This is a genomic window from Sphingobium sp. LB126 (assembly GCF_002795205.1).
Taxonomy (GTDB): Bacteria; Pseudomonadota; Alphaproteobacteria; order Sphingomonadales; family Sphingomonadaceae; genus Sphingobium; species Sphingobium chungbukense.
On the sequence record NZ_NETV01000001.1, the window covers coordinates 908,939 to 963,990 of the forward strand.

Annotated in this window: 57 protein-coding genes (2 of these 57 running past the window's edge); 26 read left to right on the forward strand and 31 right to left on the reverse strand. The window is 64.2% G+C overall.

Going from position 1 to position 55,052, the window contains the following annotated elements; translation table 11 throughout:
• The 5 genes from CAF53_RS04370 to CAF53_RS04390 all read right to left on the reverse strand — a co-directional run.
• Window positions 1–268, reverse strand: a protein-coding gene (locus CAF53_RS04370; RefSeq protein WP_100238421.1) for an IS5 family transposase (it extends 493 nt beyond the left edge of the window). Within the gene, window positions 1–268 belong to an annotated coding region that runs on past the window's edge; the region does not span the whole gene.
• A gap of 70 nt (window positions 269–338) precedes the next feature.
• Window positions 339–1,031, reverse strand: coding sequence for an amino acid racemase (locus tag CAF53_RS04375; protein ID WP_100237434.1), 693 nt, complete (start codon window positions 1,029–1,031; stop codon window positions 339–341).
• Window positions 1,032–1,067: 36 nt separating this feature from the next.
• Window positions 1,068–1,892, reverse strand: a complete 825-nt coding sequence (locus tag CAF53_RS04380; RefSeq protein WP_100237435.1) for an NAD(P)(+) transhydrogenase (Re/Si-specific) subunit beta — start codon at window positions 1,890–1,892, stop codon at window positions 1,068–1,070.
• Entirely contained in the window at window positions 1,892–2,158 is a 267-nt protein-coding gene (locus tag CAF53_RS04385) for a proton-translocating transhydrogenase family protein (protein WP_100237436.1), read from the reverse strand. Before CAF53_RS04385 ends, CAF53_RS04380 begins: the two co-directional genes overlap by 1 nt.
• A gap of 119 nt (window positions 2,159–2,277) precedes the next feature.
• The gene (locus tag CAF53_RS04390) at window positions 2,278–2,409 is read right to left on the reverse strand and encodes an aa3-type cytochrome c oxidase subunit IV (RefSeq protein ID WP_046764765.1); all 132 of its coding nucleotides are present in this window, start codon (window positions 2,407–2,409) and stop codon (window positions 2,278–2,280) included.
• A 150-nt stretch (window positions 2,410–2,559) separates the two neighbouring features.
• Between CAF53_RS04390 and CAF53_RS04395 the strand changes: the two genes are divergently transcribed.
• Together CAF53_RS04395 and CAF53_RS04400 are read left to right on the forward strand one after the other, a co-directional pair.
• Window positions 2,560–4,008 carry a sigma-54 dependent transcriptional regulator gene (locus CAF53_RS04395; RefSeq protein ID WP_046764766.1) on the forward strand — a complete coding sequence of 483 codons (1,449 nt, stop codon included), beginning with the start codon at window positions 2,560–2,562 and terminating at the stop codon, window positions 4,006–4,008.
• Between the two features lie 69 nt (window positions 4,009–4,077).
• A complete protein-coding gene (locus tag CAF53_RS04400) occupies window positions 4,078–4,716 on the forward strand; it encodes a hypothetical protein (RefSeq protein WP_100237437.1) in 639 nt (212 codons plus the stop codon).
• A 120-nt stretch (window positions 4,717–4,836) separates the two neighbouring features.
• Here the strand turns inward: CAF53_RS04400 and CAF53_RS04405 are convergent, their stop codons facing one another.
• The 3 genes from CAF53_RS04405 to CAF53_RS04415 all read right to left on the reverse strand — a co-directional run bounded on the left by CAF53_RS04405 (window position 4,837) and on the right by CAF53_RS04415 (window position 7,514).
• On the reverse strand, window positions 4,837–5,082 hold the full coding sequence (locus CAF53_RS04405; RefSeq protein WP_100237438.1) for a hypothetical protein: 246 nt from the start codon (window positions 5,080–5,082) through the stop codon (window positions 4,837–4,839).
• Between the two features lie 133 nt (window positions 5,083–5,215).
• A complete protein-coding gene (gene folP / locus CAF53_RS04410) occupies window positions 5,216–6,340 on the reverse strand; it encodes a dihydropteroate synthase (RefSeq protein ID WP_100237439.1) in 1,125 nt (374 codons plus the stop codon).
• A gap of 49 nt (window positions 6,341–6,389) precedes the next feature.
• Entirely contained in the window at window positions 6,390–7,514 is a 1,125-nt protein-coding gene (locus CAF53_RS04415) for a site-specific DNA-methyltransferase (RefSeq protein WP_046764770.1), read from the reverse strand.
• Between the two features lie 288 nt (window positions 7,515–7,802).
• Between CAF53_RS04415 and CAF53_RS04420 the strand changes: the two genes are divergently transcribed.
• Window positions 7,803–8,144 carry a metalloregulator ArsR/SmtB family transcription factor gene (locus CAF53_RS04420; RefSeq protein ID WP_046764771.1) on the forward strand — a complete coding sequence of 114 codons (342 nt, stop codon included), beginning with the start codon at window positions 7,803–7,805 and terminating at the stop codon, window positions 8,142–8,144.
• Here CAF53_RS04420 and CAF53_RS04425 read toward each other — a convergent pair.
• Window positions 8,141–8,926 (reverse strand): nucleotidyltransferase family protein, encoded by a 786-nt coding sequence (locus tag CAF53_RS04425; RefSeq protein WP_046764772.1) that lies wholly within the window; start codon window positions 8,924–8,926, stop codon window positions 8,141–8,143. The genes CAF53_RS04420 and CAF53_RS04425 overlap by 4 nt on opposite strands.
• A gap of 36 nt (window positions 8,927–8,962) precedes the next feature.
• On the reverse strand, window positions 8,963–10,516 hold the full coding sequence (locus CAF53_RS04430; protein WP_046764773.1) for a M23 family metallopeptidase: 1,554 nt from the start codon (window positions 10,514–10,516) through the stop codon (window positions 8,963–8,965).
• A 205-nt stretch (window positions 10,517–10,721) separates the two neighbouring features.
• Here CAF53_RS04430 and CAF53_RS04435 point away from each other — a divergent pair, with 205 nt between their 5' ends.
• The 4 genes from CAF53_RS04435 to CAF53_RS04450 all read left to right on the forward strand — a co-directional run bounded on the left by CAF53_RS04435 (window position 10,722) and on the right by CAF53_RS04450 (window position 14,993).
• Window positions 10,722–13,445, forward strand: a complete 2,724-nt coding sequence (locus CAF53_RS04435) for a helicase-related protein (protein WP_046764774.1) — start codon at window positions 10,722–10,724, stop codon at window positions 13,443–13,445.
• On the forward strand, window positions 13,438–13,734 hold the full coding sequence (locus CAF53_RS04440; protein WP_046764775.1) for an RNA-binding S4 domain-containing protein: 297 nt from the start codon (window positions 13,438–13,440) through the stop codon (window positions 13,732–13,734). Before CAF53_RS04435 ends, CAF53_RS04440 begins: the two co-directional genes overlap by 8 nt.
• A gap of 110 nt (window positions 13,735–13,844) precedes the next feature.
• The gene (fdxA, locus tag CAF53_RS04445) at window positions 13,845–14,183 is read left to right on the forward strand and encodes a ferredoxin FdxA (RefSeq protein ID WP_046764776.1); all 339 of its coding nucleotides are present in this window, start codon (window positions 13,845–13,847) and stop codon (window positions 14,181–14,183) included.
• A gap of 282 nt (window positions 14,184–14,465) precedes the next feature.
• Complete coding sequence (locus CAF53_RS04450; RefSeq protein WP_046764777.1) at window positions 14,466–14,993, forward strand: CarD family transcriptional regulator; 528 nt, start codon at window positions 14,466–14,468, stop codon at window positions 14,991–14,993.
• A gap of 117 nt (window positions 14,994–15,110) precedes the next feature.
• Here the strand turns inward: CAF53_RS04450 and CAF53_RS04455 are convergent, their stop codons facing one another.
• Together CAF53_RS04455 and CAF53_RS04460 are read right to left on the reverse strand one after the other, a co-directional pair.
• Window positions 15,111–15,353, reverse strand: coding sequence for a hypothetical protein (locus tag CAF53_RS04455; RefSeq protein ID WP_046764778.1), 243 nt, complete (start codon window positions 15,351–15,353; stop codon window positions 15,111–15,113).
• A gap of 67 nt (window positions 15,354–15,420) precedes the next feature.
• Window positions 15,421–15,891: a hypothetical protein gene (locus CAF53_RS04460; protein ID WP_242443383.1), complete on the reverse strand. Its 471-nt coding sequence runs from the start codon at window positions 15,889–15,891 to the stop codon at window positions 15,421–15,423.
• A gap of 128 nt (window positions 15,892–16,019) precedes the next feature.
• Between CAF53_RS04460 and betI the strand changes: the two genes are divergently transcribed.
• The 4 genes from betI (at window position 16,020) to CAF53_RS04480 (ending at window position 19,573) form a co-directional block, all read left to right on the forward strand.
• Complete coding sequence (betI, locus tag CAF53_RS04465) at window positions 16,020–16,670, forward strand: transcriptional regulator BetI (RefSeq protein WP_052757469.1); 651 nt, start codon at window positions 16,020–16,022, stop codon at window positions 16,668–16,670.
• 119 nt (window positions 16,671–16,789) lie between these two features.
• On the forward strand, window positions 16,790–17,353 hold the full coding sequence (gene ahpC / locus CAF53_RS04470) for an alkyl hydroperoxide reductase subunit C (protein ID WP_046764781.1): 564 nt from the start codon (window positions 16,790–16,792) through the stop codon (window positions 17,351–17,353).
• A gap of 167 nt (window positions 17,354–17,520) precedes the next feature.
• Window positions 17,521–19,113, forward strand: a complete 1,593-nt coding sequence (gene ahpF, locus CAF53_RS04475) for an alkyl hydroperoxide reductase subunit F (RefSeq protein ID WP_100237440.1) — start codon at window positions 17,521–17,523, stop codon at window positions 19,111–19,113.
• A 160-nt stretch (window positions 19,114–19,273) separates the two neighbouring features.
• Complete coding sequence (locus CAF53_RS04480) at window positions 19,274–19,573, forward strand: hypothetical protein (RefSeq protein WP_046764783.1); 300 nt, start codon at window positions 19,274–19,276, stop codon at window positions 19,571–19,573.
• A gap of 3 nt (window positions 19,574–19,576) precedes the next feature.
• Here CAF53_RS04480 and CAF53_RS04485 read toward each other — a convergent pair whose 3' ends face one another.
• From CAF53_RS04485 to glmM, 5 genes are all read right to left on the reverse strand, one after another.
• Window positions 19,577–20,221: a L,D-transpeptidase family protein gene (locus tag CAF53_RS04485; protein ID WP_046764784.1), complete on the reverse strand. Its 645-nt coding sequence runs from the start codon at window positions 20,219–20,221 to the stop codon at window positions 19,577–19,579.
• A 199-nt stretch (window positions 20,222–20,420) separates the two neighbouring features.
• On the reverse strand, window positions 20,421–21,020 hold the full coding sequence (locus CAF53_RS04490; RefSeq protein WP_046764930.1) for a ribonuclease HII: 600 nt from the start codon (window positions 21,018–21,020) through the stop codon (window positions 20,421–20,423).
• On the reverse strand, window positions 21,013–21,774 hold the full coding sequence (gene thiD, locus CAF53_RS04495) for a bifunctional hydroxymethylpyrimidine kinase/phosphomethylpyrimidine kinase (RefSeq protein ID WP_100237441.1): 762 nt from the start codon (window positions 21,772–21,774) through the stop codon (window positions 21,013–21,015). The genes CAF53_RS04490 and thiD overlap by 8 nt, the downstream gene beginning before the upstream one ends.
• Window positions 21,771–21,995, reverse strand: a complete 225-nt coding sequence (locus CAF53_RS04500; protein ID WP_100237442.1) for a DUF1272 domain-containing protein — start codon at window positions 21,993–21,995, stop codon at window positions 21,771–21,773. Before CAF53_RS04500 ends, thiD begins: the two co-directional genes overlap by 4 nt.
• On the reverse strand, window positions 21,995–23,335 hold the full coding sequence (gene glmM / locus CAF53_RS04505) for a phosphoglucosamine mutase (protein ID WP_100237443.1): 1,341 nt from the start codon (window positions 23,333–23,335) through the stop codon (window positions 21,995–21,997). Before glmM ends, CAF53_RS04500 begins: the two co-directional genes overlap by 1 nt.
• A 90-nt stretch (window positions 23,336–23,425) precedes the next feature.
• Here glmM and CAF53_RS04510 point away from each other — a divergent pair, with 90 nt between their 5' ends.
• Window positions 23,426–24,799, forward strand: coding sequence for an amino acid carrier protein (locus CAF53_RS04510; protein WP_046764788.1), 1,374 nt, complete (start codon window positions 23,426–23,428; stop codon window positions 24,797–24,799).
• On the opposite strand, the gene CAF53_RS04515 is transcribed toward CAF53_RS04510, so the two are convergent.
• From CAF53_RS04515 to CAF53_RS04540, 6 genes are all read right to left on the reverse strand, one after another.
• Complete coding sequence (locus CAF53_RS04515; RefSeq protein ID WP_100237444.1) at window positions 24,796–26,118, reverse strand: aminopeptidase P family protein; 1,323 nt, start codon at window positions 26,116–26,118, stop codon at window positions 24,796–24,798. The two genes, CAF53_RS04510 and CAF53_RS04515, sit on opposite strands and share 4 nt — an antisense overlap.
• 125 nt (window positions 26,119–26,243) lie before the next feature.
• Entirely contained in the window at window positions 26,244–26,426 is a 183-nt protein-coding gene (locus tag CAF53_RS04520; protein ID WP_100237445.1) for a CsbD family protein, read from the reverse strand.
• 169 nt (window positions 26,427–26,595) lie between these two features.
• On the reverse strand, window positions 26,596–27,132 hold the full coding sequence (rpsI, locus tag CAF53_RS04525) for a 30S ribosomal protein S9 (RefSeq protein WP_052757470.1): 537 nt from the start codon (window positions 27,130–27,132) through the stop codon (window positions 26,596–26,598).
• Entirely contained in the window at window positions 27,132–27,611 is a 480-nt protein-coding gene (gene rplM, locus CAF53_RS04530; RefSeq protein WP_046764791.1) for a 50S ribosomal protein L13, read from the reverse strand. Before rplM ends, rpsI begins: the two co-directional genes overlap by 1 nt.
• Before the next feature lie 130 nt (window positions 27,612–27,741).
• Window positions 27,742–28,062: a divalent-cation tolerance protein CutA gene (gene cutA / locus CAF53_RS04535; protein WP_100237446.1), complete on the reverse strand. Its 321-nt coding sequence runs from the start codon at window positions 28,060–28,062 to the stop codon at window positions 27,742–27,744.
• Window positions 28,059–29,105, reverse strand: coding sequence for a COX15/CtaA family protein (locus CAF53_RS04540; protein ID WP_100237447.1), 1,047 nt, complete (start codon window positions 29,103–29,105; stop codon window positions 28,059–28,061). The genes cutA and CAF53_RS04540 overlap by 4 nt, the downstream gene beginning before the upstream one ends.
• A gap of 145 nt (window positions 29,106–29,250) precedes the next feature.
• On the opposite strand from CAF53_RS04540, the gene CAF53_RS04545 reads away from it, so the two are divergent.
• Window positions 29,251–31,296 carry a PAS domain-containing sensor histidine kinase gene (locus tag CAF53_RS04545; RefSeq protein ID WP_100237448.1) on the forward strand — a complete coding sequence of 682 codons (2,046 nt, stop codon included), beginning with the start codon at window positions 29,251–29,253 and terminating at the stop codon, window positions 31,294–31,296.
• A 25-nt stretch (window positions 31,297–31,321) separates the two neighbouring features.
• Here the strand turns inward: CAF53_RS04545 and CAF53_RS04550 are convergent, their stop codons facing one another.
• Together CAF53_RS04550 and CAF53_RS04555 are read right to left on the reverse strand one after the other, a co-directional pair.
• A complete protein-coding gene (locus CAF53_RS04550; protein WP_100237449.1) occupies window positions 31,322–31,951 on the reverse strand; it encodes a 2-dehydro-3-deoxy-6-phosphogalactonate aldolase in 630 nt (209 codons plus the stop codon).
• A gap of 106 nt (window positions 31,952–32,057) precedes the next feature.
• Window positions 32,058–32,948 carry a 2-dehydro-3-deoxygalactonokinase gene (locus CAF53_RS04555; protein WP_100237450.1) on the reverse strand — a complete coding sequence of 297 codons (891 nt, stop codon included), beginning with the start codon at window positions 32,946–32,948 and terminating at the stop codon, window positions 32,058–32,060.
• A 122-nt stretch (window positions 32,949–33,070) separates the two neighbouring features.
• Here CAF53_RS04555 and CAF53_RS04560 point away from each other — a divergent pair, with 122 nt between their 5' ends.
• From CAF53_RS04560 to leuD, 6 genes are all read left to right on the forward strand, one after another.
• Entirely contained in the window at window positions 33,071–34,873 is a 1,803-nt protein-coding gene (locus CAF53_RS04560; RefSeq protein WP_046764796.1) for an IlvD/Edd family dehydratase, read from the forward strand.
• Between the two features lie 32 nt (window positions 34,874–34,905).
• Complete coding sequence (locus CAF53_RS04565) at window positions 34,906–36,483, forward strand: aldehyde dehydrogenase (NADP(+)) (protein WP_100237451.1); 1,578 nt, start codon at window positions 34,906–34,908, stop codon at window positions 36,481–36,483.
• Window positions 36,480–37,403: a Gfo/Idh/MocA family oxidoreductase gene (locus CAF53_RS04570; RefSeq protein WP_046764797.1), complete on the forward strand. Its 924-nt coding sequence runs from the start codon at window positions 36,480–36,482 to the stop codon at window positions 37,401–37,403. The genes CAF53_RS04565 and CAF53_RS04570 overlap by 4 nt, the downstream gene beginning before the upstream one ends.
• A 19-nt stretch (window positions 37,404–37,422) precedes the next feature.
• Window positions 37,423–38,178, forward strand: a complete 756-nt coding sequence (locus CAF53_RS04575) for a FadR/GntR family transcriptional regulator (RefSeq protein ID WP_100237452.1) — start codon at window positions 37,423–37,425, stop codon at window positions 38,176–38,178.
• 529 nt (window positions 38,179–38,707) lie between these two features.
• On the forward strand, window positions 38,708–40,165 hold the full coding sequence (gene leuC, locus CAF53_RS04580) for a 3-isopropylmalate dehydratase large subunit (protein WP_100238690.1): 1,458 nt from the start codon (window positions 38,708–38,710) through the stop codon (window positions 40,163–40,165).
• On the forward strand, window positions 40,162–40,749 hold the full coding sequence (leuD, locus tag CAF53_RS04585) for a 3-isopropylmalate dehydratase small subunit (RefSeq protein ID WP_046764800.1): 588 nt from the start codon (window positions 40,162–40,164) through the stop codon (window positions 40,747–40,749). Before leuC ends, leuD begins: the two co-directional genes overlap by 4 nt.
• 17 nt (window positions 40,750–40,766) lie before the next feature.
• Here the strand turns inward: leuD and CAF53_RS04590 are convergent, their stop codons facing one another.
• Entirely contained in the window at window positions 40,767–41,399 is a 633-nt protein-coding gene (locus CAF53_RS04590) for a GntR family transcriptional regulator (protein WP_046764933.1), read from the reverse strand.
• A 146-nt stretch (window positions 41,400–41,545) separates the two neighbouring features.
• On the opposite strand from CAF53_RS04590, the gene CAF53_RS04595 reads away from it, so the two are divergent.
• From CAF53_RS04595 to CAF53_RS04615, 5 genes are read left to right on the forward strand one after another with little or no spacing between them, the layout of a single operon-like run.
• Entirely contained in the window at window positions 41,546–42,481 is a 936-nt protein-coding gene (locus tag CAF53_RS04595) for a hydroxymethylglutaryl-CoA lyase (RefSeq protein ID WP_100237453.1), read from the forward strand.
• Window positions 42,478–44,499 (forward strand): hydantoinase/oxoprolinase family protein, encoded by a 2,022-nt coding sequence (locus CAF53_RS04600; RefSeq protein WP_046764802.1) that lies wholly within the window; start codon window positions 42,478–42,480, stop codon window positions 44,497–44,499. The genes CAF53_RS04595 and CAF53_RS04600 overlap by 4 nt, the downstream gene beginning before the upstream one ends.
• Window positions 44,500–44,513: 14 nt before the next feature.
• Complete coding sequence (locus tag CAF53_RS04605; protein ID WP_100237454.1) at window positions 44,514–46,391, forward strand: hydantoinase B/oxoprolinase family protein; 1,878 nt, start codon at window positions 44,514–44,516, stop codon at window positions 46,389–46,391.
• 4 nt (window positions 46,392–46,395) lie between these two features.
• A complete protein-coding gene (locus tag CAF53_RS04610) occupies window positions 46,396–47,592 on the forward strand; it encodes a CoA transferase (protein WP_046764804.1) in 1,197 nt (398 codons plus the stop codon).
• Window positions 47,589–48,212, forward strand: a complete 624-nt coding sequence (locus CAF53_RS04615; RefSeq protein WP_100237455.1) for an N-carbamoylsarcosine amidohydrolase — start codon at window positions 47,589–47,591, stop codon at window positions 48,210–48,212. Before CAF53_RS04610 ends, CAF53_RS04615 begins: the two co-directional genes overlap by 4 nt.
• 120 nt (window positions 48,213–48,332) lie before the next feature.
• Here the strand turns inward: CAF53_RS04615 and CAF53_RS04620 are convergent, their stop codons facing one another.
• From CAF53_RS04620 to CAF53_RS04635, 4 genes are all read right to left on the reverse strand, one after another.
• Window positions 48,333–48,677 (reverse strand): hypothetical protein, encoded by a 345-nt coding sequence (locus tag CAF53_RS04620; protein ID WP_046764806.1) that lies wholly within the window; start codon window positions 48,675–48,677, stop codon window positions 48,333–48,335.
• A 55-nt stretch (window positions 48,678–48,732) separates the two neighbouring features.
• Window positions 48,733–49,908 carry a class I SAM-dependent methyltransferase gene (locus CAF53_RS04625; RefSeq protein WP_046764807.1) on the reverse strand — a complete coding sequence of 392 codons (1,176 nt, stop codon included), beginning with the start codon at window positions 49,906–49,908 and terminating at the stop codon, window positions 48,733–48,735.
• A gap of 121 nt (window positions 49,909–50,029) precedes the next feature.
• Window positions 50,030–50,473, reverse strand: coding sequence for a hypothetical protein (locus CAF53_RS04630; protein ID WP_046764808.1), 444 nt, complete (start codon window positions 50,471–50,473; stop codon window positions 50,030–50,032).
• Complete coding sequence (locus CAF53_RS04635) at window positions 50,473–52,908, reverse strand: TonB-dependent receptor (RefSeq protein ID WP_197707363.1); 2,436 nt, start codon at window positions 52,906–52,908, stop codon at window positions 50,473–50,475. Before CAF53_RS04635 ends, CAF53_RS04630 begins: the two co-directional genes overlap by 1 nt.
• A gap of 534 nt (window positions 52,909–53,442) precedes the next feature.
• Here CAF53_RS04635 and CAF53_RS04640 point away from each other — a divergent pair.
• Together CAF53_RS04640 and CAF53_RS04645 are read left to right on the forward strand one after the other, a co-directional pair.
• Window positions 53,443–54,459 carry a hypothetical protein gene (locus tag CAF53_RS04640; protein ID WP_100237457.1) on the forward strand — a complete coding sequence of 339 codons (1,017 nt, stop codon included), beginning with the start codon at window positions 53,443–53,445 and terminating at the stop codon, window positions 54,457–54,459.
• Window positions 54,456–54,980: a hypothetical protein gene (locus tag CAF53_RS04645; protein ID WP_046764811.1), complete on the forward strand. Its 525-nt coding sequence runs from the start codon at window positions 54,456–54,458 to the stop codon at window positions 54,978–54,980. Before CAF53_RS04640 ends, CAF53_RS04645 begins: the two co-directional genes overlap by 4 nt.
• Before the next feature lie 59 nt (window positions 54,981–55,039).
• Here the strand turns inward: CAF53_RS04645 and CAF53_RS04650 are convergent, their stop codons facing one another.
• Window positions 55,040–55,052, reverse strand: partial view of an alpha/beta hydrolase gene (locus tag CAF53_RS04650; protein ID WP_100237458.1) — the final stretch only. It continues 797 nt past the right edge of the window; 13 of the gene's 810 nt are visible here — the last part of the coding sequence; its start codon lies beyond the right edge, outside the window; the stop codon is at window positions 55,040–55,042.

Consider the following 55,052-nt stretch of genomic DNA (forward strand, 5'->3'; position numbering starts at 1 on the left):
ATTCGATGTCGGGATCATCCGACACAGCCTCGAAGATCCGGTCGATCACGCCTTGCTCGACCCAGCGATAATAACGCCGCTTGGCGGTCTGATAGGGACCGAACTTCTCCGGTAGATCGCGCCAGCGCCCGCCCGATCGCGCCAGCCAGAGCAAGGCGTCAAGAAACAACCGCCCGTCACTGCGAGGACCGCGCTTGCCCTTGCGCCCTCCCGGAACGAACTCGCGCAGCCGCTCCCACTGATCATCCCGCAGCACTTCGCCTTCCACGCCAGCCTCCCAAAGCCAGCCTTGAATCACAAATCCAAACCCTCGTGAATCCCTAAAATGTCACTACGGCCTAGTCCCCCAAAATCACATCCACGCCGGCGCGGGCATGGATGCTGGTGCCATCATAGATCGGCAGCACATTCGCCTTCACGTCGACGATCATCTCCAGTTCGGTGCAGGCCAGGATCGCCGCCTGTACATGCTCCTTGGCGATGTCGGTCAGTTCCGACTTCATATAGCGTTCGGACTCGCGGCTGACCTTGCCGATGGTCAGCTCGTCATAGACGATCCTGTCGATCCGCTCGGCCAGTTCCATGTCGGGCGGCAGAAGCGATATGCCGTGGGCCACCAGCCGCTGGCGGTAGAATTTCTCGGTCATCACATTGCGCGTACCGATCAGCGCTGCCTTTTCGATGCCGTCGGCCTGCATCTTGCGTCCCACCGCCTCTGCGATGTTGATGATCGGAATGTCGACCCCCGCCTGCACCTCGTCATAGACGCGATGCATGCTGTTGGCACAGATCAGCAGCGCCGCCGCCCCCCCCTGCTCCAGCCGCCGCGCAGAAGCCGTCAAGACTTCGGCCGCGTGAGCCCATTCCTCGTCCGTGGTGGAACGGCCGATATCCGCGAAATCCAGGCTCTCGATCAGCAGCGGGGCGCTATGCTGCCCGCCACGGGCGCGATAGACGGCCTGATTGATGATCTGATAATAGCGCGCCGTCGACGTCCAGCTAAGACCGCCTATCAGACCGAGCTTCTTCATGAATCCGCCTACCCCAATGCTTCCTTCCGCAAAGCGTTAGGGACGCGCCCCCCCCTCGGCAAGCCCCTTCCTGTCCGCTCCACCGCAAAGACGAAGCGCGAAGAGACCGCCCGCAGCGCCCGCAAGTCCTCCGGCAACGGCCATTCCGATATTTTCCAGTAGATAGGCCAGGACCGCGACGGCCCAGCCAGAAAGACCACCGACCAGCGCCGCGGCAGGCCCCATCCCCGCGCCCATGATCCATTTCGCCAGCCCCCATCCGGCCAGCAACGCGACTCCGGCCAAGGGAAGCAACCGGTCGGTCGTGGGCGACGCGACGAAGGCTAAAACCGCCCCGCAAGTGCCCGCCAGCATCGCCCCGGTGAAAAACGGCGCGCCCGGCCGCCCCTTGCCTCGCCGCCCCATCCCGCACCACAATATCGCCGCCGCGCCCGCACAGGCCATTGCGCCAAGAGCGACGCCAACCCCAATGGCTGCCGCATCGTCAGCGAACAACCGGTCCGTCATCTCGTCCAGCAAGCCGAAAGCGTGCGGATTGCGCCAGGCAGCCACGCCGACGAACATCGCCGCGAGCCCCGTCTGCCCGATCAAACCGATCAGCAATGCCGGAATCGCCGCCCGCGGCACGCCCCGTCCCAGCACCAGCCCGACCGCCCCGCCCATGATCAGCGCAGCGAAGATCTGCGGCATGGACATGACATCATGGCTGTAGAGCGTCACCGCGCCGATCACCGTCATGCCCGCCATCATCAGATGCGCGCCCCGCCGCAGCCCGCCGCCGAACGACGCCGGCAGCGCCAGCCCGAACAGCAGAGCCGCCATCGACCAACCGGCGAGGACCGTCGGATTCGCGCCCTCCATCACGGCCCCGGCGCGTCCATCCGCCCGGCAGCGGCAAAGCCGCCACACAGTCCCGCGCTGCCCGCCGCGATGGCCAGCAGCCCCAGTATCCGCACCGCCGCACTGCCCGCCTCCGCCGCGACGATCAACCCGCCGACCAGTATCGCGGACGACAGCAGTTGTAGCATCGCTACCAATGTCCAGCCATCCTCCGGCCGCGCCCGCCAGGCGATGGCGAAGCCCAAGAGCGAGGCAGCAGAAAAGCAAATGAGGAGGAACAGGGTCATCTGTTCCTCCTCATTGCAGGAAGCCGCCGATGGTCAAGCCCGCCGGGCCGGACGAGGCTGTCGCGACATTCGAAGCAGCGCTCCTCCAAGGTCACGCCGCCCGGCCGGTCGCCTACCCGTCAGTGTCCGTGAGCGATCAGCACCACGACCAGGGCTGCCACGAGCGCCGAGGCAATCGTGCCCCATTTCATGAGGGACAGGAATCCCGCATAGGTCTGGTTCGCGCTTTCGATATTCCCTTCAGAAGCCATGCCCGGCTCTCCTCCACCTGTTGCCGGCCCTCTCTTATCGTCAAGCCTTGCCCCCCTCAAGCCGGGACGAACAAGAAAATCTTTCCGGTTAAGCCGCTTTTTACCCCTTCTCACTACCATGGCGGACAGGTTCGCAAATAAGGGGGTAGAATGGCGCGCGACGGCGTTCCCATGCTGATGTTGATCGATGACGAGCCGGCACAGCGCAGGTTGGTGTCCGCCCTGGCCGCCCGCGCGGGCTGGCGCACGATCTTCGCCAATGACGGCGACATGGCGATCGCCACGCTCGGCACGCAGGACGGGATGCGGCTTGACGCCGTGATCCTCGACCAATGGAGCCCCAGCTATGAGCCGACCGGCCTGATCCGCGAGTTGCGCGCGCGCCGCCCGGCTTTGCCGATCCTGATCCTGACCGCCCACAACAATGTCGCCGTCGCGGTCGATGCGATGCGTGCTGGAGCCACAGACTATCTCGCCAAGCCGATCGCGCCCGAACGGTTGCTCGCCGCGCTCAACGCGACGCTGAACGGCGAACATGGCAAGGGCGAGTTGCGCCCGCTGACCGAAAAGATTTCCGCCGCCCTTTCCTTCGAGGATGTGGTCGGCGCCGCCCCCCAATTCCGCGCCGCGCTCGCCATCGCGGCCAAGGCCGCCCGCGCCCGCGTCCCCGTCCTGATCGAGGGCGAAAGCGGCGTCGGCAAGGATGTGATCGCCCGCGCCATCCACGCCGCCTCCCCCCGGCACAAGCAGAATATGGTGACGGTCAATTGCGGCGCCATTCCCGCCAACCTCGTCGAATCCGACCTGTTCGGTCATGAGCGCGGTGCCTTCACCGGCGCCTTCGACCGGCAGGTGGGCAAGTTCGTCGCCGCCGACATGGGCACCATCTTCCTCGACGAAGTCAGCGAAATGCCACTCGACGCGCAGGTGAAGCTGCTGCGCGTGTTGCAGGATGGCGAGGTCCAGCCGATCGGCGCGCGCCGCCCGATCCATGTCGACGTCCGCGTCATCGCCGCCACCAACAAGCGGCTGCATGACGAGATAGAGGCGGGACGCTTTCGGGAGGATCTTTATTACCGCCTCAACGTCGTGCAGCTCACCATCCCTCCCTTGCGCGAGCGGCTGGGCGACGTGCCGGCCCTCTGCCGCCATCTGCTCGCACGCATCGCCACCCAGCCGGGACTGCGCGGCCTGGGCCTGACCGACGATGCGCTGGCGCTGCTGATGCAGCATGACTGGCCGGGTAATGTCCGCCAGTTGCAGAACGCGCTGTTCCGCGCTGCCGTGCTTTGCGAGGGCGATGCACTGACGGCGCAGGATTTCCCGCAGATCGCCGCCCATCTCAACGGACGTGCCCATGGCGATGCGTCCCATGGCAGGCTGCGCGCCGTGCCACAGGCGCATCGCGAGGCAGCTGGCATCACCCTGTTCGAAGGCGACGGCCATGTCCGTCAGCTTGCCGAGATCGAGGCCGACGTCATCCGCCTGGCCATCGGCCATTATCGCGGACGCATGACCGAAGTGGCCCGGCGCCTGGGGATCGGCCGCTCGACCCTCTATCGCAAGCTGGCCGAACTGGGGATCGACAGCGCGGCATAAGCCCATCCCGTCGTTCAAGCGGCGGTTCCGGCGTTGAAATGTCGCGGCGGCTATGCTTTGGGAGAAGGCATGAAGATCGCCTCCCTCGCCATCGCCTCGCCCCTCCTGTTGCTGGTCGCCTGTGGTCGGGCGGAGCCGGTGGAAGACCTGCCCAGCCAGGACGAACTGGCCAACGCCGCCAATGTCGCTGCGGCCGCCGCGATGGCCAAGGCGAAGAGCGACACCCCCGCGTCCCGCAATTATGTGAATGTGGAGCGGGGCTTTTCCATCACCTTCCCCGAAGGCTGGGAAAAGGACGCCTCTTCCAGCAATGCCGACGGCGTGGTCTATCAGGACCCCGGCGCGGGCGCGGATGTCCGGATCGTCTGGCAGAAGAAGGACGGCGATCGGACGCTGCAACAGATCGTCGAAACCGTGAACGAGGGCTCCGAAGGGGTCAGCGGTGATTTCATCGGCGACAATGAATATCGCGGCACAGCCAATGACGGCGAGGGCAATAATGTCGCGCTGCGCATGATCAGACAGGCCGACGGTTCGATCGTCACCGCCAGCTTCGTCTATCCCGAAATGCTGAGCGAGCAATATTCGGCCATGGCGGAAAGGACGCTCGACAGCCTGCACGTCTTCGCGCCCAAGACGCAGACGCCCGAAGGCACGGGAGCCCCGGAAGCCGCCGCCCCTGCTCCCGCCAACACCGCAACGCCCTGATGCGCCCGCCCCCTCCTATGTGAAGGAGGACGAGATACGCGTGCCGCCATTCTTTCCGCGCATGGCGGCAGGCAAGCATTTAATGGAATCGATTGGCCCTGAGCCGTTGATAGCGCGCCATCAGGCCGCCACAGCACCCTGATGGCAGCCAAAGGCCATCCGTGCCGCATTGATCATCTGCACATGGGCGTCGCTGCCGCGTGCCACATCGAGCCAGTCCTGACCCGTGGTCGCACCATGGCTGTCCTGCCATATTTTCGAGGCAACGGAGTCGATTTCGGCATCGGTGGGGCTGCGCTCTTCCGCGATGCATTGGATCAGCAGGGAATGGAAAAGCTTTGCCGAAAAGGGCTGCATGGTTGCCATGGGACATCCTCTCCATTTGGATGCGATTTTTCTCGCATTCCGTAGGGGAAGCTGGTCATCCTGCCGAGTCGAGTCAACGCACCCAAAACTTTTCATGCCACTGCGACAAAAATGACGCAGCTTCGTTTCGGGATCAGACCGAACTTAGTCCCACGTCCACCAGACCCCGCCAAAGGTGCAACGCCTGGACGCTTTCCCTGACATCATGCACTCGCACCATCTGCGCGCCCAGCTCCGCCGCGCGGAAGGCCAGCGCCACCGATCCGCCCAGCCTGTCCGGCGCGGGCGCCTCGTTGGAGAGGGCACCGATCAGCCGTTTGCGGCTCCCCGCGAACAGCAGCGGCACGCCCAGCCCCTGGAAGGTCGCCAGGCCGTTCACCAGCGCCAGATTGTCGGCCAGCGACTTGCCGAAGCCCAGCCCCGGATCGACCATGATCTTCTCGCGCGGAATACCGGCCGCCAGGCAAGCCTCCACCCGCGCCTCCAGATGGTCGAACACATCGGCCACGACATCGCCATAGCCGCCAGGATTTTCATGAGGATCGTCCCCGGCGGAGGGGGCGTGCATCAGGATCACCGGGCATCCCGCAGCGACAGCGACCTCCATCGCCCGCGGATCATGCAGCAACGCGCTCACATCGTTGATGACGTGCGCCCCAGCGGCCAGCGCGGCCTCCATCACCGCCGCCTTGCGCGTGTCGATGGACATGGCAATGCCCGCCGCCGCCAGCCGTTCGATCACCGGCACCACGCGCGCGATCTCATCCCCCTCCCACAGGCGCGGCGCCTTGGGCCGAGTCGATTCCCCGCCGACATCGATCAGCGCCGCCCCCGCCGCCGCCATGGCAAAGCCCGCATCGGCCGCCGCCTGCGGGTCGTCCATATGCCTGCCGCCGTCGGAAAAGCTGTCCGGCGTGATGTTGAGGATCGCCATCACCTGCGGCGCGTCGAAACGGATGGTCCGCTCCCCCAGCGCCAGCGGCTGCCGCTGGGCGGAGATATGGCCGGCAAGCCGCTGCGCCCGCTCCGCCAGGGGATCGGGCAAGCCCGCCACCGCCTCGGCAAAGCCCGCGACCGGCACCGTCACCCGCGCCACCCGCTGACCGTCCTTGCGCGCGGTCAGCTCATAGCCCTGAAACCACAGCAGGCCGTTCGCCATCCGTGCCGCCGACCCATCCGGCAGACCGATGGGCGAAGGCACGAACCATGTGGGGCGCAGATAAAGCCGCGCATCGGCGGGAATGGAGGAGAATGTCATGCCCGCCCTCTAATCCTCTCAGACCGCACCTGTCGACCCGCGGCCCGGATTACGGCTCGTTCGCCAGCAAATAGGTCTGGCGCAACGTATCGATCGGCTTCAACGCCCCATCGGCCTCATGATGCCAGAAGGTCCAGCCATTGCAGCTCGGCGCCCCTTGCAGCGTCGCGCCCATCTTGTGGATCGACCCCGTATCCGCCCCGACGCTGAGCGAACCGTCCGCCCGCACCACCGCCTGCCAGCGCCGCTTGGCGTCGGTCAGCACGGAACCGGGCTGCAAATAGCCCGTCTCGACCAGCGTGCCGAAGGCCACCTTGGGCTGCTGCCGCGCGGTCTGCATGATGGTGAGCGATGATTCATCCAGCGGCAACGCCGCCTCGATCCGCTCCAGCGCGACCTCGATATAATCGTCCTCGCGCTCGATGCCGATCCACTTGCGGCCCAGGCGCTTGGCGACCGCGCCCGTCGTGCCGGTGCCGAAAAAGGGATCGAGCACCACATCGCCCGGCTTGGTGCAGGCCAGCATCACGCGATAGAGCAGCGCCTCGGGCTTCTGCGTCGGATGCGCCTTGGTGCCGTTGCGCTTCAGCCGCTCCTGCCCGCCGCAGATCGGCAGCACCCAGTCGGAGCGCATCTGCAACTCGTCGTTCAGCGTCTTCATCGCCTTGTAGTTGAAGGTATATTTCGCGTCCTCGCCCTGGCTCGCCCAGATCAGCGTCTCATGCGCATTGGTGAAGCGCGTACCCTTGAAATTCGGCATGGGGTTGGACTTGCGCCAGATGATGTCGTTGAGGATCCAGAAGCCCTCATCCTGCAACGCCGTGCCGACGCGGAAGATATTATGGTAGCTGCCGATCACCCAGATTGAGCCGTTCGGCTTCAGGATGCGGCGCGCCTCGCGCAGCCAGGCCTTGGTGAAGCGGTCATAGCTGCCCAGCGTATCGAACTTGTCCCAATCATTGTCGACCGCATCGACGCGGCTGCCCTCGGGCCGGAACAGGTCGCCGCCCAGTTGAAGATTATAGGGCGGATCGGCGAAGATCATGTCGATGCAGGCGTCCGGCAGCTTCGCCATTTCGGAGATGCAATCGCCCCGCAGCAGGCGGTCGGCCTCGATCGAGACCGGCGCAACCGCCTTTTTCCGCCGCGGTGCGACGCGTTCCATGACACCCATTTAAGTGACCCCCTTCGTTCTGAGGCCCAGCGATGAGTCCTCGAGAGTCCGCCGTCAAGATCAGCTACTTAGCACAAGAGCCTCAGAAAATGGTTAACACGCGCCGGAACGAACCGGGTAGCCACGACATATTGAGCCAAGCGCGACTCGCCGGACTCAAGATGAAGTAGTGTGACTCAAAAGACTCAGGAGGAAAGGCCGGGAAAGTTTTTTTGGTTAACGCCGCCTCGGCAGCGAAAAACGGCCCTTCGCTTGACCATTTCATAACCATCTGATTATGAGAAGCCGATGACGACACATATTTTGAAGGGGGATCGCTCGGCCTCCTGCGACGAGCTTTTCAAGGCCCTGTCCGACGGCACCCGGCGCACGCTGCTCGAATATCTGGTGCGCGAGGGCGAGCAGAGCGTCCATGCCCTGACCGCCATTTCCGGCGTATCGCAGCCCATGGTGTCGCGCCACCTCGGCAAGCTGAAACGCGCCAGCCTCGTGACGGCCCGCAGGGCAGGCCGGGAAACCTATTATACCGCCCGGGCCAAGGGCCTTGCCCCGGTGGTGCAATGGATGGCCGTCTATGGCGCGCTCTGGTCCCAGCGCTTCACCGCGCTGGAAGAGCTGGACGGCTACTAAGCCAGAATCCGCTCGATCAGTACCACATCGTCCGGCTTGTCGGCATCGATACAGGCTTCCGCCTTGTCCATCGCCACCAGCCGGGCGGACAGGCCGAAGCGCCGCCCCACCCGCGCGATCCCACCGCGTAGCGTGGAAATCCGCAGCACCGCCCCCAGCAAGGCCAAGGGTCCGAAGGCGGACAATATCTTCCACCCCTTCTTCCTGTCCTGTTCCACCTCCTGCCACAAAGCGATCACCGGCCGCGCCTTCGCGCTCCCGAACCAGAAGATGTTCGCCCCCGACCACCAGCCGTCCCGAAACTTCAGCCAGGTCCGCCGCGAGTCCGGATAGCGCGCCAGCAATATCCTGCGCTCCACCATCGCCACGGCAATGTCGGCACCCGAAGCCTCCCGCACCATCTGGTCCAGCATCGCCCCGTCCAGCAGCACATGGTCGGCCGTCGTCATCAGCAGCGGAAAGGGCAAATCCGCCCGGTCCAGCAAAGCCATCAGCGAGGAAGCAATCCCGCCCCCGCTCGTCTCAAACCGCACCCTGGGATGCTCCGCCAGCCAGGCCGTGGCCGGATCTCCCGCAAACAGCTCCGGCGCCTGCGTCAGGACAATCACCCGCCCGATCGCCGGATGCGCCAACAAGGCGCGCGCCGGATGGTTGATCATCGGCTCGCCGCCAACCGGCACCAGCGGCTTCACCGCCACGCCCGCGGCCACTGCCAACGGATCGGTGCCGGGCCGCGAACCGGCGAGCAGAATGGCGGTGATGTTGGAAGGCGTCGCGCTCATGGCCGCCCGTTAGCGGAGCCGGTCACGCAGGCAAAGCTATTTCCCGGTCGCCGCGGGCACCGCATTCGGCGTCGCACCTGGGGCCGGCCGCTTTTGCGCCACCTGCACCGGCAATCCGATGCGCAGGCTCTTCAATTGCACCAGCCGCGCCCGGAACGCCGCCAGTTCCCGCCCGGCAAGCTGCGCGGTGGTGGTGAAACGCACCGACAGCGGATTGACCACCTGCCCGTTGCGATAGAGTTCATAATGCAGATGCGGTCCGGTCGACAGGCCGGTCGAACCGACATAGCCGATCACCTGTCCCTGCCGCACCCGCTGCCCCGGCGCCGCAGCGATCCGGCTCATATGCGCATAGCCGGTGGCCAGGCCGTTGCCATGTTCCAGCCGTACATAATTGCCATGCCCGCCATGCCGCCCGGCATAAGACACCACCCCGTCGGTCACGGCATAGATGGGCGAGCCGTAGGATGCCGCGAAATCGATGCCGGCATGCATGCGCGTATAGCCCAGGATCGGGTGCCGCCGCATGCCGAAGCTGGACGACATGCGCCCAGCCACGGGCGACGACAGCACGCCGCGCCGCTCGCCCACCCCCGACGCCTCGAACCACTGGGTCCGCCCGTCCTGCGACCATTTCAGCATGTCGATGCCACGTCCGCTCGCCCTGTGCAGGCCGGCGAACAGCAAATCGCCTACCTCCACGTCGCCCGTGTCGGCCCGATGATATTCGGTGATGATGTCATAGCGGTCACCCGCGGAAACCGATCCAAGATCGATCTGCTGCGCCACCACACGCAGGAAGCTCTGGATCGCCTTGGGCGGCGCCCCGGCGGCCCGCGCCGAATGATAGAGGCTCTCGCCCACCACGCCCTGGATGCGCAGTGGCGTGTCGTCTACATGGATGGCCGTCCGCTGCACCTGCAACACTCCGCCGACCCGCGACACTTCTATCCCCAGGTCCAGTCGTGCCCGGAACGCCAGCCTGTCCAGCGGGCGCGGCATGTCCCGGCTCGCCCGGCGGCCCAACACGATGTCCAGCGGCGTCCCCGGTTTCAGTCCGTTGCTGGTATCGCCCGCCACCAGGCTCGTCACCGTTGCCACATCGCGGCCGCTGACCCCTGCCCGCGCCAGCGCACGACCCAGCGAATCGCTTCCGCCGATCTGCGCGCGCAATTCGATCTGCGGCCGCTCCGGCGTCTCGCGCAGCGGCTGCACCGCGTCCGTCGGCCCCATGCGCCGGCCGCTGTCCGCGCCCATGGCGAGCGGCATGATCATCTGGCTGCGCACTTCGTCAAACTGTGTGGACGCCAGTAAAGGCTGCGGTTCACCGGGCAGCGCATGGAAACCGGGCGAGAGGTAAAGTGCCGCCGCGCACAGCCCGAAACAGGTCGCAAGGCCCCGGAACCAGGTGAAACTTCCCACCCGCTGGCCAAGGTCGGGGACAAGCTCCACATCCTCGGCCCAGTCGCGCAGCTTCTCTCGCCAGCCACGCTGATCCTCGACCGGCCCGGCATGGCGGATGGAGTCAGTCAACCACAAGGACGCGGAAGCGCCTCCCTGCTGGGCATTGATCTGACTGCCATGAAACACGGAAAAAACAGGCCCCCGGGGCAAATCGCCACGACCCCCGCCGCGCGTTCATCAGCGATTTTGTAAAAGCACAAGGTTAAAGTCAAATAAACGCGGCTTTTTTAACCCTTTTTCTGCGGTCGGATGTGCCCGACGACCGACCGGCGGTCCGAAATGGGGCACTCCGCCGATTTCCCCGGCCTTTGCCCTTGCCCTTATCCGATCCATGCCCGACATAGCGGGGGTCATGGCCCTATTCGCCCGCTCACCCATCACAGCCGTGCTGGGCCCCACCAACACCGGCAAGACCCACCTCGCGGTCGAACGCATGTGCGGCCATTCCTCCGGGATGATGGGCTTTCCGCTGCGCCTGCTGGCACGCGAGGTCTATGACCGGGTGGTCGGCATGAAGGGCGCCAACCAGGTCGCGCTCATCACCGGCGAGGAGAAGATCGTCCCACCCGGCGCCCGCTATTTCCTCTGCACGGCGGAATCGATGCCCATCAGCGTAGGCCAGCAGGCCGGAGCTGCACAACACAGCGGCGGGGGCCGTGAATCTGCGCAAGAGGGCCTCAAGGACTATGCCTTCGTCGCCCTCGATGAAGCCCAACTCGGCTCGGACCCGGAACGGGGCCATGTCTTCACCGACCGGCTGCTGCGCGCCCGAGGCCGCGAGGAAACCATGATCCTCGGCTCGGCCAGCATCAGCCGCGTGGTGAAGACGCTCGTCCCCGACGCCGAGATCATCGGCCGCCCGCGCTTTTCCACCCTATCCTATGCGGGCGCGAAAAAGCTCTCCCGCCTGCCCAAGCGTTCCGCCATCGTCGCCTTCTCCGCCGAGGAGGTCTATGCGGTGGCCGAAATGCTCCGCCGCTTCCGGGGCGGAGCGGCGGTGGTGATGGGCGCGCTGTCCCCCCGCACCCGCAACGCGCAGGTACAGATGTTCCTGAACGGCGAGGTCGATTATCTGGTCGCCACCGACGCCATCGGCATGGGCCTCAACCTCGACGTCGCCCATGTCGCCTTCGCCTCGCTGCGCAAGTTCGACGGCCGCCGCACCCGCCGCCTCACCGTCAGCGAAATGGCACAGATTGCGGGTCGCGCCGGGCGCCATCATAAGGACGGCACCTTCGGCAGCCTGGGCCATGAAGATGGCGATGCCGCCTTTACCCCCGAAGAGATCGAAGCGATCGAGGCGCACCGCTTCCCTCCGGTCGATCAGCTTTTCTGGCGCGACGGCACTCCGCGTACCGACCGGCTCGACCATCTCCTCTTCGACCTGGAGCAGAAGCCGGAGCGCCCGGAACTGCGCGCGGCGCCCGAGGCGGTCGATCTCGCCGTCCTCAAACGGCTCGCCGATGACCCGCTCGTCATCGAGCGCGTCAGGGGCCAGAAACAGGTCGAACGCCTCTGGGCCGCCTGCGGCCTGCCCGATTTCCAGAAGCTCGGCGCCGAACATCATGCCCGCACCGTCGGCCGGATCTGGCGTTTCCTTTCGGAGGGAACGGGCCACATTCCCCGTGACTGGTTCGCCCAGCAAATCGCGCGACTCGATTCGGTGCAGGGCGACATCGACACCCTGTCCGGACGGATCGCCGCGACGCGCACCTGGTCCTACATCGCCCATCGCGCCGACTGGCTCGCCCATCCCGCGGAAATGGCGGAGCGCACGCGGGCTTTGGAGGAAAAGCTGTCCGATGCCCTCCATGCCGCGTTGACACAGCGTTTTGTCGACCGCCGCACCACGGTTCTGCTAAGGGATATCGGCCAGAGCGCGGCCAATCTGCCGGTCGAAATAGAGCAGGATGGGACAGTCTGCGTCGATGGCGAGACGATCGGGCGACTTGACGGATTTCGTTTCTCGGTCGATCCCGCTACCCGGCATCAGGACAGGAAGATGCTGTTGGCGGCCGCTGAACGGCGCCTTGGAAGGATATTGCGAGTGAAGGCTGAAGAATTACTGGGCGCACCCGATACTGATTTCGCGCTCATGGACGAGGCAGGACAGGCCCCCGGCATAAGCTGGCAGGGCAATGCGGTGGCCACGCTGCATGGCGGCGCCACGCTGCTGACCCCGGAAATCCGGCTGGATCGCGCGCTTCTGACGCTGGGTCAGGATGTGCAGAAGCAGATCGGCGCCCGCTTGACGGCATGGTTCGACACGCAGAAGGAAAAGCATCTCCTGCCGCTGACCAAGATGGTCGCCAGTTCGCAGGATGCCGAAGTTCCCGCCGTCGTCCGCGCCGTTTTTGCCCAGCTCGCCGATGCGGGCGGCCTGATCGCCCGCACAGACCTCGATTCGGCGCTCGGCCATCTCGACAAGGACCAGCGGCATCTGCTGCGTCGCGCCGGGATCGATATCGGCGTGCTCGACATCTACCATCCGGGCCTTTTGAAGCCCGGTTCGGCCCGCTGGCGCGCAGCCCTGCTCGCCGCGCGGATCGCCAAGCCCTGCCTCCCCCTCCCCGGCCCCGGACTGACCCTGATCCCCGCGGGCGAAAAGCCTGACCAGATGGGCGCCCGCATCGCCGGTTTCCGGGGTTTCGGCGAACAGATGCTGCGCATCGACATGGCCGAACGCATGGCCCGCACCGCGCATGAGGCGATTGCGAAGAACGAAGCCTTTACCGCCCAAAGCCCCCAGATCGTCTCGCTCGGCCTGTCGGAGGAGGCATTCCTGCAACTGATGCGCCTTGCCGGTTTCCGCCCCATCGAAGCCCCCGAGGAAGGGGGCCCCAACTGGGTCTTCCGCGGCCGTCAGAAACTCCGACCGCACCACCATCAGCAGAACCGCGACAAACGTGGTCCCGGCCAGGGCAAGGCACAGCACCCGTCCCAGGGCAAGCCGCGCGGTGACCGGGCACCCCGCCCCGCCGCCTCGTCCGGCCCCGCGCCCGCCGGCAACCATGCCTTTGCGGGTCTCGCCGAATTGCTGGGCCGCAATGGCTGACGCGGGCACGGCCTCGGTCCACGGACCAAGCCTGCGCATCGACAAGTTCCTCTGGTTCGCGCGGCTCGCCAAAAGCCGCTCGACCGCGCAGAAACTGGCGGAGGACGGTCATATCCGCCTGAACGGCCGCCGCATCGAACGGGCGCACGCCCCGGTGCGCGCGGGCGACCTCATCACCTTCCCCCATCCCAGCGGTGTTCGCGTCGTCCGCGTGATGCAGCTCCCCCACCGCAGAGGTCCCGCCCCGGAGGCGCAGACCTGCTATGAGGAGCTGACCGTCGGGGCCTGAAGCCGCCAATCCAAGCACGGCCATCAGCAGCGCAAAAATATCCTCATTGACCTTCCGGGCGACCGCGCATAGCAGGGCGCCGATCGTTTCCATACCAAGAGTGCTGACCCATGACCTACGTCGTGACCGATAACTGCATCCGCTGCAAATATATGGATTGCGTCGAGGTTTGCCCCGTGGACTGTTTCTACGAGGGGGAGAACATGCTGGTCATCAATCCCAATGAGTGCATCGACTGCGGCGTGTGCGAACCGGAATGCCCGGCCGAGGCGATCCTGCCCGACACCGAGAACGGCCTGGAGAAATGGCTGGAGCTCAACACCAAATTCTCCGCCGAATGGCCCAACATCACGGTCAAGGGCGAAGCCCCCGCCGACGCCGACGCCATGAAGGGCGTCGAAAACAAGCTGGAGCAGTTCTTCTCGCCCGAACCCGGCACCGGAAGCTGATCTGACGCGGCGCAGCGCGGCCCGCCTCTGGGCTGCGAATGGCACCCCGAAAACCAGCTATTGCGTTTTATTTCCCGGTCCACTCCCGGATTTTGTGTCCAGGGGTGGCAATTTTGTTACGAATCTGCTAAACAGGCGCCAACAGGTGGACATGGTCGCGTCCGCTACGGAGACAAATGCCTGATGACTTGATGGTGGCGCCGTATCCCCCTCGGCTCGTGCGTCCTTTCGCACCTGCAACGCGAATGCCACCGCTCCCCCGAAGACATGGAAAGGTTTCAAATGGCTGCCAAGGCGCTGTCCTTTGACGTTGGTGATTATGTTGTTTACCCCAAACATGGCGTTGGCCGCGTCATAGAGCTGCAGAAGGAGCAGATTGCGGGCATGGAGCTGGAGCTGTACGTGCTCCGCTTCGAAAAGGAGCGCATGACGCTTCGCGTGCCCACAAACAAGGCCGAAGGCGTGGGCATGCGCAAGCTGTCGTCCAACAAGACGCTCGAGGAAGCGGTCGAGACGCTCAAGGGCAAGCCCAAGGTGAAGCGCACCATGTGGTCGCGCCGTGCCCAGGAATATGAAGCGAAGATCAATTCGGGCGACCTGGTGTCGATCGCCGAGGTGACCCGTGACCTGTTCCGCGCTGACGATCAGCCGGAGCAGAGCTATTCGGAACGGCAGATTTTCGAGGCCGCCTCCAGCCGTCTCGCCCGCGAACTCGCGGCGATGGAAGAGACGGACGAGCCGAACGCGCTCAAGAAGATCCTGCGCATCCTCAACGAAGCCGCACCCAAGCATGCGAAGGTGGAAGGCTGACGGGATTTGGGCGTGCTGGTAACGGCAGGCCAATCCCAAAAAGGGCGTCCCGACAGGGACGCCCTTTTTGCATGATCCTCGACAGCCGGCGTCACCGGCCCGGATTTTGCCATATTGTCACTGATTCTTCGCCGCCCCGGCTGCATCCTTTGCCGCATCGCCGATATCGCTCGCGGCCTGGCCGACCTGTGATGCGGCGCCTTCGACGGCGCTATCCTTCTGGGTCTGACTGGTGATCAGGAAGAAAGCGGCAATCGCCACCACAACCACCAACAAGAGAACGGCTACCATGGTGCCGCCGCCGCCACGCTTTTCAATGACCGTCGTGGTCGCCGCCGGACGCTCCTGATAATCCGCCATATAATCCTCCTCTCGTTTTGCTGCCCGCCTCATCAATGCACAGACAGGCGAGCGGGTTCCTCGCGCATCAGCGGCAATATCCCTCCCGTCCCGGCACGACGATCAGACAGTCCTTCCGCCCTGCCAGATATTTGAAGCCGGTTTCGCTCCCGATTCCCGGACGGATCGTCAGGTCCCGGCCGTCACGCACAAAACGGATGTCGGTTCCCTCGGCCACGCCGCCATAATCGCCTTGGCGGTCCAGATTATCCTTGTTGGTGATCGCATAATGGCCCGGTTTGCCGTCGGGCGAGAGCTGGATGTCGAGGAACAGTCCCTCCGGCCCGTTCCACCGTCCGATCCAATCGTCCGTGGGCAGGCCCGTCACTTCGTTGGTTCCCACAGTTACCGCATCGGGTTCGTCGATCGCCTCCACACCGGGCGCCGCCGAAACGGCATTGTCCACCGCCGCCTTGTCATCGCTCTTGGCGCAGCCACTCAAGCTGTGGAACAACAGCATCGCCGGAAAGAGGGCACACGCACGATTCCTGCGCTTCATCCACATTTCTCCTTGCATTTATCACGCCGAACGGCTGAACGCGGCTATTCGATCCTTCTTTCCATGCAGGGGACGGACGGCTTGCCAGCCAGTCCGATGGGGAGCAGGGTAATGGGCGGGGAAAGATGATGGAGCAAAAGATAGAGGGGCGCCCCGAAAGGGCGCGATTTGTGCGCGAATCCGCCGATGTGCGGCGGCAGGCCTTGATCGAGGCGACGGCACGTTGTCTGGCCGAAAAGGGCGTGGGCGGCACCTCCGTCCGCGTGATCTGCGCCTATGCCGGGGTGTCGGCGGGCCTGCTCACCCATTATTTCGACGGCGTCGATGCCCTGATCCTCGCTACCTATCGCGACGTCGGCGAAAAGGTCGGTGCCGCCATGGAACGGGCGGTGGCAGAGGCCGGACCCGACCCACGCGATCGCCTCTGGGCCTATTTGCGCGCCAATTTCCAGCCGCCGGTGCTGGATCCCAACCTGCTGGCCACCTGGATTTCCTTCTGGAGTCTCAACAAGACCAACCCGGCCATCGCGGCCACCCATGCCGAAACCTATGGTAGCGTGCGGGAGCATCTGGAAGTGCTGCTGCGCGAGGCAGCGCCTCAGATTCCGCGCCCTGACGCACGCATCGCGGCGATCGGCCTGACGGCGATGGTCGATGGGCTGTGGCTGGAACTGTGCCTAGATTCATCCACCTTCACCATCCAGGAAGCGCTGGGCATGGTGGAGGAAGCGATGAACTATGTCCTCAGCAAGCCGAGAAACGGGTCGATCGATCAATAAGCGGCCCACTAATCGGTTTTATCAATCAACATTGGTAATAAAACCAATTTCCCCTGAATCGTCATCCTCCCTAGGTAGGTCGGGCACACAGCAACCCGTTAAAAGGAACTGGAAAGCCCATGGCTCTTATCAATACGACCATCAAGCCGTTCACCGCCACCGCATATAAGGAAGGCAAGTTTGTCGACGTCACCGACGCCGATGTGAAGGGCAAGTGGGCCGTCTTCTTCTTCTATCCCGCCGATTTCACCTTCGTCTGCCCGACGGAGCTGGAGGATCTGGCCGACATCTACCCGACGCTTCAGAAGCTGAACGTCGAGGTCTACTCGGTGTCGACCGATACGCATTTCAGCCACAAGGCCTGGCACGACACCTCGCCGGCGATCGGCAAGATCAACTATTTCATGCTGGGCGATCAGTCGGGCACCATCACCAACAATTTCGACGTGATGCGTCCGGGCGTCGGCCTGGCTGACCGCGCCACCTTCCTGGTCGATCCCGAAGGCGTGATCCAGTTCATGGAAATCACGTCGGAAGGCGTCGGCCGCAACGCGACCGAACTGCTCCGCAAGGTGAAGGCTGCGCAATATGTCGCCGCCAACCCCGGCGAAGTCTGCCCGGCCAAGTGGGAAGAAGGCGAAGCCACGCTGGCTCCCTCGCTCGACCTCGTCGGCAAGATCTAAAGACCTGAAACGGCGCTCCGCCGGGCCGGGTCGAGGCACACTCCCCGGCCCGGCGGGGTTTTATGCAAGAATTTCATATTATCTGTCAGCCGGGTGTTCGGGTCGCACCTTCCCGGCGCTTGACAAGCCGCGCCCCGGATCGGCGCGCCCAACCCACGGAGAACAAGATGTTGGACGCAAATCTCAAGGGTCAGCTCAAGGCCTATATGGCAAACATCACCCAGCCGATCGAGTTGGTAGCGTCGCTGGATGACGGCGCGAAAAGCCGTGAACTCAAGACGCTGATCGATGAAATCGCCGAACTGTCGGACAAGGTGTCCGTGACGACCGGCCCAAACACAGACAGCAACAAGCGTGTCCCCAGTTTCATGATCCGCCGCACCGGCACGGACATCGGCGTGACTTTCGCCGGCCTGCCCATGGGTCATGAATTCACCTCCCTCGTCCTCGCCCTGCTCCAGGTCGGCGGCCACCCTTCGAAGGCGGCGCAGGACCTGATCCAGCAGATCAAGGACATTGACGGCGACTTCGCCTTCGAAACCTATTTCTCGCTGTCGTGCCAGAACTGCCCCGACGTGGTGCAGGCGCTGAACCTGATGGCCGTCCTCAACCCCCGCATCAGCCATACCGCCATCGATGGGGCGCTGTTCAAGGAAGAGGTCGACGCCCGCAAGGTCATGGCCGTACCCACCGTCTTCCTGAACGGCGAACCCTTCGCCAGCGGCCGGATGGAACTGGAACAGATCGTCGCGAAGATCGACAGCGGCGCGGCAGCCCGCGCGGCCGAGAAGATCAAGGCCCAGGACCCGTTCGAGGTGCTGGTGGTCGGCGGCGGCCCTGCTGGCGCGGCGGCGGCGATCTATGCGGCGCGCAAGGGCATCCGCACCGGCGTCGCGGCGGAGCGGTTCGGCGGCCAGGTGCTCGACACCATGGACATCGAGAATTTCATCTCGGTCAGCCGCACCGAAGGCCCCAAGCTCGCCAGCGCCCTCGAAGCGCATGTAAAGGATTATGATGTCGAGATCATGAACCTTCAGAAGGCCGCGAAGCTGATCCCGGCGAAGGTCGAGGGCGGCTATCATGAGGTCGTGCTGGAAAACGGCGCGAGCTTGAAGGGCAAGACCGTCATCCTCTCCACCGGCGCCCGCTGGCGGCAGATGGGCGTGCCGGGCGAGGACGACTATCGCAACAAGGGCGTCGCCTACTGCCCGCATTGCGACGGTCCGCTGTTCAAGGGCAAGCGCGTGGCGGTGATCGGCGGCGGCAATAGCGGCGTGGAGGCTGCGATCGACCTGGCCGGCATCGTCGCCCATGTGACGCTGATCGAGTTCGACAGCCAGCTCCGCGCCGACGCCGTGCTCCAGCGCAAGCTCGCCAGCCTGCCGAATGTCAGGATCATCACCTCGGCCCTCACGACCAAAGTGAACGGCAATGGCGAACGCGTCACGGGCCTCAGTTATCAGGACCGCAACAGCGGCACGGAGCATGATGTCGAACTGGAGGGAATTTTCGTGCAGATCGGCCTCGTCCCGAATACCGAATGGCTGAAGGACGCGATCGCCCTCTCCCCTCGCGGCGAGATCGAGATCGACGCGCGCGGCGAAACCAGCCAGCCCGGCATCTTCGCGGCAGGCGATTGCACGACCGTGCCCTACAAGCAGATCGTGATCGCCATGGGCGCAGGCTCCACGGCGGCGCTCTCCGCCTTCGATTACATCATCCGCCTCCCCGCGGCCGAGGAAACCGCGCAAGCGGCCTGATCATCCGGGCCACAGAATCGCAAGGGCGGCTGGTTCCAAAGGGGACCTGCCGCCCTTTTCATAGGCAAGTCACGAAAAAGACACGATATTGTAAGGTTAATATCTTTTTCACCACGATCAGCGATTCTCAAAGGCATCAATTACGCTAGCAGGTGTCGTCATGGCGCTATGTGCCTATCGCAATCCGGAATGGCTGTCGGCGGTCTACGCCATGGTGGATGAAGTCTGCATCCAGGACGGCGCCCTGCCGCCCGGCACCATCGGCACCCTGGCCCGCCTCATCGACACGGCGGACGGCGATCGTTCCACCGACAGCTTCATTCCCCGCGCCCAGGCCATGCTGCTCACTATCCATCGCCTGCGCGCGTCCCTCACTCAAACGGATTGCCAAGCCGCTGCAATCCGCGGCGAACTCCGCCAGATGTGCAACGACTGGATCCGGTCCGCCCGCTTCTGCTGATGCCTATCGCCGCATCAACCGCAACCGGAAGATTCCCGGATCGACCTCCAGCATCGGCGCCATAATCGCTCCCTCCGTCCGCTGCGCCAGAAGCATGGGGGCGGCCTTCGGCGCAAAGGTCACGATGGCGCTCCCCGGATCGCCCACCACCAGTGCGTCCACCATCAGCACAGGACTCAGGCGATCCGGTGTCACGCTGACCAGGGTTCCGACCTGCGTCATTCCGAACAGCCTGCGCGCAAAGGCATGGGGTAGCCGAATGCAACCATGGCTCGCCGGATAGCCCGGATTGTGCCCCGCGTGCAGCGCGATCCCGTCCCAGGTCAGCCGCTGCATGAAGGGCATGGGCGCGTTCGAATAGATGTTCGACCGATGCCATTCGCGCTTCTGCAATATCGGGAACTCCCCGGTCGGCGTGCGGTGCCCCTTCATCCCGGTCGAGACGCTGGCGACCCCGATCAGCCGGTCGCCGTCATAGACGTGCACCGTCTGCCGCTCGATGCTGATCACCAGATAGAGCGGTCCGGCAAAGGGCCCCTCCTCCATCCAACGATAGCTCCCCGGCGCGACGGGTCCCTCTTCCGCCAGCACTGGCGGCGTCAACAACAGGCAGGCAAACAGCCCGAGAAGGAGGTGGACAAAGGACATATACGCTTTTTTAACCACAAGGCGCGGCGGCACCAGCCCCCATATCGCCTCCGCTCATCCCGAGGCGGGACAGCCCAGTATCGGTGTCCTATCGTCCACGCCCAACGTCGTGCCGGCACCTTCGACCGTCCGCCATGAAGCAGGGAAAAGGCGCGAAAATCGGTCTTTCCGGGCCCTCATCGCGCTGTCATCTGAAATCCTACAGCAGGCTGAGTTGCGCGACCGGCGCAAAGCTCCTGCGATGCAGCGGTGTTGGCCCATGCTCCCTGAGCGCAGCGAGATGCTTGGCGCTGCCATAGCCCTTGTTGCTTTCCCAGCCATAATGCGGATGTGCCGCCGCCGCTTCGATCATCATCCGGTCGCGCGCCTCCTTCGCCAGGATGGAGGCCGCCGCGATCGACAGGCATTTGGCGTCGCCCTCGACGATCGCCGTCGAAGCCCAGCGCCATTGCGGGCAACGATTGCCGTCCACCAGCACATGGGCGCAATCCTGGGTGAGCGCCTCGACCGCCCGCGTCATCGCCAGCATGGTCGCCCAGAGGATGTTGAGGCTGTCAATCTCGTCGACCGAAGCGACGCCCAGCCCCCAGCAGAGCGCCCGCGCCTTGATCTCCCCCTCCAGCACGGCGCGCCGGGCGGCACTCAACTGCTTGCTGTCGTTGAGGCCTTCCGGACAATCCTCCTGCCGCAGGATCACCGCCGCCGCGACCACGGGCCCGGCCAGCGGTCCCCGCCCCGCTTCGTCCACCCCGGCGACCAGTCCCGGACGATGCAGCAGTTCATGGAAAAAATCAGGCATGGTGATGGAATCCGAACGGCGCGCCCATCGGCCCATGCCCCTGCCCCAGCCCCGGCGCGAGCTTCAACGCTTCCCGCACATATTTGCGTGCCCGCTCGATCGCGTCGATCAGGTCCCATCCCTGCCCCAGGCCCGTCGCGATCGCGCTGGCCAGGGTGCAGCCGGTACCATGGGTGTGCGGCGTGTCGATCCGCGCATTGCTCCAGGCCTTGCGCACGCCTCGCGGCCCGATCAGCCGGTCGGTCAGCATCGGACCCTCGCCGTGGCCGCCCTTGGCCAGTACATGGGTGGCGAAGCGAATCGCGATCTCCTCGCCGCCCAGCGCCGCCAGTTCGGGAATATTGGGCGTCACCAGCGTCGCCAGCGCCATCAGCTTCTCAAAGGCCGCGATCGTCGCCGCATCCGCGAGCATCGACCCGCTCGTCGCCACCATGACCGGATCGAAGACGATCGGCACATGCTCCAGCCCCGCCAGCCGCTCCGCCACCGCCGCCGCAGTCTCCGCCGATCCGATCATCCCGATCTTCACCGCATCGACGCCGATATCGCTGATGACGCTCTCCATCTGCTGGAGCACCATGTCGACCGGCACGGGGTGGACGCCCTGTACCCCCAGCGTGTTCTGCGCCGTGATCGCGGTGATCGCGGTCATGGCGTGGCCGCCCAGCAGCGTCACGGTACGGATATCCGCCTGGATGCCCGCCCCGCCCCCGCTGTCAGACCCGGCAATGATGAGAATGCGCGCGACGCTCATGTCTTGTATTTGCGCTCCGTCGAGGCCGGGTGCCGTTTCAGCGCATTACCCACCCGCGTCGGCCGGTCCATCAATTCCCCGCCGCAATTGGGGCAACGGTCGTCCAACGCTTCCGCGCACGGCGCACAATAGGTGCATTCGAAGGAACAGATGAATGCGCCCGGCTCATCGGCGGGCAGGTCGATGCCGCAACGTTCGCAGTCGGGGCGCATGTCCAGCATCAGGCCGCCGCCTTCGCCACGGCGTCGCAGATGCGCTCGACCACGTCCTTGACCTGCTCCTCCCGGTCGCCCTCGGCCATGACGCGGATCACCGGCTCCGTCCCCGAAGGGCGGATCACCAGCCGCCCGCTGCCGTTCAGTTCCGCCTCGGCCTGCGCGATCACCCGCTTCACATCCTCATGTTCCAGCGGCTTGCCGCCTGAGAAGCGGACATTCTTGAGCAATTGCGGCACCGGATCGAACTGGTGCAGCACCTCGCTCGCCGGCTTGCCCGAGCGCACCAGCGCGGCCAATACCTGCAACGCCGCTACCGTGCCGTCCCCGGTCGTCGCATAATCGGACAGGATCATGTGCCCCGACTGCTCGCCGCCAACATTGAACCCACCCTCGCGCATCCGTTCCAGGACATAGCGGTCGCCGACCTTGGTCCGCTCCAGCGCCATGCCCTGCCCGGCGAGGAAGCGCTCCAGCCCGAGGTTCGACATGACCGTCGCCACCAACCCGCCACCGCGCAGGGTGCCCGCCTTCGCGAAATTCCCGGCGATCAGCGCCATGATCTGGTCGCCGTCGACGATCGTGCCATGTTCATCGACGACGATCAGCCGGTCCGCATCACCGTCCAGCGCGATGCCGATGTCCGCACCGGACGACACCACCGTCTCCTGCAAAAGCTGCGGCGAAGTCGAACCGCAACGGTCGTTGATATTTGTGCCGTCGGGCGAGACGCCGATCGCGACCACCTCCGCCCCCAATTCCCAGAAGGCGGACGGCGCCACCTGATAGGCCGCACCATTGGCGCAATCGACCACGATCTTCAGCCCATCCAACCGCAAATCGGCGGGGAAGCTGGACTTGACCGCATGGATGTAGCGGCCCCGCGCGTCCTCGACACGACGGGCACGGCCGATGTCCTGTGACGCGGCGAGTGGAATTTCCTGTTCCAGCATCGCTTCGATCTTCAGCTCATCCTCGTCGGACAGCTTGTACCCGTCGGGACCGAACAGCTTGATGCCATTGTCATAATAGGGATTGTGACTGGCCGAGATCATGACGCCCAGATCGGCGCGCATCGAATGGGCGAGCAGCGCCACGGCCGGGGTGGGGATCGGCCCGAACTGCACCACGTCCATGCCGACGGCGGTGAAGCCCGCGACCAGCGCATTTTCCACCATATAGCCCGAAAGCCGCGTGTCCTTGCCGATCACCACACGATGGCGATGGGTGCCGCGCTGGAAATGCTTGCCTGCGGCCATGCCCACCTTCATCGCCAGTTCGGCGGTCATCGGCCATTGATTGGTGCGCCCACGAATGCCGTCGGTGCCGAAATATTTTCTGCTCATAATCCTCATCCGCCGGTGCGGTGAACCCTGTTCCCTTCCCATAGCAATCTTTGTTCGACTTTCCAGCAAGGAGCGGCCATCCCCTTGCAAATGGACGGATTCAATGCAGCGATCGACGCCCTTTCCGGCGCGGTCTTCATGAAAGTGCCCGTGCTGGGGACGCAGATCGAACTGATCGTGCTCTATCTGGCGCTGCCGATGCTGTTCTTCACGGTGTGGCTGGGCTTTCCCAATGTCACGGCGGTGGGCCGGGCGATCCGCGTCCTGCGGACGCAACCGCATGAAGGAGAGGCGAAGGGCGATGTCAGCCAATGGGGCGCGCTGTCCACGGCGCTTTCGGGGACCATCGGCCTCGGCAATATCGCGGGCGTGGCAGTGGCACTGACCATGGGCGGGCCGGGCGCGATCCTCTGGATGTTCGTCATCGGCTGGTTCGCCATGACGGTGAAGATGGCCGAGGTGACGCTGGGACTCAAATATCGCACCTTCGACGCCCAAGGCCATGTGCATGGCGGGCCGATGTATGTGCTCAAGGCGGTGGGCACGGCGCGGGGCTGGCCCAGGATCGGGCTGATATTGGGCGGATCATACGCCTTTTTCGCGCTGTTCGGCGCGATCCCGATGGTGCAGGTCAACCAAAGCTTCGCACAGGTGAAGGTGGTCACGGGTTTCGGCAACGGCTGGGCCTATGGCATCATCCTCGCTGGCGCGGTGGCGCTGGTGACGCTCGGCGGCGCGGCATGGCTGGGCGAGGTGGCGAAGCGGCTGACGCCGCTCAAGGTCGCGGTCTATCTGATCGGCGTCGCGACGGTGCTAATCCTGCACGCCGCCGCCATCCCCGCGGCTCTGATGGAAATCTGGCACGGCGCCTGGAGCGGGCAGGCCGCGACCGGCGGCGCGGTGGGCGCGTTCGTCGCGGGCATGCGCCGCGCCGTGTTCGCAAGCGAGGCGGGCGTCGGGTCGGCGGTCATGGCCCATAGTCTGGCCCGCGCGCGGCATCCGGTGTCCGAGGGGCTGGTCGCATTGCTGGAGCCGCTGCTCGGGACGATGATCGTCTGTGCGCTGGGCGGGCTGGCGCTGGTGGTCGCCGGGACGTGGAAGAGCGGGCTGGAAGGGATCGCGATCACCTCCGCCGCCTTCGCGCAGGTATCGCCCTCCTTCCCCTGGCTTCTGGCGGTCGTGGTGGTGCTGTTCGCCTATTCGACGCTGGTCGCCTGGGGCTTTTACGGCTTGCAGGCCTGGGGCTATCTGTTCGGCAACGGGCCGAAGGCGCAGTGGAGCTACAAGATCCTCTATATCGTCGCCCTGCCACCGGCGGCCGCCATCGACCTCGGCCGGGTGGTCGGCATCGTCGACAGCAGCTTCTTCCTGATGGCGATCCCCAATGTGATCGCGCTCTATCTCTGCGCCGGGGAATTGCGGCGCGACGTTCGGGCTTATCTGGCGACGCCCGAAGAGGATTAACGCGCCATCGCCGCCTCGACCTCCTCCACGGTCCGGGGAACGCCTTCGCTCAGCCGCTGCGATCCGGTCTGGGTGATCAGGTAGAGGTCCTCGATCCGGATGCCGATATTGGCGGACTGGACATAGAGTCCGGGCTCTATCGTGATGACCGCACCTGCCGGCAACGGTTTCGCCATGTCCCCCACATCATGCACGTCCAGACCGACCAGATGGCCAAGTCCATGAGTGAAGTCGTCAATCCGCCCGGCCTTGCGGAAGACGTCCTTCGCCGCCTCCACCAGATCCTCATAATAGACGCCGGCCTTGAGTTTCGCGACGGCGGCGGCCTGGGCGGCGAGGACCAGTTCATAGGAGGCGCGCTGTTCGGAGGTGAATTTGCCGCTCGCCGGGAATGTGCGCGTCACGTCGCAGGCATAGCCACCCACCGAGGCGGCGGCATCGATCAGGATCAGATCGTTGGTCCCGATCACGCCGCTGCCGCCGGTATAATGCAGCGAAGCGGCGTTGCGCCCCGTCGCGACGATGCTGTCATAGGCCAATCCTTCCCCGCCCCCGGCACGGAAGGCATCCTCCAGGATGGCCTTCAACTGCTTTTCGGTCATGCCGGGGCGCACCTGCTTCATCGCGGCGATATGCCCGCGCGCCGTGGCCGCCGCCGCCTTGCGCATCAGGTCGAGTTCGCGCGGTTCCTTGACGATGCGCAGCGAAGGCAACAGGGCGCTTTCATCCTTGAGCGAGACGCCCGGAACCCGCTGCATCACCTTGCCGTAAAGTTCCAGCGCCTTTGGCACCGGGGCGGAAGCGCTGACAATCGGCCCTAGGAAATGCAGCGTCTTGGAGCGTTCGGCAAGGGTCGTCACGAGGCTGCCGAGGCCGCCCGTCCGCGACACGCGGGCAAAGCCGGTGCGACGCTCCAGTTCGGTGCCCAGCGGCAGGCGCTCGACTTCCCAGCGTTCCGCCTCCGGATCGCGCGAGGGGAGCAGCAGCCATTCCTTGATCGTCCGCTCGGCGGGCGCCATGATCAGGATCGCGCCGGGCTCATCGACGATGCCCGTCAGCCAGGCAAAATCGCCGTCCTGAACGAATGGCGGCGCCACCGCGGCGCTGCTTTGCACTGGATCGGCGCCAAAGACGACCGCAACGCCGTCCTTCAGCACATCCATGACGCGGCGGCGGCGCTCACGGAATATGTCAGGCGCGAAGGGTGATGTGCCCGCCGGGGTCGCGAAGCCCTGCGGCGGCATTGTCTGCGCGGAGAGTCGCGTGGAAAGGACCAGGGATGCCGTAGCGCCCGTCAGCATGGTCCGCCGATCATACATAGAAATCTCCCTTGCTGCGCCGACAGGAGCATGAAAGGGCATGATCGGCAAGGGCGTATCAGGGCGATGATACAGTAAAGGCCCCGCCGATCGGCGAGGCCTTCCGAAGCGCGGGCAATGGCGGATCAGATCTTGTCGCCAAGCGCGCCTTTCACTGATCCCTTGATGTCCTGCACCGTGCCCTTGGCCTTCTGTGCCTGGCCTTCCGCGACCAGATCGGGATCACGCCTGTTCTTGCCGACGGCTTCCTTGACGGCGCCCGTCGCCTTGTTACCCGCAGCCTTTGCCTTGTCGGTCAGTTCGCCCATGGGACTTCTCCTGTCTGTTGCTGTTGCAGGATCAACAGCGGGGCGGACAGAAGGTTGCCATCGGTGCGAAAGCGAAATAGTGGGCCTGGGCAGGGGCGGCCTTTTGGACGCCAAAAGAAAAGGGCCGGAAAATCCGGCCCTTCCCCAAATGTCGTTCCGATCGAACCGATCAGCGCTTCGAGAACTGGAAGCTGCGGCGGGCCTTGGCCTTACCGTACTTCTTACGCTCGACGGCGCGGCTGTCGCGGGTCAGGAAGCCTTCGGCCTTGACCGCGCTGCGCAGCGCCGGTTCGTACTTCGACAAAGCCTGGGCGATGCCGTGCTTGACCGCGCCGGCCTGGCCCGACAGACCGCCGCCCTTGACGGTGGCGATCACGTCATACTGGCCTTCACGCTCGGTGACGCCGAAGGGCTGGTTGATCACCAGACGCAGGGTCGGGCGAGCGAAATAGACTTCCTGATCGCGGCCGTTGACCGTGATCTTGCCGGTGCCGGGCTTCACCCAGACGCGGGCGACGGCGTCCTTGCGGCGGCCGGTCGCATAGGCGCGGCCGAGGCTGTCGATTTCCTGGGCGCGCAGCGGAGCCGAGGGCTGAACCGGAGCGATCGGCGCGTCGGCGGCGACGGTTTCGGCAGCGACGGCAGGCGCCGGAGCGTTGGCGGTCAGCGACGCGAGGTCGGACAGGGACTGGCGGTTATCGGACATTAGGCACCCACCTTGTTCTTGCGGTTGCGCGACGCGAAGTCGAGCACTTCGGGGTTCTGCGCAGCGTGCGAATGCTCGGCACCGGCGAAGATGCGCAGGTTGCGCATCTGCTGGCGGCCCAGCGGACCACGGGGGATCATGCGCTCAACGGCCTTTTCCAGGACGCGCTCGGGGAAACGCCCTTCCAGAACCTTCTGGGGGGTGGTTTCCTTGATGCCGCCGGCATAGCCGGTGTGCTTGTAATAGACCTTGTCGGTCAGCTTGCGGCCGGTGAACTTCACCTTCTGAGCGTTGATGATGATGACATTGTCACCGCAATCGACGTGGGGGGTGAAGCTCGGCTTGTGCTTGCCGCGCAGGATGTTCGCGACGGTCGAAGCGAGGCGGCCGACGACGAGACCTTCCGCGTCGATCAGGATCCACTTCTTTTCGACCGTTGCCGGGGTTGCCGGCTTGGTGGTCTTCATCAGCGCCTTCATGGTGCCAATCTCCAGTTAAATGCATAAACCGATCGCCGTCGCCGGCCTTCGGAAGATGCGCGCTAATGACGGGTGGGGCCGCACAAGTCAAGAGATTCGGCGGCTTTGCTGACGGGTAAAATAATACCCGTTACTTGGCGAGCTGTTCACCCACCCAGCGGGCGAAGCCGCTGTCGGCGGCCTCCACCGGCAGGGCGAGGATCGCGGGAACCTCATAATCATGCAGTTCCGCGATGCGCGCCATCAGCGCTTCGCGGCGCGACGGCGCGGTCTTGAAGAGGACGGGCACCTCCGCCGTCTCCTCCAGCACGCCGTTCCATTCGTAGATGGACGTCGCCTCCCCCAACAAGTTGGCGCAGGCGATCAGCCGTTCCTCGATCAGCCGGCGCGCCACCCGCATCGCCGCGTCGCGCGAGCCGAACAGCGTGTAGACGAGCGCGACGGCGCTCATCCCCGCCGTTCCCCAAGGCTGTGCGCCGCCCAGGCGGCAGCGGCGACCACCAGCGCGCCGACCGCCTGGTGCAGCACGGCGAGCGGCAGCGCGATGCCACTGATGACGGTGGCGATACCGAGCGCGATCTGCGTACCGACGGCGGCATTGAGCGCGATCGAAGGACCGCGATCCCCGGCCTGCTTCGCCATGCGGGCGAGCAGGATCAGCATGGCGGCCGTGATCCAGGCCCACCAGCGATGGATGAAATGCACCAGATAGGGATCGCTCGATATCGTGGCCCAGAGCGAGCCGAGCCACTCTATGCCCCGCGGCACGAAATGATCGTTCATCAGCGGCCAGGTGCTGGACACATAGCCCGCATCCAGCCCCGCGGTGAACGCGCCGAACATGAGTTGCACCAGCAGCGCGACCAGCGCGGCGATCGCGAAGGGATGCAGCATAGCCGGCTTGGCGAAGGGCGTCCTCGACCGGGTCAGCAGGTCGAGCGCGGTCCAGATGAGCCCGCCCATGATGAACAATGCCGTCAGCAGATGCACGGCGAGGCGATAATGGCTGACGTCGGTGCGCACCGACAGGCCCGACTTCACCATCCACCAGCCGATCGCGCCCTGCAATCCGCCCAGTGCCAGCAAAGCGATGAGGCGCGGCCCATAGCCCTGCGGAATCGCCCTTTTCCATGCGAACCAGAGCAAGGGCAACGCGAAGGCCATGCCGATCAGCCGCCCCAGCAGCCGGTGGACCCATTCCCAGAAGAAGATGAACTGGAAATCGCCCAGCGTCATGCCCTGCCGCAGCTGCTGATATTCGGGAATCTGCTGATAGTCGCGGAACGCCTCCATCCACTGATCGTGGGTCAGCGGCGGGATGGCGCCGGTGATCGGCTTCCACTGGGTGATCGACAGGCCGGATTCGGTCAGGCGGGTGATGCCGCCCACCACGACCATGCAGAAGACGAGGGCGGCGACGGCCAGCAGCCAGCGCGCGATCGATGCTGGACGCGGGACGGCTATGGCGGGGCGGCTGAGGGTCAACGCGGTCATGGCGCCGATCCATGCGCTGTTGTTCGCCCTGTTGCAAGGATAACCCGGAAGATGGACAAAAGGTCATAACGGCCCGCGCAGCAACGGATACAAAAGGTTGGACAGGCGTATCTGGCCTCATGAGGAGATTGATCGAGGATAGGCGATGAGCAGTGCCGGCACTGCCGCCATGATCGCCGCGCAAGGGCCGATCGGTGCCCTGACCGCGCAGATCGATGCCAACTCGCCGCTGGGTCCGGTAGAGGGCTGGTCGCCCGCGCTGATATCGACCGTCCGGCTGATGCTGTCGTCCACGGCCGAGATCGTGCTGTTCTGGGGGCCGGACCTGTGCGCCCTCTATAATGAAGCCTATATGCCCACCATCGGCGACAAGCATCCACGCGTGCTGGGCCGTCCAGCGCGGGAGGGTTGGGCAGAGCTATGGGACGATCTGGAGCCGTTGCTGCGGTCCGTGATCCAGGACGGCCAGTCGGTGCATGCCAAGGATCGCCCCTTCTATATCGAGCGCGACGGCGACCAGGGGGAAGAGGTGTTCTTCGACATCAGCTATTCCCCTGTGTTCGAGGCGGACGGATCGATCGGCGGCGCGCTCTGCATCGTCAGCGAGACGACCAGGCGCGTGCGGGCCGAGCAGGAGATGCGGGCGGACCGCGCCCGGCTGTGGGCGCTGGCGCGCGACCCTTTCCTGGTCGCAGACAGGAACGGCGTGTGGATCGCCGCCAGTCCCGCCTGGACCGATATATTGGGTTGGAGCGAACAGGAACTGATCGGCCGCACGTCGGAATGGATGGAACATCCCGACGATCTGGAGAGGACGCGGGGCGAACTGGCCGGTCTGGCGAGCGGCAGGCCGACGGTGCGTTTCGAAAACCGATTCCGCGCGAAGGACGGCGGCTATCGCAATTTCAGCTGGACCGCCGTGCCGGAAAACGACCTCATCTATTGCGTCGCCCGCGATGTGACGGAACAGCGGGCCCATGCCAGGGCGCTGGCGGACGCGGAAGAGGCGCTGCGGCAGGCGCAGAAGATGGAGACGCTGGGCCAGCTTACCGGCGGGGTGGCGCATGATTTCAACAATCTGCTCCAGATCGTCACCGGCAATCTGGAACTGTTGCAACGCGGTCTAGAAAAAATCTCCGACGATGATCAGCCGCGATTGCGCCGGGCGGCGGACAACGCCATGGCGGGGGCCGAACGCGCGGCGCTGCTGACCCAGCGGCTGCTCGCCTTTTCCCGCCGCCAGCCGCTCGCGCCCGAGCGGATCGATCCCAACCGATTGGTGAGCGGCATGTCCGACATGCTGATACGGTCGCTGGGCGAGACGATCGAGATCGAGCTGATCCAGGGGGCGCGGGTCTGGGCGGTCGAGATCGACATCAACCAGATGGAAAATGCGTTATTGAACCTGGCCGTCAACGCGCGCGACGCGATGCCGCTGGGCGGCAAGCTGACCATCGAGGTCGCCAACACCCATATCGATGCCGTCTATGCCGCGCAGGAGGCGGAGGTGTTGCCGGGCCAATATGTGCTGATCAGCGTATCCGACACCGGTGAGGGCATGGACGAGGAGGTGCTGAGCCACGCCATCGAACCCTTCTTCACCACCAAGGAGGTCGGGCGCGGCACGGGCCTGGGCCTTTCCATGGTCTATGGCTTCATCAAGCAGTCGGGCGGCCATATCCGCGTCTATTCGGAGGCCGGGCACGGCACGACGGTGAAGATCTACCTGCCCCGCTTCTACGGCCCCCTGCCGGACAACGACACGGGCGCGGAGCATCGGACCCCGCCGATATGCGGCGGCGACGAGACGGTGCTGGTGTGCGAGGATGACGAGAAAGTCCGCGCCTATACCGTCGATGTGCTGAGGGAACTGGGTTATCAAGTGATCGAGGCGGGCAACGGCGCGGCCGCGTTGCAGGCGCTGGAAGAGGCCCCGGAGCCGGTCCACCTGCTGTTCACCGACGTCATCCTGCCAGGCGGAATGACCGGCGCCGACATCGCGCAGGAGGCGCAGGTGCGGCAGCCGGGCCTGAAGGTGCTGTTCGCGACCGGCTATGCCCGCAATGCGATCATCCATCACGGCCGGCTCGATCCGGGGGTGGAATTGCTGACCAAGCCCTTCACCTATGCCGAGCTGGCGGCGAAGGTGCGGGATATGCTGGATCGCACCGAGGCGCGTCAGGTGGTGTGAGGCGCCCGGTCCTTCGATGCCATGGTCATTGGGTGCGCTTCCACGCGGCGACCAGTTCCAGGGCCCGATCCCTGACCGTTCCGGCGTCGTCGCCGGGCCGATAGAGCGCGCCGCCGACACCAATCCCCTCGCAACCGGCGGCCAGCCATTCCCCGACCGTGTCCGCACCCGTGCCGCCCACCGCCCAGACGCGGACCTGTTTGGGCAGCACGTCCTTCAGCGCCCTTACATAAGCGGGACCCATAAGCGCGGCCGGGAACAGCTTGATGCGGCGCGCGCCCGCCCCGATGGCGACGAATGCCTCACTCGGAGTCATGAAGCCGGGAAGCAGCTCAAGACCGAGTTCGGCCCCTCTGGCGATCACCTGGGAGTCCGTATTGGGCGTGATCATGATGCGGCCACCCGCACCATGCAACCCCTCCACCGCATCGACAGAGAGCACCGTGCCGCCGCCGATCAGCGCGCGGTCACCGAATGCGGCCTGCATCGCGGCGATGCTTTGCAGCGGTTCGGGGGAGTTGAAGGGGACTTCGAGGATGCGGATGCCCGCTTCGACCAGCGCCGCGCTTATGTCGATCGCCTCATCGGGCTGGAGGCCGCGCAGGATCGCGCAGATGGGCGGCGCGCCGGAGGCAAGCAGGTCGTCGAATGTCATGGGAGGGGCTCCGTCAATGGGCTTATGGGGCGGTTTATCGTTGGTCATTTCCAGCCGTTCCCCGCCCGCCTGCGGGATGGGGAATGACAGCTTACCATCCCCTCATCTAAACCAATCCCAGCCCGGCGAGCGAGCAGGCATCGCCATCCAGCAGTTGGGACGCCAGCCCCTGCCTTCCGAGCGCCTGCGCATAGCGGACCGCAAGCTGGGCGTCCCCGATCAGGAGAATGTCGTCCACTTCCTCAAGCGTACCACGCATCTCCGCAATCTCGCAGCCGATGATGAGGCCGGACAGATAACCCGTGGCCCACTCGGCCGAGCGTCCCGCCCGCAATCGCATCGCCCGCGCGGCGAACAGCGAGGACAGCAGCCGCCCCTCCCCCGCCCGCTCCAGCCCTTCGCCGAACCCCAGCGCCTCCTGCGCCGGATGGGCCCGGTCGGTTTTCGGCCCCAAGGTGGAATGGTCCCGCAACAGGGCGAACAATTCCCCCGTCGGCATGGTGCGGAAGGAGGCGATGCGGCCATCCTCCACCACCGTCCATTTATTGTGCGTGCCGGGCAGGACGATGAGATGCCGCCCCCGCGCCAGCGCCGGATCGCGGGCCATGGCGCCGAAAATCTGCGTTTCCTCGCCGCGCATCACATCATGCGCGCCATCCTCTCCGACGCAGGCGACCCCCGCCATGATGCTGACCGGCGTGCCACGCCAGTCGAACCGCTTCGCGGCGGCGCGCCAGGATTCGGCATCGGCGGGACAATCGGCATAGGGCGCCTCCACCCAGCCGTCGCGCGCGCCGGCCATGCCGCAGAGGCGTATCTCCCTGGGCGCCCCCTCCTCCAGCCAGGGGGCGATGGTGGCGGCGAAGGCGGCCTCTGCTTCCTGCCCCACCGCGCCGATACCCGGGCCATCGTGACGCGCGGTGACGCGGCCCTGCTCCATGCGGAAGAGGCGCAAGCGGCTGGTCCCCCAGTCCCCGACGACCGCATATTGGCTCATCAAATTTGTCACTGGGGCCCAAGCATCCTTGAATTTCTATTTGTATGAGTATATCGGAAGGGCAAGCGCGTCAACGTGCCCCAGAATCCATCTGCCATTTCCTGCGACAGGGTGCCTATTCAATGAGCGATTCGTCCAAGCCTGCCCATAAGCTGCGTAGCCGCGCCTGGTTCGACAACCCAGACAATATCGACATGACCGCGCTTTATCTGGAGCGTTATCTGAATTTCGGGCTGTCGCTGGAGGAATTGCGCAGCGGCAGGCCGATCATCGGCATCGCCCAGACCGGCAGCGACCTGTCGCCCTGCAACCGCCATCATATGGTACTGGCGGAGCGGGTGCGCGAAGGCATCCGCGAAATGGGCGGGATCGCGCTGGAATTTCCGGTGCATCCGATCCAGGAGACGGGCAAGCGGCCGACGGCGGGGCTGGACCGCAACCTCGCCTATCTGGGGCTGGTCGAGGCGATCTATGGCTATCCGCTGGACGGTGTGGTGTTGACCACCGGCTGCGACAAGACCACGCCCGCGCTGCTGATGGCGGCGGCGACCGTGAATATTCCCGCCATCGCCCTATCGGTGGGACCGATGCTGAACGGCTGGCACAAGGGCGAGCGGACGGGTTCGGGCACCATCGTCTGGCATGCGCGGCAATTGCTGGCAGCGGGCAAGATCGACGATGAGGGATTCATCAAGCTGGTGGCCTCCTCCGCCCCCTCGACCGGCTATTGCAACACCATGGGCACGGCGACGACGATGAACTCGCTGGCCGAGGCGCTGGGCATGATGCTGCCCGGGTCGGCGGCGATCCCGGCGCCCTATCGCGACCGGCAGGAGGTCGCCTATCGCACCGGCAAGCGGATCGTCGAGATGGTGGCGGAGGATCTGAAGCCCTCCGACATATTGACGCTGGACGCTTTCCATAACGCCATCGTCGTCAATTCCGCCATTGGCGGCTCGACCAACGCGCCCATCCATCTGGCGGCGATCGCGCGCCATGTCGGCGTCGACCTGCCGCTCAAGGATTGGGAGACGGTGGGGCACAAGGTGCCGCTGCTCGTGAACCTCCAGCCTGCGGGCGAATATCTGGGCGAGGATTATTATCGCGCCGGGGGCGTGCCCGCCGTGGTGGGCCAGCTCATCGGGCAGGGTCTGATCCGCGAGAACGCGATGACCGTCAACGGCCGGACCATGGGCGAGAATTGCCGGGACGTGGCGATCGAGGATGAGAAGGTCATCCGCCCCTTCGCCCAGCCGCTGAAGGAAGAGGCCGGGTTCCTCGTCCTGTCGGGCAATCTGTTCGACGCGGCGGTGATGAAGACCAGCGTGATCTCCGAGGAGTTCCGCCAGCGCTATCTCTCCAACCCCGACGATCCCAATGCTTTTGAAGGCCCGGCGGTCGTGTTCGACGGGCCGGAGGATTATCATGCGCGGATCGACGATCCAGCAACGGGCATCACACCCGATACGCTGCTGTTCATGCGCGGCGCCGGCCCGGTCGGCTATCCAGGCGCGGCGGAAGTGGTGAACATGCGGCCGCCCGCCTACCTCATCACAGAGGGCGTATCGGCCCTGCCCTGCATAGGCGACGGGCGACAATCGGGCACGTCGGGCAGCCCGTCGATCCTCAACGCCTCGCCCGAAGCGGCGGCCATGGGCGGGCTGGCGCTGCTCCGGACCGGCGACCGGGTGCGCATGGACCTGAACAAGGGTAAAGTGAACGCGCTGATTTCCGACGAGGAACTGGCAAGCCGCCGGGCGAAGCTGGTAGCGGAGGGCGGGTTCAAATATCCCGCGTCGCAGACGCCCTGGCAGGAAATCCAGCGCTCCGTGGTCGGCCAGATGGATACCGGCGCGATCCTGGAGGGAGCCGAGAAATATCAGCGCATCGCCCAGACCAAGGGCCTGCCCCGCGACAATCATTGAATTAACCATCCCCTATTTCCGGAGTATTCCCCATGTTCAACGGAGCCATTCTTGTCGGCGCTGCCGAGCGCCTGGGCGGCGAGCCCTTCTTCGCCGTCGATCCGTCGACCGGCGCGAGGGGCGAGGTCGCTTTCCACAACGCGTCGGCGGCCGATGTCGCGGACGCATGTGCGCTCGCCGATGCGGCGTTCGAGGGCTTCTCGACGCTGGCACCCGATGCCCGCGCCGCCTTTCTGGAAGGCGTGGCTGACCAGATCATGGCGATTGGCGACCTGCTGATCACCACGGCCATGAGCGAAAGCGGCCTGCCGCGCGGCCGACTGGAGGGAGAACGCGGCCGCACCGTCGGGCAGCTTCGCCTGTTCGCCAGCTATGTGCGGCAGGGCGACTGGCTGGACGCCACCATCGACAAGGCGCTGCCGGAGCGCCAGCCGCTGCCGCGCAGCGACCTGCGCCGCGTCAATCAGGCGGTCGGCCCGGTCGCGGTGTTCGGCGCGTCCAACTTCCCCCTCGCCTTCTCGGTCGCGGGCGGCGACACCGCATCGGCCTTCGCCGCCGGTTGCCCGGTCGTGGTCAAGGGCCATCCCGCCCATCCCGGCACCGGCGAACTGGTGGCCCGCGCCATTGCCGCGGCCGTGAAGGACAGCGGCCTGCATGAAGGCGTGTTTTCCTACCTGCCCGGCACGACCAATGACCTTGGCGGCGCGCTGGTGGCCGATCCGCGCATCAAGGCGGTGGGCTTCACCGGATCGCGGGGCGGCGGCCTTGCCCTGATGAAGATCGCCGCGGGACGCGACGAGCCGATCCCGGTCTATGCCGAAATGTCGAGCATCAACCCCGTCGTGCTGTTGCCCGGTGCGCTGGCCAATCGCGCCGAGGCGCTGGGCACGGCCTTCGTCGGGTCGCTGACGCTGTTTTCCGGCCAGTTCTGCACCAATCCGGGGATGGTGATCGCGCTGGACGGCCCCGATCTCGACCGTTTCGTCGCGTCCGCCGCCGGGGCGCTGTCGGGCAATGGTGCGCAGGTCATGCTGACGCCCGGCATCCACGCCGCCTATGAAAAGGGCGTCGCCGCCCTGGCCGGGGCTAAGGGCGTCACCACCATCGCGCGCGGCGCGGCGGCGGACGGCGTCAATCGCGGGCAGCACGCGCTGTTCGCGGCGACCGGCGAGCAGTTCCGCGCCAATCCGGCGCTGGCGCATGAAGTGTTCGGCTCTTCTTCCATCCTGGTCAAATGCGCGACCGTCGAGGAAGTCATCGACACCATCGGCCGCATGGAGGGTCAGTTGACCGCGACGCTTCAGATGGACGAAAGCGATCAGGTCGATGCCGCGAAGCTGCTGCCCACGCTCTCCCGGAAAGTGGGTCGCGTGCTGGCCAACGGCTGGCCGACCGGGGTGGAAGTGACCCATGCCATGGTACATGGCGGCCCCTTCCCGTCGACCTCCGATGGGCGCACCACCTCCGTCGGCACGTTGGCGATGATGCGCTTCCTGCGCCCGGTCTGCTATCAGGATGTGGCCGACGCGGTGTTGCCACCCGCGCTTCAGGCCGCCAATCCGTGGAAGCTCACCCGTCGCGTCGAGGGCAGGCTGGAAGTCGCCGCATGACGATCAGGGCAGGCCTTGTCGGCCTGGGCAAGATCGCCCGCGACCAGCATCTTCCCGCGATCGAAAAGACCGCGGGCATAGAAGTGGTCGCGGTCGCCAGCCGCAATGCGCAGGGTGAAGGGGTCAGCAATTATCCCAACCTTGATGCCATGCTGGCGGGCGAGCCGGAACTCGATGCCGTGATCCTGTGCCAGCCGCCGCAGGTCCGCTATCAGGCGGCGCGACAGGCGATATTGGCGGGCAAACATGTCTTCCTGGAAAAGCCGCCGGGCGCCACCGTGTCGGAGGTGGAGGCGCTGGTCGCGCTGGCGAAGGCGCGGAACGTCACGCTCTATGCGAGCTGGCACAGCCGCTATGCCGCCGCCGTCGCGCAGGCGAAGGCGTGGTTGGCGTCGCGCACCATCGAGCGCATCGACATCCAGTGGCGCGAGGATGTGCGCCACTGGCATCCCGGCCAACCCTGGATTTGGGAAGCGGGCGGTTTCGGCGTGTTCGATCCCGGTATCAACGCGCTTTCCATCCTGACGGAGATCGTACCCGAACCGGTCACCCTGCTGTCCGCCAGCCTGGAGGTGCCGCAGAACAAGGATGCGCCGATCGGCGCCGCGCTCAAGATGGCAACCGCTTCGGGCGCGCCGGTGGAGGCGGTGTTCGACTGGCGCCAGACCGGGCCGCAGACCTGGGACATCGCAGTCGAAACGGGAAATGGCCGCCTGCTGCTGTCAGAGGGCGGCAATATGCTGCGGCTGGACGGCGAAGTTCAGGTGAAGGCGCCGGACGAGGAATATCCGGCCATGTACCGCCGATTCGTGCAATTGACGGCGGACAAGGCGATCGATGCCGATATCGCTCCGTTGCGATTGGTGGCCGATGCCTTTCTTTGCGGGCGGCATTGCCCTACGACGGCGTTCGAGGACTGATAGAAGGGGAGCCGGGGTTTTGGGGAGCGAGCGCAAGGACGTGACGGAACGCAAGTTCGCGGCGGAAGAAGGCTCGCTCCGCATCCATCAGGCCATTGCCCGGCAGTTGGGCACAGCGATCCTGATGGGCGTCCACAAGCCCGGCGACCTGTTCGAAGGGGAGATCGAGGCGTCGGAACGGCTCCACGTCTCCCGCACCGCCTATCGGGAGGCGGTACGCATATTGATTGCCAAAGGCATGCTGGAAAGCCGCCCCAAGGCTGGAACGCGCGTGCTGCCGCGCAGCCGCTGGAATGTGCTGGACCCCGAAATTCTCGCCTGGATGTTCGCGGGGGAACCGGACCGCGACTTCATCCGCGACCTGTTCGAACTGCGCGGCGTGATCGAGCCGGCGGCGGCGGAATTCGCCGCGCGGCGGCGCACCGACGACCAGCTCGCCGTGATGACGCGGGCGTTGGAGGATATGGAGAAATGCGGCCTATCGACGCCTGAAGGCCGCGCCGCCGACCAGCGTTTCCACCACGCGATCCTCGCCGCAACCCATAATGACGCGCTCGCCGCACTGGCAAGCTCGGTGGGGGCGGCGGTGAGTTGGACCACCACCTTCAAGCATCGCAAGAAGCTGCTGCCGCGCGATCCCCTACCCGATCACAAGGCGGTCTATCACGCCATCGCCGCCCGTGACACGGCCGCGGCGCGGTCTACCATGGTGGAATTGCTGCGGCTGGCGCTGGCGGATATGGATATCGCCCTGTCCGAACCGCTTCGTGATTAAAGCATGCGCCGATCAGATTAAACGAAATGCTTTAATTTATTTATTTTCCGTGAGTTATGAGTCGTAAGATATTCCATCTCACTTGACATCGCTCCAGGCCCATAGGGTTAACAATTTGTCATGAAAGGCGGCGGCGCCGGTCATCGGAAATTCATCTTTCGACCTTAAGAAGAACCAGACCGCCCGTTCCCCCCTTCGGGCGGCCCTGAACCTCGGCCCCGCCGTGGAGCTTGTGCTCCGGCGGGGCTTTTTTTCGCTTCGAAAGGCGCCGCTTCCATCGATCATGGCCGGCACTTGCTGGTCGTCACCGTCGCACCTTCCTGCGCGAGGCGTAGGACAGGCGTCGCGCCGATGCCGCATCGCAGCCTCCGTGATTTCGATATATTGTATACATACATATTGACGATCGCGGAGTTTTCCGCAATTATCCGGGCTATTATCCTTTACAATACGAGTTATAGTATACATTTTCGCGATACATCGAGAAGCGCAATGCGTTTCATCTGGAGAAGGGCCTTCAATGGACAGCATGCGGACAGGCCGCCCCCGAACCCTTTACGAGAAAATATGGGACGCCCATGTGGTGAACAGGCGCCCCGATGGCACTTGCCTCATCTACATAGATCGCCATCTCATCCATGAAGTGACCAGCCCTCAGGCTTTCGAGGGATTGCGCACGGCTGGGCGCACCGTCCGGCGACCGGATTTGATGCTGGCGGTGCCCGATCATAATCTGCCGACAACGGCGCGGGTCGACCCGCAGGGCCGGCCGGTGGCCGTCACCGATCCGCAATCGGCCCAACAGCTTGCCCTCCTGCGGAAGAACGCCGCGCAATACGGAATACGCTATTTCGACGCCACGGCGCCCGAACAGGGCATCGTGCATGTCGTCGGCCCGGAACAAGGCTTTACGCTGCCGGGCGCCACCCTGGTCTGCGGCGACAGCCACACCGCTTCGCACGGCGCGCTCGGAGCGCTCGCCTTCGGCATCGGCACGAGCGAGATAGAGCATGTCCTGGCCACGCAGACGCTCCTGTTGAAGCCTTCGAAAAAACTTGAGGTTCGCATCGAGGGCAGCCTGGGCTTCGGCGTCGGCCCGAAGGACGTCATCCTCCAGATCGTGGCGCAACTCGGTGCGGCCGGCGGCAGCGGCTTCGTCGCGGAATATACCGGGTCCACCATTCGCGACATGTCGATCGAGGGCAGGCTGACCGTGGCCAATATGGCCATCGAACATGGCGCACGCTCCGGACTGATCGCGCCTGACGAAAAAACCTATGCCTATTTGCGGGGCCGTCCCATGGCGCCGAAGGATCATGCGTGGGAAGCCGCCCTTGCATGGTGGAGAACGCTGCCCAGCGATCCGGGCGCCACATATGACAAGCGGCTTCTGATCGACGCCGGAACCATAGCGCCCAACGTCACCTGGGGCACAAATCCGGAAGACGTCACGCCGATCACCGGATCGGTTCCCGATCCCGAACAGTTCGCAGACGATTCCAGGCGCGATGCCGCCAGGCGTTCGCTGGATTATATGGGCTTGGTTCCCCATCGCCGGATGGAAGATATCGGCATCGAACATATCTTCATCGGAAGTTGCACCAACAGCCGGATCGAGGATCTGCGCGCCGCCGCCGCGGTGCTGAAGGGGCGGAAGATTTCCTCCCGCATCAGGCAGGCGTTGGCCGTGCCCGGATCGGGACTCGTCAAGCACCAGGCCGAGGAGGAAGGGCTGGACCGCATCTTCATCGAAAGCGGATTTCAATGGCGGGAACCGGGATGCTCCGCATGCCTGGGCATGAACCCCGACAGGATTCCCGCCGGCGAACGCTGCGCATCGACGTCGAACCGCAATTTCGTCGGCCGACAGGGACCCGGGTCGCGCACGCACCTTCTGTCGCCCGCCATGGCGGCGGCCGCCGCCGTGACGGGTCGATTGGCCGACGTGCGCGAACTTATGGGCAACGCCCGGGAGTTGACCCCATGAAGCCGATCAGCAAGGTCGAAGGGCGCGCCTATCCCTGGGGCGCCAAGAATGTCGATACCGATGTGATCATCTCCGCACAGTGGCTGAAGACCATCTCACGCCGGGGCCTTGGCAAAGGGGCGTTCGAAAGCCTGCGTGCCCAGCCCGGCAACATCTTCGACGATCCACGCTATGCAGGGGCCCCCATCCTGATCGCGGGCGATAATTTCGGTTGCGGCTCCAGCCGTGAACATGCCGCATGGGCCCTGGCCGACATGGGAATTGAAGCCGTTCTCGCACCGAGTTTTTCCGACATATTTTCCGGCAACGCGTTCAAGAACGGCATTTTGACCGTTACACTGCCGCAGCCTGCAATCGATCGACTGATCGAGGTCACGAAGAATCATGAGATCATCGTGGATCTCGAAACGATGACTGTTACATCAAATCTTGGCGACGTCTTCCCTTTCGCGATCGACGCGTTTCGTCGCCAGTGCCTGCTTCAGGGACTTGATGAGATCGGCCTGACATTATCGATGGAAAGCGCGATCGACGACCATGAGCATATGACGGCGCAAGACCGTCCGTGGTTATCGGCGGCCTGAACCCGGCATCGCAGCCGTCATGATCGCTTTGCCTGCGCATGATAGGCGCGGCGGATATGCGATTTCATGGCGGCACCCGCCCATTCCGCGTCGCCCGCTTCGAGTGCCGCGGTGATCTCGCGATGGTCCGAAAGGCTCTTGTGCAGCTCCTCGCGGTCGTAACGGATGGCTGTTTTGTATACAACGGGGATGAACACCAGCCGTGAAATCATGAACGCCAGCCGTTCGGACGCCGCAGCCCCCACGACCAGCTCGTGGAAGGTCGCATTCTCCTTGAGGAAGGTCTCGATGTCGGGCGTTTCCTTGGCGATGGCCTCGGCTATCCGGTTGTTGGAGATTTTCAGCAGATCCACGACATCGGCCGTGATCGCTTTCGCCGCCCGCTCCGCGGCATGACTTTCCAGTACGGATCGGAGCATGAACAGCTCCTCCAGATCGCTCTCCTTCCACACCGTCACGAAGGACCGGTTGCTGTCGCTCCGCTCCACGAACATCTCGGTTTCCAGCCGCCTCATCGCGTCCCGCACGGGCGTTCGCGACACGCCGCACGCCTCGGCTATTTCCTCCTCCCGAAGCTGACTTCCCGGAGGGAAGGTCCCGTCCAATATGCGTTGCCGGATGATCGCATAGGCGCGCTCGCTTGCGTTCATGATCTCCAATTCCGTTTGCCGTCCCGGCCAGATGAAAGCCTGACCGGCAACGCATACCATCGCCTGTGCACATTTACAGGCCTTTCTTCACCCACATCCCAGCTTCTCCCCTTTACAACCCTATTTTTGTATACAATACTGCCTACATGATTCCGGACAAACCCTTCATCGAGATCGTCGAGGTCGCCCCGCGGGACGGACTGCAGAATGAAAAGACGCTGTTCTCGACGGAACAGAAAATCATGCTGATCGAGCATATGGCGGCGGCGGGCGCGCGACGGATCGAGGTGGCAAGCTTCGTCCGGGCCGATCGCGTGCCCCAGATGGCCGACGCCGAAGCCGTGATCGCGGGTCTCGCCCTGCCCGACAATGTCGTGACGATAGGGCTGGTCATGAACAAGCGGGGCCTGTTCCGTGCGCTGGAGACGAAGATCGGCCAGATCGGCGCGGTCTGCGTGGCCAGCGACAGCTTCGCGCAGCGGAACCAGGGACAAAGCTCCGCCGAATCCGCCGATGTTGCGGGCGACATCGTCCGCATCGCCCGCACGGACGGCCGGGATGCGCAGATCACGATCGGCGCCGCTTTCGGCTGCCCGTTCGAGGGGGAGGTTCCCGCCGATCGGGTCGTGGCCATGGCGGCCCGCCTGGCGGAAGCGGGACCGGTGGAGATAGCGCTGGCCGACACGATCGGCGTCGCGGTGCCCGCCCAGGTCCATGATCTGGTGGAACGGGTGCGCCGCGCCATCGCCCCCCTTCCCGTTCGGGTCCATCTGCACAATACCCGCAACACCGGCTATGCCAATGCATGGGCAGCCATCCAGGCGGGCGCGGCAACGCTGGATTCCGCCGTCGGCGGCATCGGCGGGTGTCCGTTCGCGCCCAACGCCACCGGCAATATCGCCACCGAGGATCTGCTGTACATGCTCGACCGCTCCGGCGTGTCGACGGGCATCAGGCTCGATCGGGCGATCGAAACCGCCCTGTGGCTGGGACAGCAGATGGACCGCGACGTTCCTGCCCTGCTCAGCCGCGCAGGCCCCTTTCCCCGTCCCATTTCTCCAGCCACGAAGGATGATCGATGAGCTACCGCCTGGGTGTCGATGTCGGAGGCACCTTTACCGACCTGCTCCTGTTCGCCGAGGACAAGGGCACATTCTGGCGCCACAAGACGCCATCGACTCCGCATGACAGTTCGGTCGGCATCCTGACCGGGGTGGAGGCGGTCTGCGCCAAGGCCGGGATCACGCCGTCCGACGTGGAGATATTCCTGCACGGCACGACCGTCGCGACCAACGCCGTCCTGGAGGGCAAGGGCGCGCGCGTGGGGCTGATCGTCACCCAGGGCTATCGCCAGATCATGCAGATCGCACGCAGTTTCGTGCCGGGCGGACTGGCGGGATGGATCGTATGGCCCAAGCCCCAGCCGCTCGCCGCGCTGGAGGATACGTTCGAGATCATGGGGCGCATGGATGCGCGCGGCAACGAGTTGCGGCCGATCGACGACGACGATATCCGCGCCGCCTTGCTGAAGATCAAGGCGCAGGGCGTCGAAGCGCTCACCGTGTCCCTGATGAACGCCTATCTCAACGGCGCGCATGAACGCCGCGTGGGCGAACTGGCGGCCGAAATCCTGCCGGATGTTCCCGTGTCCCTCAGCCATGAAGTGCTGCCGGAAATGCAGGAATATGAGCGGACGCTGACCACTGTCGCCAATGCCGCGGTGCGTCCTGTGGTCGGCCGTTACGTCCGCAATCTGCGCGCCAAGCTACGCGATGCGGGCATGGCGGGCCAACTCAGCCTCCTGCGCTCCGATGGCGGCCTGATGTCGTCCGAAAAGTCCGAGGAACAGCCGGTATCGCTGCTGATGTCCGGTCCGGCGGGTGGCGTCACCGGCGCGATCTGGGTCGGCAAGAATGCCGGGATCAGGAACATCCTGACGCTGGACGTCGGCGGCACGTCCACCGACGTCGCGCTCATCGAGAATCTGGAAGCGCGCCGCGTCCGCACCACCGAAGTCGGGCATCTGGCGGTCCGCGCCTCCGCGCTGGACGTCAAGACGGTGGGCGCCGGCGGCGGTTCGATCGCCTATGTGCCCCAGTTGACGGGCGCGCTGCGCGTCGGCCCGCAATCGGCGGGCGCGGTGCCCGGCCCCGTCGCCTATGGCAAGGGCGGTACGCTTCCGACCGTGACCGACGCCAATGTCGTGCTCGGCTACCTTCCCGAAGCGCTGCTCGGCGGCAGCTTCAAGCTCGACCGGCCAGCCGCCGTCGCCGCCGTCCAGACCATCGCGGACGCGTTGGGCATCGACCTGTTCGAAGCGGCGCGGGGCATCATCGACATCGTCAACGAGAATATGTTCGGGGCGCTGCGCATGATCTCCGTCCAGCAGGGCTACGACCCCCGCGACTTCGCGCTGATGGGGTTCGGCGGTGCCGGTCCGCTCCATGTGAACGCGGTGGCGCGGCTGATGGGCAGTTGGCCCGCCGTTTCGCCGGTTTCCCCCGGCGTGCTGTGCGCCCTGGGCGATGCCACCACACGGATGCGGACGGAAACGGCGCGCTCCTTCTCCAAGCTGGCATCGGACACGACGGTGGATGAGCTTTGCGGCATCCTGCGCGACATGGCCGATGCCATCACGGCCGACGACACCGAAGTCGATTTCGAGGTCGACGTGCGCTATTCCGGTCAGGCCTTCGAAGTGCCGATGCCGGTCACGCTCGACGCCCTTGAAGCCGAAGGTATCGCCAACCTCACCCGCCGGTTCGACGATGAGCATCGCCGCCTGTTCACCTTCAACATGGACAGCCAGCACGAGATCGTGAACCTGCGCGCGATCGGGCTGGGCAAGGCGCTCGACCTGCCGGCCGCACGCCTGCCGGAGGGGAATGGCGATCCGTGCGAAGCCAAGATCCGCGATCATGAACTATGGATCGACGGCCGCATGCAACCGGCCGTCATCTACGATCGCGCGAAGCTGAAGGCGAAGGACGTCATCAAGGGTCCCGCCATCGTGGTGGAAATGGACTCCACGACCCTCATCGAAGCCGACTGCGTCGCCACCGTCGACCATGTCGGCAACATCCTGATCACCCTGGCCTGAACGGAACGCGATCCATGCCCGCACGGATAATCCAGAGCAACGAGACGAGCTTCGCCAAGACGACCGTGGACCCGGTGACGCTCGAAGTCATTGAAAACGCGCTTCGCAATGCGCGCACCGAAATGGACGCGACCCTGGTTCGCACCGCCATGTCGCCCGGCATCCGGGAACAGGGTGACGCCTTCCCGCTGATCGCCGACCATGAAGGACGCATGATCGTGGGCCAGTTCGGCTCCTTCATCGGCGGCTTCCTGAACGGATATGACGGCACGGTGGAGGAAGGCGACATGTTCCTTCTTTCCGATCCCTATTCGGTGGAAGGCGCCGTCAGCCACAGCAATGACTGGCTGGTGCTGCTGCCGGTGTTCAAGGACGGCCGGCTGCTCGCCTATACGGCGATGTTCGGACACCAGTCCGACATTGGCGGCAAGGTTCCCGGATCGATGCCGATCGACGCGACCAGCATCTTCCAGGAAGGGGTGCGCATCCCGCCGGTGAAGATCTATCGCAACGGGCAGTATAACGAAGATCTGGTGAAGCTCGCGCTCCACCAGTCGCGCACGCCCGACTGGTGCGCCGCGGACCTGAATGCCCTCATCGCTTCCTGCCGCGTGGCAGCGCGGCGGATCGAGGAGATGGCCGATCGCTTCGGCATCGACACTTATGTCACGGCCACGGGAGAACTTCTGGCGCGCAATTATCGCGCGATGAAGACTTTGCTGGGTCAGGCCATCAGTGAGGAAAAGGTCAGTTTCGAGGATTATATCTGCGACGACGGGATGGGATATGGGCCATATAAGCTGAAATGCACGATGTGGCGCGAGGGCGAGAAGGTCATTCTCGACTTCACCGGCACCGATCCCCAATCGGTCGGGTCGATCAACTTCTATCTCAACGAAAACATGTTCAAGATGTTCTTCGGCATCTACATGATCATGGTTTTCGATCCGATGATCCTGTTCAATGACGGCTTCTACGACCTGATCGACGTCAGGATCCCGGATGGATCGTTGCTGAAACCGAAATTCCCGGCGGCGCTTTCGGGGCGCACCCATGCCCTGGGCCGGATCTTCGACATATTGGGCGGCCTGCTCGGCCAGAAGACGCCGCAATTCCTGAATGCGGCCGGTTTCTCTTCCTCGCCCCATCTCTTCTATGCCGGCACCGACCGGAAGGGGGACTGGTTCCAACTGTTCCAGATCGGCTTCGGCGGCATTCCCGGCCGTCCGCTGGGCGACGGGCCGGACGGTCACTCGCTCTGGCCAGGGTTCACCAATGTGCCCAATGAATTTCTGGAGCGCTATTTCCCGCTGGTCATCGAACAATATGGCACGGTCGCGGATTCGGGCGGCGCGGGCCTGCATCGCGGCGGCAACGGGATCGTCATGTCCTACCGCTTTCTGGAGCCCGGCGTGATCGCCGTCCATGACGACCGCTGGTTCGTGCCGCCCTGGGGCGTCAATGGCGGCCGCCCCGGCGCGCGGGCGCGCAAGATACTGGAAAAGCCCGATGGCACCCGGACGATCATCGGCAACAAGGTCGAGGATTTCACGGTCGAGACCGACGACGTCCTGCACTTCATCACCTGGGGCGGCGGCGGCTGGGGCGACCCGCTCGACCGCGATCCCGCACTGGTGGCGAAGGAGGTCGTCCAGGGCCTCGTCACCGTCCAGGGTGCCCGTGCCTATGGCGTGGTGCTCGATGGCGAGGGCAGCGTCGATGAACGGGCGACCGCCGACCTGCGCGACAATATGCGCCGGGAACGCGGTGCGGTCGGGGTTTTCGACTTCGGGCCAGACCTTGAGACGCTGAGGGAACGCAGCCTGGAGGAGACCGGCCTCCCCGCCCCCGTCCAGCCCCGGTGGAATTCCCAACATATCGCAGCCGAGTGAGATTATGACGAAGAATGTTGAAGGCGCGCTCGCGGGCATCCGGGTGATCGAACTCGGACAGCTCATCGCCGGGCCGTTCTGCGGCCAGCTTCTGGGCGACATGGGCGCGGAAGTGATCAAGGTCGAACCCCCCGCCCAGGGCGATCCGATGCGCAACTGGGGGCATGGCGACGCCAAATTATGGTGGGAGGTCGTGGCGCGGAACAAGAAATCCGTTTCCGCCAACCTCCGCATCCCCGAGGGGCAGGAACTCGTCCGCAAACTGGCGGCCACTGCGGACATATTGATCGAGAATTTCAAGCCCGGCACGATGGAGAAATGGGGCCTGGGTTCCGATGCGTTGCACGCCATCAACCCCCGCCTGATCATCGTGCGCGTGTCGGGATATGGGCAGACCGGCCCCTATTCCAGCTATGCCGGCTTTGGCGGCATCGGCGAGGCCATGGGCGGTTGGCGCTACATCGTCGGCGACGCGGACCGTCCGCCCAGCCGCGTGGGCGTGTCGATCGGCGACAGCCTGGCCGCGACCTATGGCTGCATGGGCGCCCTTGCCGCTCTTCACGCCCGCGAGCGGACCGGCAGAGGCCAGGTGGTCGACAGCGCCCTCTATGAGGCCGTCCTGCAGGTCATGGAAAGCCTGGTGCCCGAATATATGATCTCCCATCATATCCGGAAGCGCACCGGATCGGTCCTGGAGGGCGTCGCGCCTTCCAATGTCTACCAGTGCAGCGATGGCGAATATCTGATCGGCGCCAACCAGGACGCGGTCTTCGCACGGCTTTGCGAAGCCATGGGCCGGCCCGAACTGGCGTCCGATCCGCGCTATGCCACCCATCTGGCGCGCGGGCAGAATCAGAAGGAACTGGACGAGCTGATCGAAAGCTGGACGCGCACGCTGACCGTCGAAGCCGTCGAGGCGCTGATGATCAAACACAGCGTCCCCGCCGGCAAGATCTACCGCGCGCCGGAGATGCTGGAAGATCCCCATTTCGCGGCGCGCGATGCGCTGGTGGAGGTGGATTCCCCGCGCTGGGGCAAGTTCAAGATGCAGAACGCCTTCCCCAAACTGTCGGATACGCCCAGCAGCATCCGTACGCTGGCCCCTGCCACCATCGGGCAGGATAATGAGGCGATCTACGGCGAACTGCTCGGCCTGGACGCGGCGGAGCTCGAGCGGCTGAAGGCCGTGTCGGCCATATGAAGGACGAACTGGCCGCCAACTATGCCGGAGCGTTCGACGGATCGCTCCGGCCAGGCAGCAGGATAGCGCTGTTGATCATCGACGTCGTTCGCGCCTATCTCGATCCGGCATCGAGCCTCTATGCCCGGGCAGAGGATGCGCTGGCGTCGAACCAGCGATTGCTGGCCGCCGCCAGGACGGCGGGAGTGCCGGTCATATTCACCAATGTCGAATATCAGGCGGGGGGCACGGATGGCGGCCGGTTCTTCAGGAAGGTTCCCGCCCTCAAGGCGTTTCTGAAAGGGTCGCCGCTGGGCGCCTTCCCGGAGACGCTTCAGCCCCGCAGCGACGAAATCGTCGTCACCAAACAATATGCCTCCGCCTTTTTCGGCACATCGCTGGCCGCCACGCTCACCAGCCTGGGGGTCGACACGCTTCTGATCACGGGATTTTCCACGTCCGGCTGCGTCCGGGCGTCGGCGGTGGACGCGTTGCAGCATGGCTTCATCCCGTTCGTCATACGTGATGCCTGCGCGGATCGGCATCCCGGACCCCATGAAGCGAACCTGTTCGATCTCCAGGCCAAATATGCCGAGGTGGTTGGCGAACAGGCCGCGATCGACCTGCTTCGGCGAGTTTGAACGGATTTAGCCTTCCCGACCATTTCCTCCGACATCGGCACAAACAAAAATCCCGGCTTATGCCGGGATTTTTCTCTCGACCGCGCGGGAACAGGCTTGCGCCCGTCCCGGTGACGGGAATCAATTGGTCGATACCGTCGTCACGACATCGTCATAGGGTTGGTTCGCGAGCTGATGTTCCAGTTCCTCCCGTTCCTGATGCACGATGCGCAGCACCACATCCAGATAGGTGTCGCGCAACGCGTTCCGGATCTCGCGCACCTTCTCATCGGGCTCATAGGCGTCGACCGCCTCGGGGCTGATCGATTTACCCTCCGCGGACAGGCGCTCGATCGTGTCGATCCGGTCGCGCAGGACGGCGACCTCTCCCGTCAGCGCCAGCGTGATCGCCATCAGCTTGTCGACGGCGGGATCTTCGAAATAGCTCGGCCGCTGACCGCGCGCCTTCTTCTGCAATTCTACCATAGATGACTGTCTTCTCTGCCAATATCGGCGGGGCTGTGCGCCCCGCCATTCCCTATTATTTCTGCGCGCCCCAGACGTACCACATGCCGGCGCCGCCAAAGTCGCCGCCCTGGAAGACCTTGGTTCTCTCCGCTTCCGCAGCGTCGAACACGCTGGTCTGCATGCCCTCGAACGCCTTCGCCGGGTCGAAGCCGGTTTCGCGGGCGATGTCGGCCGACACGATTTCGTGGCTCGCCCCCCAATAAGGCTCGTTATTGTTGCGCGTGTCCCAATCGAGCATGAAGGCATCGAAGGCCTCCAGCGCCCGATAGGGCGGGGTTTCGGCATGAATGACCACGCCGCCCGGCGAGAGCAGCCGATGGGCTTCGCGCATGATGTTGCGCATCGCCTTGTGGCTGGTTTCATGAACCAGGATGTGGCTGACGATCAGGTCGAAGAAGCCGTCGTCGAAATTGGTATGTTCCGCGTTCTGCTGGCTGAAATGGACCTTCTGGCCCAGATCCTGCGCCCGCGCATGGGCGTAGCGCAGAACCGGAGCGCCGACATCGATGCCGTAGACCTCCGCCTCGGGATAGGCATCACAATAGGGCAGCGTCGAATGACCCACGGTGCAGCCCATGTCGAGAATGCGTCGGGGCTTCAGATCGGGGAAATTCTGCTTCAGATAGGCGATGGTCGTATCGCCGATATCGGAGTTGAATGGCCCCATGCGACCCATGGCATAGAGATAGACGGCCCGGTCGTAGACCGCACCGTTCGCGACGTCATTCTGCGCGAAATCAGTATGGTATCCGCCCGGCATGCAATGGATGTCGACCATCCGGTGGTAGCGCGGAATCTCCATATCGGGATTCAGCGTCAGCGTGCCGCCCGCATCCCCTTCCGTCCGGCCAACATCGATCAGCGTGTCGAGCGAGCGTTGAACGGGGACCTGCACCGCATTCCACATCATTTCCTGGCTGTTGCGCTGGAGCGCGGACCAGAAGCGGAAATAGGGATCGTCGGCCATGGCCTTGCGGATTTCATGATAGTTGGCCGGCGCGCTGCCTGTCGCCGCGGCATAGGCCTTGCCCGCCCGCGCCTCATAGGCCAGCCGGTTGCCGGGCGCCACCTTGCTGGCAAGATGCAGTTTCAGGCTCTTCACGAATTCCTGCCGCGACGCCTCGTCGGAGACCGTCTTGGGCAACACCGCATGACGATATTGGGTTTTCAGATCAATTGCCGCTTCCATGAGCTTTTCCTTTCCATCGCAACGTCAACATCCAGTCCGACCCGCCCGGCGGCCGGCTGCCCGGCCGGATGTCTCCGGCCATTCCTTGCATGCCGACACCGCCGGCTCGGGCTGTCCCGCACTATGTTCGGCCGTTCCTGATCTCCTCCAGAGTCGGGAACGGATAATCGGGACTTGGGGGACAAAAGCAGATGTGCCGAAATGGCTCCTTGCTCGTGATCCTGACATGTTTTCGTGCACCTACGGGATAGCTGTACACTGTTCCCGCCCTGATCGTCGCCCGGACCATTTCGGAATAGAGGGGAGGCATATAGACCTCCACCTCCATCTCGCCCGAAATGGCATATTGGATCTCGTCATGGGCAAAGGTCCAGACGAACTCGTCACCGGGCATGAAGTCTTCGATGATGATCTGACAATTGGGCTGGTTGATCGCGCTATATCCCCTTATCCGCACGCCCGGATTGAAGGGCAGGTCGAACAGCGGCGCCTGATCCAGCGCCGCATGATCGATGTCATGCGCTTCGAATATGGAGCGCGCGGCAGGGGCCAGCCCGATCGCCATCAGAACTTCACCTTGGCTTCCACGCCGACGCTGCGATCCGGCGCCCGATACACGGCGTGCGCGATGGGCAGGATCACGACGGCTTCGCTATTATATTTCTCGTTGAAGAGATTCTTCGACCACAGCGCCAGTTCCCAGCGATCGCTGCTGAGGCCGATACGGGCATTGACCAGGTCGACCGGGTCACGCTTGGTATTGGGCTGGTTGCGCTGATCGTACCAGATCGAACCCGTCCGCGAATAATCGCCGCGCAGCAGGAAATCCAGCCGGTCGTTGATCGGTTGCGTCAGTTGGAAACCGGCGCTGAGATTGTAATTGGCGGCGAACGGTACGCGCTTGCCGATGATGTCGGCCCGATCGACCGGATCCTGGCTGTCGATGTCGACGATCTTGGTATCGGCAAGACCATAGCCGCCGAAGATGGTCAGCGTGTCGGTCAAGCGGGCGTTGATGTCGAATTCAAAGCCCTGGATGCGGGTCCGCTTGATCTGCGAAATCGACTGGATACCGCCCGTCGGGAAGAATTCGAACTGCTGCGCGTTGCTGACCTTGGTGTAATAGGCCGCGCCGTTGAAGCTCACCCGGCGGTTGAACCACAACGACTTGAAGCCGATTTCGTAGGAGTCGGCGACTTCCTTGCCATAACTGTCCTGGACCAGAACATTGGGAAGGCTGACCAGCAGCGTGTCGCGCGTCCCGATCGGGTTGAAACCGCCCGACTTGAAGCTCTTGCCATAGCCCGCATAGATGGACCCGTTCCGTCCGGGGAATTTATAGGTCAGCGTAGCCTTTGGCTGCATCTGCTTGAACGTCCGGTCCGCATGGCAATCGGCAGCGGCACGGCCGGTCGTCGCGACGCAGAGATTGTAGGTCGCCTGAGGAGCGCCCGTCGCGACACCGAAGAAAGGATTGGCGATGTCGGGCGTCAGCGTCCGAATGGACCGCCGCTCGATATCGTAACGCAGGGCGCCCTGGAACTCGATATTGTCGGTAATGTCATATTGGATATTGCCGAACGGCGCGAAGTTGCGGGCACGGTAGAGATTGTCGTCATAGTTGAGCGTGCCGTTATTGGTTTCAGGCCCGTCGATCCCGCGCGTGGGCAGGATGCTGCCGCCGCCGATCAGGTTGCGCGTGATCGGCGAAACCAGCCCACTGAACGGGGGCAGCAAGTTGCCCGCCCCATCCGTCGGCAGACGACCGTTCAATCCCTGTTCGGTGGTGAACCGGCGCTTGGACTTCAGGAAGAAGACACCAGCCTGCCAGCGCAGCGGCCCGTCATTGGACGATGTCAGGCGCAGTTCCTGGATGAAGGCGCGGTTGGCGATACGGAATTTCTGCGTATTGTCGCCGAACAGCACCAGGGCATCGATCCCGCCCAGCGCACCGCTGACAAAGTCGTTTCCACCATAGGACCATCCTGCATAGGGATAGTTCTTGGCCTGATAATTGTCGCTGATCATGTTGTAGGACGTGACAGACGTCAGCTTCGCAAATCCGAAGTCATGATCGATCTTCAGCGATGTCGAGAATTTGTCCTGGCGATTGCGGCCCGGCACATCATTGGTGAAGGGCAGGCTGGTGTCGTTGGTGTCGATCCGGGTCACGGGAACGCCGCCGATGGTCGTGCCGACGACCTGCGCATTATAGGCGATGGCGCCGCCCAGCAGCCGGCTGCCGTTGAGCCGGAAATCGACATTGGTGTTTTCGCCCGCTTCCCAGTCAAGCCGCAACCTGGCCAGCTTTTCATTCGACCGCATCGGCTTTTCGCCGGTGTTGATGTTCGTGTAGGGTCCATCCGTGTCGTTGAACGCCACCGAGGCGCGGAAGCGGAGCTTGCCGGGAATGATCGCCCCGCTGACGCTGCCGTTCATGCGGCTGGAGTTCCAGTTGCCGTAGCCGGCCGTCACCTGCCCCTCGAAATCGTCCGTAGGCGCCTTGGTCGTGATGACGATCGCGCCGGCCGACGCGTTGCGACCGTACAGCGCGCCCTGCGGTCCTTTCAGCACTTCGATCTGCTGAATGTCGAACAGTTCGCCGTTGAATTCATTCTGCGTGGCCAGTTGCACCCCGTCGATCACCACCGCCACGGCGCCCTCGGACTGGCGAATGGAGGTCTGGCCGCGGATGTTGACGAAGAATTCGCCGGCGTGGTTGGCGACCTGGAACGACACGTTCGGCGTCATGGCAAGGAAATCCTGCGGGCGCGTGATCCCGGCCCGGTGGATCGCGGTCGCATCAAACACCTGGACGGCAACCGGCACTTCCACGAAGGCCTGATCGCGCTTGAGGCCCGTCACGACGATCTCGGCCTCATCAGCTCTGGCCGCTTTGCTGACGGGATGTTTATTGTCGGCGGCCACATCCTGCGCATTGGCGGACATGGCCAAAGCGGCATAGGCAAGTGCGGCAACGGAAGTCGTGAGCTTGAGCATTTTTTCCCTTCCCCTTTTGATAGCAGCGCCTTCAGGCGTCGGATAAGCTGGACTCCATTTCGGTGTCTCATTATTTGTATACATTATTGAATGGAATTTTGGCCTGGTGTCAACCGGTAAAATTCAGCCTTTCGACATGGAAAGAACGCATGCGAACAAGCGAAAATCTTCGATTTATCAAGATTTATCTCTATATTTCAGTGTTTTAATTAAATATCGATAGATATTCGAAACGTCGGACCCCGGAGCGTGATGCAGAACCAGGATGGACGACCGAGGGACGCGTCACCTCCGAATGAACCAGGAAATTCGAGCGAGGCCGACGCTGTCGGCAATGAGGCAGCGATAGCTACCGGCATGCGGGTTGGAATCACGAAATATTACTGTAAATCAATTATTTATTCCATATTTTCTGTTGCCGTACCGATGGCCCCACATGTCGGCTGAAGAACGGCTTTTAGCGCCATTTCGAATTTGGGATGGCAATCCCCAAAATTTTGCATACATTCTTGCTTATCATTTAGGAGGTGATTCATGGACCATACAAGACGGGACGAACCTGGCTTCTACAATCTGCTGGGATTGAATCGATCCCGCCTCGACGCTCCCGATATACTTGACGGCTTGAATGGATCGTTGATGAGCGCCGATCCGCGCTCGGGCTCACGCACCTTCGTGCTGGACCTGCCGCCCGGCTGGCGCGGCCGGACCGATGCCCAGCTCGCGAGCCTGGAGCTCTTCCTGCTGCGCGGCGACCTCTCGCTCAACGGCGATCGCGTTGGCGCATCCGGCTATGTCCATGTTCCACAACTATGCGGCGGCGGCGAACTCTATTCCGAAAGAGGCGCGCTCGCGCTCGCCTTCTGGAATCCCAACATGCCTGCATTCCCCTTCCCCTACACGCGCAACCGTGTCGTCCGCCCGTGGGAGGAACAATGGGTCAACAGCATGCCGGGCTGCACCGGGGCGATGCACAAGTCCTTGCGCAAGCCTGACCCCGTTCCCCATCCCACGGACGAAGGTTTCGACGGCGGGCCCGGCGGATATATAAGGTTCCAATATCTGGAACCCGGCCTGATCGCCGCGGGGGAACATGTCCATCACGAATGTTTCGAGGAAATCATCCTGCTGCAGGGCGACTGCTTCCTGGTCAATGAAGGACAGATGGGCATCGGTAGCGTCGTGGTCCACCCGCAGGAATGGTATCATGCGCCCTTCGCGTCACGGAGCGGCGCGCTCATCCTGGTGCATACCGATGCCCCGATGGGCTATCCCTGGCCGCCACGCCCCTATCCGGAAGCGGAGAAGCTGGCCCAGGCCTATATGGACAGCGCCGCATGGGATGTTCCGACCGAACATGTGTGCTGGCATGATCATCCGATCGCCCGGATGCAGGAGGAATCGAGCGCCTATCAGGCATGGCGCCAGGGTGAAGGCCGCAACAAGTGGGGCGATGAGGACGTGGGCGACAAGGTCCCGTATATGCCCGGCAAGCAGGGCACATCGTCGAAATTCCGTGCCAGCTGGACGCGAAAGGAGTGCGGCGAATGAGCCGGTTGATCTGCTTCCTGCCCTATACGCCGCGCTCGGATTCGGAGGAGCGCGGCTATGAGCAATGGCTTCAGGATGTCGACAATCCCTTCTTCAACAGTCGCCCGCCGGTGCATCATTATACCAACTGGCGGGTCGCGGGCGGGCCCACCGAGGCTTTTCCCTATACCCATTTCGATTTCCTGCTGATCGAACCGGGCAAGACGGCGGACGATGTATGGACCGACGGACCGCTCGCCGAATTCGCCGCCAATTGGGTGAAGCTCTGGGGCGTCGCGCCCGAGGGCGATCCCGCGCTCAACTATCAATGCTATGTGGCGGAATATGTATCCGGCGATGCGGGTGCCTATGCGCCGCTGATCGAGATATCGCTCGACCTCTCTTCCGTCGGGGAACAGTGGCGGATCACGCAGAATGTCGTCGGCCAGGCGCAATCGCCGGGATTCACGCGCCGTTTCATATCCCGGTCCGACCCGGCATCGAACGCCATCATCGGAGAACTGGTCGCCGGCCCTCGATAAGGGCCGGCACGATCCGACCGGAATGCGAACGGGGCCGACGACATCGGCCCCGTTTCGTCTCAGGATGATTTC

Excerpts from the sequence above, each read along its gene's own strand:
- CAF53_RS04375 (WP_100237434.1), bottom strand. The coding sequence starts at position 1,031 with ATGAAGAAGCTCGGTCTGATAGGCGGTCTTAGCTGGACGTCGACGGCG.
- CAF53_RS04380 (WP_100237435.1), bottom strand. The coding sequence starts at position 1,892 with ATGGAGGGCGCGAATCCGACGGTCCTCGCCGGTTGGTCGATGGCGGCT.
- CAF53_RS04385 (WP_100237436.1), bottom strand. The coding sequence starts at position 2,158 with ATGACCCTGTTCCTCCTCATTTGCTTTTCTGCTGCCTCGCTCTTGGGC.
- CAF53_RS04390 (WP_046764765.1), bottom strand. The coding sequence starts at position 2,409 with ATGGCTTCTGAAGGGAATATCGAAAGCGCGAACCAGACCTATGCGGGA.
- CAF53_RS04395 (WP_046764766.1), top strand. The coding sequence starts at position 2,560 with ATGGCGCGCGACGGCGTTCCCATGCTGATGTTGATCGATGACGAGCCG.
- CAF53_RS04400 (WP_100237437.1), top strand. The coding sequence starts at position 4,078 with ATGAAGATCGCCTCCCTCGCCATCGCCTCGCCCCTCCTGTTGCTGGTC.
- CAF53_RS04405 (WP_100237438.1), bottom strand. The coding sequence starts at position 5,082 with ATGGCAACCATGCAGCCCTTTTCGGCAAAGCTTTTCCATTCCCTGCTG.
- folP (WP_100237439.1), bottom strand. The coding sequence starts at position 6,340 with ATGACATTCTCCTCCATTCCCGCCGATGCGCGGCTTTATCTGCGCCCC.
- CAF53_RS04415 (WP_046764770.1), bottom strand. The coding sequence starts at position 7,514 with ATGGGTGTCATGGAACGCGTCGCACCGCGGCGGAAAAAGGCGGTTGCG.
- CAF53_RS04420 (WP_046764771.1), top strand. The coding sequence starts at position 7,803 with ATGACGACACATATTTTGAAGGGGGATCGCTCGGCCTCCTGCGACGAG.
- CAF53_RS04425 (WP_046764772.1), bottom strand. The coding sequence starts at position 8,926 with ATGAGCGCGACGCCTTCCAACATCACCGCCATTCTGCTCGCCGGTTCG.
- CAF53_RS04435 (WP_046764774.1), top strand. The coding sequence starts at position 10,722 with ATGCCCGACATAGCGGGGGTCATGGCCCTATTCGCCCGCTCACCCATC.
- CAF53_RS04440 (WP_046764775.1), top strand. The coding sequence starts at position 13,438 with ATGGCTGACGCGGGCACGGCCTCGGTCCACGGACCAAGCCTGCGCATC.
- fdxA (WP_046764776.1), top strand. The coding sequence starts at position 13,845 with ATGACCTACGTCGTGACCGATAACTGCATCCGCTGCAAATATATGGAT.
- CAF53_RS04450 (WP_046764777.1), top strand. The coding sequence starts at position 14,466 with ATGGCTGCCAAGGCGCTGTCCTTTGACGTTGGTGATTATGTTGTTTAC.
- CAF53_RS04455 (WP_046764778.1), bottom strand. The coding sequence starts at position 15,353 with ATGGCGGATTATCAGGAGCGTCCGGCGGCGACCACGACGGTCATTGAA.
- CAF53_RS04460 (WP_242443383.1), bottom strand. The coding sequence starts at position 15,891 with ATGAAGCGCAGGAATCGTGCGTGTGCCCTCTTTCCGGCGATGCTGTTG.
- betI (WP_052757469.1), top strand. The coding sequence starts at position 16,020 with ATGGAGCAAAAGATAGAGGGGCGCCCCGAAAGGGCGCGATTTGTGCGC.
- ahpC (WP_046764781.1), top strand. The coding sequence starts at position 16,790 with ATGGCTCTTATCAATACGACCATCAAGCCGTTCACCGCCACCGCATAT.
- ahpF (WP_100237440.1), top strand. The coding sequence starts at position 17,521 with ATGTTGGACGCAAATCTCAAGGGTCAGCTCAAGGCCTATATGGCAAAC.
- CAF53_RS04480 (WP_046764783.1), top strand. The coding sequence starts at position 19,274 with ATGGCGCTATGTGCCTATCGCAATCCGGAATGGCTGTCGGCGGTCTAC.
- CAF53_RS04485 (WP_046764784.1), bottom strand. The coding sequence starts at position 20,221 with ATGTCCTTTGTCCACCTCCTTCTCGGGCTGTTTGCCTGCCTGTTGTTG.
- CAF53_RS04490 (WP_046764930.1), bottom strand. The coding sequence starts at position 21,020 with ATGCCTGATTTTTTCCATGAACTGCTGCATCGTCCGGGACTGGTCGCC.
- thiD (WP_100237441.1), bottom strand. The coding sequence starts at position 21,774 with ATGAGCGTCGCGCGCATTCTCATCATTGCCGGGTCTGACAGCGGGGGC.
- CAF53_RS04500 (WP_100237442.1), bottom strand. The coding sequence starts at position 21,995 with ATGCTGGACATGCGCCCCGACTGCGAACGTTGCGGCATCGACCTGCCC.
- glmM (WP_100237443.1), bottom strand. The coding sequence starts at position 23,335 with ATGAGCAGAAAATATTTCGGCACCGACGGCATTCGTGGGCGCACCAAT.
- CAF53_RS04510 (WP_046764788.1), top strand. The coding sequence starts at position 23,426 with ATGGACGGATTCAATGCAGCGATCGACGCCCTTTCCGGCGCGGTCTTC.
- CAF53_RS04515 (WP_100237444.1), bottom strand. The coding sequence starts at position 26,118 with ATGTATGATCGGCGGACCATGCTGACGGGCGCTACGGCATCCCTGGTC.
- CAF53_RS04520 (WP_100237445.1), bottom strand. The coding sequence starts at position 26,426 with ATGGGCGAACTGACCGACAAGGCAAAGGCTGCGGGTAACAAGGCGACG.
- rpsI (WP_052757470.1), bottom strand. The coding sequence starts at position 27,132 with ATGTCCGATAACCGCCAGTCCCTGTCCGACCTCGCGTCGCTGACCGCC.
- rplM (WP_046764791.1), bottom strand. The coding sequence starts at position 27,611 with ATGAAGGCGCTGATGAAGACCACCAAGCCGGCAACCCCGGCAACGGTC.
- cutA (WP_100237446.1), bottom strand. The coding sequence starts at position 28,062 with ATGAGCGCCGTCGCGCTCGTCTACACGCTGTTCGGCTCGCGCGACGCG.
- CAF53_RS04540 (WP_100237447.1), bottom strand. The coding sequence starts at position 29,105 with ATGACCGCGTTGACCCTCAGCCGCCCCGCCATAGCCGTCCCGCGTCCA.
- CAF53_RS04545 (WP_100237448.1), top strand. The coding sequence starts at position 29,251 with ATGAGCAGTGCCGGCACTGCCGCCATGATCGCCGCGCAAGGGCCGATC.
- CAF53_RS04550 (WP_100237449.1), bottom strand. The coding sequence starts at position 31,951 with ATGACATTCGACGACCTGCTTGCCTCCGGCGCGCCGCCCATCTGCGCG.
- CAF53_RS04555 (WP_100237450.1), bottom strand. The coding sequence starts at position 32,948 with ATGAGCCAATATGCGGTCGTCGGGGACTGGGGGACCAGCCGCTTGCGC.
- CAF53_RS04560 (WP_046764796.1), top strand. The coding sequence starts at position 33,071 with ATGAGCGATTCGTCCAAGCCTGCCCATAAGCTGCGTAGCCGCGCCTGG.
- CAF53_RS04565 (WP_100237451.1), top strand. The coding sequence starts at position 34,906 with ATGTTCAACGGAGCCATTCTTGTCGGCGCTGCCGAGCGCCTGGGCGGC.
- CAF53_RS04570 (WP_046764797.1), top strand. The coding sequence starts at position 36,480 with ATGACGATCAGGGCAGGCCTTGTCGGCCTGGGCAAGATCGCCCGCGAC.
- leuC (WP_100238690.1), top strand. The coding sequence starts at position 38,708 with ATGCGGACAGGCCGCCCCCGAACCCTTTACGAGAAAATATGGGACGCC.
- leuD (WP_046764800.1), top strand. The coding sequence starts at position 40,162 with ATGAAGCCGATCAGCAAGGTCGAAGGGCGCGCCTATCCCTGGGGCGCC.
- CAF53_RS04590 (WP_046764933.1), bottom strand. The coding sequence starts at position 41,399 with ATGAACGCAAGCGAGCGCGCCTATGCGATCATCCGGCAACGCATATTG.
- CAF53_RS04595 (WP_100237453.1), top strand. The coding sequence starts at position 41,546 with ATGATTCCGGACAAACCCTTCATCGAGATCGTCGAGGTCGCCCCGCGG.
- CAF53_RS04600 (WP_046764802.1), top strand. The coding sequence starts at position 42,478 with ATGAGCTACCGCCTGGGTGTCGATGTCGGAGGCACCTTTACCGACCTG.
- CAF53_RS04605 (WP_100237454.1), top strand. The coding sequence starts at position 44,514 with ATGCCCGCACGGATAATCCAGAGCAACGAGACGAGCTTCGCCAAGACG.
- CAF53_RS04610 (WP_046764804.1), top strand. The coding sequence starts at position 46,396 with ATGACGAAGAATGTTGAAGGCGCGCTCGCGGGCATCCGGGTGATCGAA.
- CAF53_RS04615 (WP_100237455.1), top strand. The coding sequence starts at position 47,589 with ATGAAGGACGAACTGGCCGCCAACTATGCCGGAGCGTTCGACGGATCG.
- CAF53_RS04620 (WP_046764806.1), bottom strand. The coding sequence starts at position 48,677 with ATGGTAGAATTGCAGAAGAAGGCGCGCGGTCAGCGGCCGAGCTATTTC.
- CAF53_RS04625 (WP_046764807.1), bottom strand. The coding sequence starts at position 49,908 with ATGGAAGCGGCAATTGATCTGAAAACCCAATATCGTCATGCGGTGTTG.
- CAF53_RS04630 (WP_046764808.1), bottom strand. The coding sequence starts at position 50,473 with ATGGCGATCGGGCTGGCCCCTGCCGCGCGCTCCATATTCGAAGCGCAT.
- CAF53_RS04635 (WP_197707363.1), bottom strand. The coding sequence starts at position 52,908 with ATGCTCAAGCTCACGACTTCCGTTGCCGCACTTGCCTATGCCGCTTTG.
- CAF53_RS04640 (WP_100237457.1), top strand. The coding sequence starts at position 53,443 with ATGGACCATACAAGACGGGACGAACCTGGCTTCTACAATCTGCTGGGA.
- CAF53_RS04645 (WP_046764811.1), top strand. The coding sequence starts at position 54,456 with ATGAGCCGGTTGATCTGCTTCCTGCCCTATACGCCGCGCTCGGATTCG.